The sequence below is a fragment of the Kribbella sp. NPDC048928 genome, assembly GCF_043197975.1.
Lineage (GTDB): Bacteria > Actinomycetota > Actinomycetes > Propionibacteriales > Kribbellaceae > Kribbella.
Genome location: NZ_JBICUC010000002.1, coordinates 1029316 through 1086610, shown reverse-complemented (window position 1 = coordinate 1086610; position 57295 = coordinate 1029316). Strand labels below are relative to the sequence as shown.

Sequence of the window (57295 nt, the reverse complement as noted above, 5' to 3'; positions counted from 1 at the left end):
GCCTGACCGTAGATCTCGGCGATCAGCTGGCTCTCGGAGAAGTCGGCGGACCCGACGGTGATGCTGCTCACCTTGGACGGCGCGGGTGAGGACCCCGCGTTGTCGTTGCCGAGCTGGTCGCCCCCACCCCCACAACCGGCCAGGCCGAGCACCGCCATCCCGGCGATCGCAGTACGGATGAGTGTGGATCTCAACACGAGAGCCTCCAGTGTTCTCGTTCAGCCATCGACCGGTGCCGATGGATGTAGCGCAAGTTCATCAGGTTCCATGGACAGTTCAGTTGAGTTTCAGGCCCGGTGAGACGGTGATCCGGCCGATCAGCGCGAACAGGGCGTCGAGCAGCAGGGCCATCAGCGCCACCAGCAGCGCGCCGGTGAACATCTGCGGGAAGTCCCGGAGCTTCAGCCCGTCGATCACGTACCGCCCGAGGCCGCCGAGCGACACCAGCGCCGCGATGGTCGCGGTCGAGACGATCTGCAGCGTCGCGCTCCGGACGCCGGAGATGATCAGCGGCAGCCCGATCGGGATCTCCACCTTGGTCAGGATCTCGCGCCCGGTCATCCCCATCCCGCGGGCGGCGTCGATCGTCGCCGGATCGACACCCGACAGGCCGGCGTACGTCGAGGCGAGGATCGGCGGGATGCCCAGCGCGACCAGCGCGATCAGCACCGGCAGGAAGCCGATCTGGTCGGTCAGCAGCACTGCCAGCATCAGCAACCCGAGGCTGGGCAGCGCGCGGGCCGCGTTGCCGAGGTTGATCGCCAGGAACGCGCCCCGCCGGGTGTGCCCGATCCGCAGCCCGATCGGCAACCCGATCACCACCGACAGACCGAGCGCGGCGAACGTGTACCAGAGGTGCTGCAGGATCCGGGCCCAGATGCCTTCGTTGCCGGACCAGTTGAACGGGTCGGTCAGGTACTCCCACATGTCACGCCACCTCCGCCACTGGGGCCATGGCCCGCGCCCAGGGAGTCAGTACCCGCTGCAGCGTGACGAGCAACAGATCCGCGAGCAGGGCCAGCGCCAGGGAGAGCACCACGCCGACCACGACCGGCGTCAGGAAAGCCTTCTGGAAGCCGAGCGTGAACAGCTCGCCCAGCCCGCCGATCCCGATCACCGCGCCGACGCTGACCATCGAGATGTTCGCCACCGTGACGACCCGCAGGCCGGTGAAGATCACCGGTACGGCGATCGGCAGGTCCACCGCGATCAGCCGGTGCAGGTCGCCGTACCCGACCGCGATCGCGGACTGCCGGACGTCTGGTGGTACGGAGCGGAGTCCGTCGATCACGTTCCGGATCAGCAGGCTGACCGTGTAGATGGTAAGCGCCACGATGATGTTGACCGTGGACAGCACCTTGGTGCCGAGGATCGCGGGCAGCACGATGAACAGTGCGATCGACGGGAGCGAGTAGAGCAGTCCGCCGAACGCGATCAGCGGATTCGCGAGCCACGAGTAGCGCGTCGCGACGTACCCCAGCGGCACCGAGATGATCAGCCCGAGGATGACAGGCAGGATCGCCAGGTAGAGGTGCTCGCGCAACTGCTCCCAGATCAGACCCAGGTTGTCGCCGATCCACGTCATGGGGCCTCCCGGTCTGGACTGAGGAGTGGAGGGAGCGAAGCGACCGGAGCGACGAGGGAAGACCGGGAGTTCCAGCCCCATGACCCGTCGCGACGGAGTCGCGACATCAGCGCAGTCATGAGCGGAGCGCCTCCGCTACGGCACTCTGGTCCACGACACCGACCGCGCGGCCTTCATTGTCGACGACCACGCCCAGGCCGTTCGGGGACGTCAGTACGGCGTCCAAGGCCGCGCGGAGCGAGTCGCCGCGTTTGAAGACTGCGCCGAGCGGCTGCAGGTCCTCGGAGCCGTTGCGCCAGCCGACCGGTACGCCGTCCTTCAGCGCGAGCTCGGCCGGCACCGGCTGCACCGGCAACTCCTCGGGATGCACAAACGTCAGCGCGCGGTAACCGCGATCCTGCCCGACGAACCCGCGGACGAAGTCGTCGGCCGGATGCGCGAGCAGCTCGGCCGGCGGCGCGAACTGGGCCAGCTTGCCGCCGACCTGCAGTACGGCGACGTTGTCCCCGAGCTTGATCGCCTCGTCGATGTCGTGGGTGACGAACACGATCGTCTTGCCGATGTCGCGCTGCAGCCGGAGCAGTTCCTCCTGCAACTGGTGGCGGACGATCGGGTCGACCGCGCTGAACGGCTCGTCCATCAGCATGATCGCCGGATCCGCCGCCAGCGCCCGCGCGACGCCGACTCGTTGCTGCTGGCCACCGGACAGCTGAGCCGGGTACCGCTTGGCCATCACCGGGTCCAGGCCGACGCGTTCGAGCAGCTCCATCGCCGTACTGTGCGCCTTGTGCTTGTCCCAGCCGAGCAGCTTCGGCACGGTGGCGATGTTGTCCACCACGGTCTTGTGCGGGAACAGGCCGGCGTTCTGGATCACGTACCCGATGCCGCGGCGCAGGGTCACCGGATCCTGGGCGTTGATGTCCTGGCCGTCGATCGAGATCGTCCCGGAGGTCCGCTCGATGGTCCGGTTGATCATCCGCAGCGACGTGGTCTTGCCACAGCCGGACGGACCGACGAAGACGGTGATCTGGTTGCTCGGGATCCGCAGGGACAGGGTGTCGACGGCGACGGTGCCGTCCGGATACTGCTTGGTGACGTCCTCGAACTCGATCATGGCGCCCCTTCGCGCTCGTTGGTCGCCCGAAAGACCCTAGCGGAACGTCAGACCGAATCCACGCGGTCAGCCCGATCCGCAGGAAAGTGCACTGTAACGGTAGAGATACTGACCGTGCTCAGGACTCCCGCATCGGGACCCTGACCCCCTTCTCCGCGGCGACCTCGGCGGCCGTGTCGTAGCCGGCGTCGACGTGACGGATCACACCCATCGCCGGGTCGTTGGTCAGTACTCTTTCCAGCTTCCGCCGCGCCAGGTCGGTGCCATCGGCAACGGACACCTGGCCGGCGTGGATGGACCGGCCGATCCCGACGCCGCCGCCATGGTGGATCGACACCCAGGACGCGCCGCTGGCCACGTTCACCATCGCGTTCAGCAACGGCCAGTCCGCGATCGCGTCCGAGCCGTCGAGCATGCCTTCGGTCTCCCGGTACGGCGACGCGACGCTGCCGGTGTCCAGGTGGTCGCGACCGATCACGATCGGCGCCTCGAGCTCGCCGGAGGCAACCATCTCGTTGAACCGGACGCCGGCCTTGTCGCGCTCGCCCTGCCCGAGCCAGCAGATCCGGGCCGGCAGCCCCTGGAACGCGACCCGCTCGCCGGCCAGCTTGATCCAGCGCGCAAGGTGCTCGTTGTCCGGGAACAGGTCGAGGATGGCCTGGTCGGTCTTCGCGATGTCGGCCGGGTTGCCGGACAGCGCCGCCCACCGGAACGGGCCCTTTCCTTCACAGAACAACGGCCGGATGTACGCCGGTACGAAGCCGGGGAACTCGAACGCGCGGGCGTACCCGGCCTTGCGGGCCTCGTCGCGGATCGAGTTGCCGTAGTCGAACACCTCGGCGCCCGCGTCCTGGAACTCGACCATCGCCTGCACGTGCTTGGCCATCGACTCCTGCGCGCGCTCGGTGAACCCGGCCGGGTCCTTCTCCCGCGCGGTCGTCCAGTCCTCGAACTCGACGCCGATCGGCAGGTACATCAACGGGTCGTGCGCCGACGTCTGGTCGGTGACCACGTCGATCGGCGCACCCCGCTTGAGCAGGTCGGGCACGATCGTGGCGGCGTTGCCGAGGACACCGATCGACAACGGCTTCCGCGCCCTCTTCGCCTCCTCCGCGAGCCGCAGCGCCTCGTCGACGGACGACGCCCGTACGTCGAGGTAGCGGTGCTCGATGCGGCGCTGGATGCGGGACTCGTCGACGTCGATGCAGATCGCCACACCGTCGTTCATCGTGACGGCCAGCGGCTGCGCACCACCCATCCCGCCGAGGCCGGCGGTCAGCGTGACGGTGCCGGCCAGCGAGCCGCCGAACTTCTTGTCCGCGACCGCACCGAACGTCTCGTACGTCCCCTGCAGGATGCCCTGGGTGCCGATGTAGATCCACGAGCCGGCCGTCATCTGGCCGTACATCGTCAGCCCCATCGCCTCGAGCTTGCGGAACTCCTCCCAGGTGGCCCAGTCGCCGACCAGGTTCGAGTTCGCGATCAGTACCCGCGGCGCCCACTCGTGCGTCTGCATGACGCCGACCGGACGGCCGGACTGGACGAGCATGGTCTCGTCGTCCTTCAGCGTGGTCAGCGTCCGGACCATCGCGTCGAACGAGTTCCAGTCCCGGGCGGCCTTGCCGGAACCGCCGTACACGACGAGCTCGTCGGGGTGCTCGGCAACCTCCGGGTCGAGGTTGTTCTGCAGCATCCGCAGCGCGGCCTCCTGCTGCCAGCCGCGGGCGGTCAGGGTGGTACCGCGGGGTGCGCGGACGGGACGTGGTCCGGACATGGGTGATCCAGCCTTTCTAATTCAGCGGGCCGGTGACGGCCTCGGTCGCTTCGATGTAGGTGCCGTTGGCAACGAGTTGGACGGAGTGCTCGAGTTCGGGGGCGAGATGGCGATCGGTGCCCGGGCCATCGACGTACTGCCGGAGGGCTGCCCGGGCGGCCGCGGTGGCCGGCGCCGGGTCGAGCGGTGCGCGCAGGTCGAGCGCCCGCGCGGCGGTGAGGATCTCGATCGCCAGTACGCGCTGCAGACCGTCGACGGACTTGCGCAGCTTGCGGGCCGCGGACCAGCCCATCGAGACGTGGTCCTCCTGCATCGCGCTGCTCGGGATCGAGTCGACACTGGCCGGTACGGCGAGGCGCTTGAGTTCGGAGACGATCGCGGCCTGGGTGTACTGCGCGATCATGTGGCCGCTGTCGACGCCCGGATCGTCGGCCAGGAACGCGTTCAGGCCGTGGCTGCGCGCGACGTCGAGGAAGCGGTCGGTGCGGCGTTCGCTGATGCTCGCGAGGTCCGCGACGGCGATCGCGAGGAAGTCGAGTACGTACCCGATCGGGGCGCCGTGGAAGTTCCCGTTCGACTCCACACGGCCGTCGGGGAGTACGACGGGGTTGTCGATCGCGGCTTGGAGCTCGTACCCGGCAACGTTCTTGGCGTGCTCGGCGGTGTCGCGGGCGGCGCCGTGGACCTGGGGAGAGCAGCGGAGCGAGTACGCGTCCTGGACGCGGTTGCAGTCCGGGCCGCGGTGGCTGGCGACGATCGCACTGTCCTTGAGAATCACGCGCAGATTGGCGGCGGCTTTTCCTTGGCCAGGATGCGGTCGCAGCGCTTGCAGGTCCTCGGCGAAGACCCGGTCGGTACCGAGCTGGGCCTCGACACTCATCGCGGCGGCCAGGTCGGCGGTCTTGAACAGCCGATCCAGGTCGGCGAGCGCGAGGACGAGCATGCCGAGCATGCCGTCGGTCCCGTTGATCAGCGCGAGGCCTTCCTTCTCGGCCAGTACGACCGGTTGCAGACCGTTGCGCTGCAACGCCTCCCCGGCATCGAGAAGGTTGCCGTCGGCATCGCGGACCTTGCCTTCGCCCATGATCGCGAGCGCGACATGGGACAACGGCGCGAGATCTCCGGAGCAGCCGAGGCTGCCGTACTCGTGCACGATCGGCGTCAGGTGCGCGTTCAGCAGACCGGCGTACGCCTGAGCGGTCTCGACCTTCACCCCGGTGCGGCCGGTGGCGAGGGTCGACAGTCTGAGCAGTGCGAGCGCGCGGACGACCTCGGTCTCCACCTCGGGACCCGAGCCGGCCGCGTGCGACCGGATCAGGCTGCGCTGCAGCTGCGCTCGCAGTTCGGGTGCGATGTGCCGGGTGGCGAGCGCGCCGAATCCGGTCGAGACGCCGTAGTGCGGGGTGTCCGCGTGGGCCAGCGCCTCGATCGCGGCGCGCGACTTCGCGATCTCCTCGAGAGCCTGGTCGTCGATCCGTACCTGGGCGCCGTACCGCGCGACCGCGACCACCTGCGCCGCGGTCAGCGGGCCGACGCCGACCGCCACCGTGCCATTCACTGTGTGTTCCACCCGAACATTGCACCGCGCCGGATCGCTCGCCGACAGCAGCGCCGTACCACTTTCTGTCTCGGGTCTGAGACAGGGGTGGCGACCCTCGGTAGCCGTAGAGTTCGGGCATGGTGTTCGAGATCCGGACGGCGCGGCCGAAGGATGCGGCGGGCGTCGCCCGGGTCTGGGCGGCCGTGATGCCGCAACTGGTCAAGACTGCGCGGGCAATCGAGCTGCAACTCAGCCGCGGCCGGAGCCAGGAAGTGCTGATCGCCGTCGACGGCCCGGACGTCGTCGGCTACGCGAACCTCTACCGGCCGCCGGCGGACGCCGAGGCGCCACGGGTGCGGATCACGGTCCAGGTTCCGCCGGAGTACCGCGGGCGCGGGATCGGCAGCGCACTGCTCACCGCGCTCACGGAGCGGGCCGTCGCGCTCGGCGCCGGACGGCTGCTGGTCGGGGTGAGTGACGACGCGCGGGACTTCGCGACCCATCGCGGGTTCACGATCGGGCGCCGGATGACGCACTCCACCGCCGACCTGACCGCCGCCCGCGAGCCGCTCGAGGTACCCGACGGGTTGCGTCTGGTGACGTACGACGAGTTGGAGCCGCGGCAGTTGTACGACGCCGAGGTGCAGGTCCGCGACGACGATCCGAGTGGGTTCTCGGGCGGACCGCAGTACGAGGAGTGGGTGCAGACGTCCTGGCACAACCCGGACGGGCGGTCCGATCTGAGCGTCGCCGTACTGGATGGTGACCGGGTGCTGTCGTTCGTCACCACGACCGCCGACCCGGACCGGAAGCTGATCTGGTCGAATTTGACCGGGACGATCCCGGCCGCGCGCGGTCGCGGGCTGGCGAAGGTGGTGAAGTCGGCAGCGCTCGCACGGGCCCGCGATGCCGGATTCACGGTCGCCTCGACCGGAAACGACGCGGCGAACGAGCCGATGCTCGCCGTGAACCGGTGGCTCGGGTACCGCGAGACCTCCGGCGCGTGGACCGCGGAGAAGGCGCTGTGAAGCGGCTTGCGGTCTCGCTGACGCTCTTCCTGGTGCTGTCGCTCGGCGTCGGGCTGCTGGTCTCCGGCTCCGAGGTCCTGGACTGGGGTATTGCCGGCGGGCTGTTCGCGATCGCCGTCCTGGGCGAGTGCTTCCGGTTCTGGATCCGCCGCACCCGCTCGAAGAAGCGCGACTCCTCCAGCGTCTGAGGTTACGCTGCCGTTGTGAGCGGCAACGTTCCCGCGTCGACCCGCACGCTGCGGGTACTCACGTTCCTGGCCACCCAGCCCGGTCCGGTACCGATGGAGCGCATCGCCTCCGCGGTCGGGTTGCCGCGCTCGTCGACGTACCACTTGCTGCGAGCAATGATCGACGAGGGGTTCGTCGTCCATCTGCCCGAGGAGAAGCGGTACGGGCTCGGGGTCGCCGCCTTCGAGATCGGGTCCGCCTATCTGCGGCACGATCCGCTGGAGCGGCTGGCGCGGCCGCTGCTGGTTCAGCTCGTGCACGAGATCGGTCAGACGGCGCATCTCGGCGTACTGCACGGGCGGGAGTTGGTGTACCTGCTGAAGGAGCAGCCGCCTCGTCCGGTCACGCTGGTGACCGATGTCGGCGTACGTCTGCCTGCCACCCTCACCGCCTCCGGCCGCGCTTTACTGGCCGAGCTCCCGCCCGCTCAGGTCCGCGCGTTGTTCCCGTCGCCGGAGTCCTTCGTCCGCCGTACCGACCTCGGACCGCGGTCCCTCAGCCAGCTCCGCCGCCTGCTCGCCGACGAGAAGCGACAGGGCTTCGCCGTCGAGGATTCCTTCATCACCCCCGGCATGGCCTCCGTGGCCAGCGCCGCCGTTGACCACGCCGGCCATCCCGTCGCCGCCATCAGCGTCACCTTCCCCACCACCACAGTCCCCCCGGCCGACCGTCCCCACCTGGCGCACAAAATCCGCCAAGCCGCCAAGGCCCTGACCCGCCGCCTCCACGGCTAGACCTTGCGCGGCCGGCGAGTCACCGGACGGGCTTACCGCTCTTCGCGGAAGTCGACGTGCTCGCGGAGCTGGGGGTCGTACTTGCGGATGATCAGGCGGTCGGGATTGTTTCGCCTGTTCTTGCGCGTTACGTAGGTGAAACCGGTGCCTGCGGTACTGCGGAGTTTGACGATGGGGCGGAGGTCGTTGCGCTTGGCCATGCTGTCCTCTCTTTCGTCAGGTAGAACGCCGGCCGACTGGCGGGCATTCCGCCGGACAGGGTACTTTGTATTGGTTATCGTTTTCAACAAGACAGGAGAGCAGATGCTTCCCGTGACCTTGCTGACGGGGCTCGACGAGGGGTTCCGCGGCTCCGTCGCGGGGAATCTGCTGGCGTCCGCGGGGCGTTCCGGAGTCTTGGTGGAGTACGACGTGAGCACCCTCAGCGCGGGCTCAGTCGTCCGGACCGCCCGTACGGCCACCGGTGTGATCGACCGTGAGGAGATCACGATGGAGCACCCGTGCGTGTCGTGCGCGCTGCGCAACTCCCTCGTCCAACTGCTCGCGAGCATCGCCGCCGTCGAGCGGTACGACGTCGCGATCGTGAACGTCCCGGCCGCCGGTGACACGCACGCGATCGCCACCGAGATCGAGCAGCACGCGGACCTGTGCGTCGCCTCGGTCGTCACCACCGTCGACGCAGCGACCGTCACCGACGACCTCACCGGTGAGGATCTGCTCCGCGAACGCGGCGTCCCCACCGCGGTCGAGGACGGCCGCGCGACCGCCGAAGTCGTCGTACGCCAACTCGAGTACGCCGACGCAGCGATCCTCACCACCGCCGACGACGTCGGCGAGCTGCTCCGGGCGATCAATCCAGGACTGCTGGTCAAGGACGCTCCGGCTGGTCTGCTCGACGCGGGCCAGTTCGCCCCGAGGCCCTCCAGAGGCGTCGAACCGGGCTCAATTGCCGCCGCGGTGGACGGGCTGACGTTCGTCTGGCAGTCCAATCGGCCGTTTCATCCTGAGCGGTTGTACGACGCGCTCGAGGACCTGGTGGCCGGCTCGGCGCGCGGGCGCGGGACGTTGTGGATCGCGACGCAGCACCGTCGGCGGCTCAGCTGGGACAGCTTCGGTACGAACATCGCGATCGGCACCCTCGGTCCGTGGCTGGCCGACCTCCCCGCGGACCGTTGGCCGACCGTGGGACAGCAGCACCAGGCCCGGTCCGCCCTCGAGTGGCACCCGGAGTACGGCGACCGCGCGTCGTACCTCTCGCTGACCGGCGTCGGGCTGGACGCCCGGGAATTACGGGAGCGCCTCGACGGTTGTGTCCTACGTGCGGATGAAGCGGTCCACCCACTGACCGATCCGTTCGCCCCCTACTTGGAAGGAAGTACTGCCGCATGAAGAAGGACATTCACCCCGACTACCGCCGGGTCGTCTTCCGGGACAAGTCCGGCGACTTCAGCTTCCTCACCGGTTCGACCCGCGAGAGCAGCGAGACGGTCGTCTGGCACGACGGGAACACGTATCCCGTCGTCGACGTCGAGATCTCGTCCGCTACGCACCCGTTCTACACGGGCCAGCAGCGCGTGATGGACACCCAGGGCCGCGTGGAGAAGTTCAAGAAGCGCTACGGCCAGAAGTAACCGGCACCACCAACCAGCCCGTCTCCCTCCCCCGAGGGCGACGGGCTGTTTTCTTTGGTCACCCGACCGGACACCGAAGTCGGACGACCAGGCCGCAGCGCTGCTCTAGCGTCGAGAGCGTGAAGCGTTGGTGGCCCGCCGTTGGCCTGTTCTTCCTGGCCCCGTTCGTCGGCGAGTTCCTGCTCGGCAACCAGTCGATCGCCGCGTTCGGGTGGCTGTTCCTGTTCGCACCGATGTACGGCGGCGGCGCGGTCCTGATCCGCGAGACCGCGCGCCGGGCCGGTCTGGGCTGGACCGGGATCGTGTTGCTGGCGGTCGCGTACGCGCTCCTGGAGGAGGGCCCGATCGACCAGATGCTGTTCAATCCGGCTTATCTCGGGCTGGACAGCTTCGCCGGGTTCGGCGAGATTCCCGGCCTCGGGCTGAGCGTCACGCTGATCCAGGGGACGATCACGCTGCACACGATCTGGAGCATCTGCGTACCGATCGCCCTGATCGAGGCCTGCGCTCCGTCGGGACCGTGGTTGCGTCGCCGCGGGCTGGTGACGGTCGCGACGGTCTTCGTCGTCGGCTCGACCCTGCTCGGCGTCATGCAAGGCATCGGTTTCCATTTCGTCGCGTCGGCGGCCGAGTTCATCGGATCGGCGATCGTGATCCTCGGACTGATCGCACTCGCCTTCGTCCTGGGCCGCCGCACGACGCGACCCGTCGACGGGACCGTGCCACGGCCGCTCCTGGTTGGCCTGACCGGGTTCGCCGTGACCAGCACGTACTGGCTGGAGGCCGTCCTGTTCCCCGACGGTCTGGGCTCCGAGTGGATCTCGGTCGCCTGGTGGTTCGTCCTCTTCGGTACGGCGACAACCGTCATCGTCCGCTGGGCCCGGCGCCAGGCCTGGACGCCCCGGCACACGCTGGCGCTCGCGACGGGCGCGCTTCTCACCTACTGCTGGTCCGGCTTCACGCAGTCCCGCGAACTGGACAACACCTCGCTCCCGGTCGCCTTCTTCGGCAGCGCGGTGTTCGCCGTCGTCGCGATCACCGTGGCCCTCGTCGCCTGGGCCCGAGTGCGCAGGGTTGGGGAGGATCTTCTACCCGATCTGGCACCGGATCCTCCCCAAGCCTGATCGTCTCGGATCCGAGACGGCGGCGTTGGCGTGCCGGGTGTCAGTAGGGGGCCGGCGGTTCCACACTGAGGGGATGGAACCGGTCGAGCTCACGGGTAGCGGGCTGACTCCGCTCGACGCCGTGGCCTTGGGGCAGCGGCGTACGTCAGTACGGCTCAGCGACGACGCGCGGAAGCGGATGCGCGAGTCGGCGCACGTGGTGGCCGAGGTGGCGGCGCGACGGCCCGTGTACGGGCGGACCACGGGCGTCGGGGCGAACCGCGACGTGCTGACGTCCGACCCGGAGCACGGCGCCCGGCTGCTCGCGTCGCACTCCACCACCGGTACAACTTCGTACCCGAAGGATGTCGTACGGCTGGGCCTGCTGATCCGGGTGAACCAGCTCGCCGCCGGCGGCTCGGGCCTCGAACCGGCGGTCGCCGACACGATCGTTGGCCTGCTCAACGACGACGACCTGCCCGACCTGCATCGCGGCGGCGCGATCGGGACCGGCGACCTCGGCCCGCTCGCCGAGCTCGGACTCGCACTCGGCGACGTCATCGACGGCACCAGCGCGCTCCCACTCCTGTCCAGCAACGCGCTCACGCTCGCCGAGTGCTGCCTGGCGTACGTCGACGCGTCCACGCTGATCAACGTCGTGCCGCTGGTCGGCGCCCTCACCCATGTCGCACTGCGCGGCAACGCCGAGGTCTACGACGTCCGCGTCCACGAGGCGCGTCCACAGCCCGGCCAGGTCCGGGTCGCCCGCCGGATGCGCGATCTCCTCGACGGCCTCCCGCTGCAGCCGGCCCGTGTCCAGGACCCCTTCGGGGTGCGGGCCTTCGCGCAGGTGCTCGGCCCGGCCGTCGACCATTCGGATGCCCTGGGCAACAGTGTTCGCATCGACATCAACGCGGCCGCGGAGAACCCGCTGGTGGCCGGCGACGCCGTACTGCACAACGGCAACTGGCACGCGATGCCGATCGCGCTCGCGCTGGACTCACTCCGTCTCAGCCTGCACAGCGTCGCGACCCTCTCCACCACCCGCGTCGCGAACCTCGTCGACCCGGACTACACCGGCCTCAGCAGGTTCCTGGCCAGTGGTGCCGAGACGAGCTCCGGCGTGATGATGATCGAGTACGTGGCCCACGACGCACTCGCCGCCGTCCGCTCGTCCGCGCAGCCCGCCACGCTCGGTACCGCCACGTTGTCCCGCGGCGCCGAACTGCACGCGAGCTTCGCGCCGCAGGCGGCCGCCCTGACCAAACAACTCCTCGACGCGCTCCGCGAAGTACTCGCCAGCGAACTCGTCACCGCCGTACGCGCGATCCGCCTGGCCGGCCTGACACCCGTCGATCTCGCACCCGCAGCCGTCGCCCCCTGGCTGACCGACGCCCTGGCAGCCCTGCCGGGCGACCTGGCCGACCGCTCGCTCCGCGAGGACCTGGAGATCGCCCGCGGCCTCCTCACCCAATGGGGCGACCGCCAGGTCGAACACCCAGCTGAATCCGGCTAGGCGTACCGAAGAACGGGTAGTGGTCGGCCATCGCGACCGGACTCAGGCTCGTCACCGTCCGGCGAGCCGCGAAATCCTGCACCACTACCCGTCCTTCGATACAGCTCCTACAGCTGGCGCAGGTCGAAGGTGGCGGCCATGGCCTTGTAGCCGTTGGCGTTGGGGTGCAGGTGATCGCCGGAGTCGTAGGCGGGGAGGAACTTCCCCGGGGCGGCCGGGTCGCGGGTGGCCTTGTCGAAGTCGACGACGCCGTCGTACTCGCCGGAGGTCCGGATCCAGGTGTTGAGCGCCTGCCGATCCGCTTCCCCTTCAGGTGTGTAGTACCCAGCACCCTCGTACGGCGTGAGCGTCGCGCCGAGGACCTTCAGCCCGGCCTCATGGGCGCGGTGGATGAACTGCCGCTGGACCGCGATCAGCTGCGCGGGATCCGTCGCACCGCGGCTGCTGCCGATGTCGTTGATGCCTTCGAGCAGCACCACGGTCCGGACACCGGACTGCGCGAGGACGTCCCGGTCGAAGCGCGCGAGCGTCGAGTCCCCCGCCGTACCGGCGTTGTCGAGCAGGCGGTTGCCTCCGATCCCCATGTTCAGGATGCCGAGGTCGCGCGCCGCCGGACCGGCCTGCAGACGGTCGGCCAACTGGTCGGGGTACCGCAGGTTCTGGTCGACCGGCGAGGCCGAGCCGTCGGTGATCGAGTCGCCGAACAACAGGACCGAACCACGGACGCGACTCTGCACGTCGATGCCGGCGATCACGTACCGCGCCGTACCGGCGAGCTGTTCGTACGACGACCCGTCGTTGCCGGTCTGGTCACCGGTGGCGACGAACCGGCTCGCGAACCCGGACGGGTGCTGCGTGAGCGTCCCGGTCGGACCCGGGAAGTACGTACTGATCACCAGATCGGAGTCGTCCGGTACGTCGATGCGCACCGGATCGGACACCCAGTCGGCACCAACCGGGATCGTGACCGAGGCGCGGCCGTCGAACAGCACCGGAGCGAGCTTGGTGGGATCGACGGTCGGCGTACCGTTCAGGTCGCCGGACCGCGGCGTCACGGTGACCTTTCCGACCGTGAGCGGCTTGGAGCCGTAGACGTTCGACAGCCGCAGCCGGAGCTGCGGACCGCCGACGGACAGGTGTGCGATCTGACGGAAGGTCGTGTCGGTGACCCCGGTCAGCGTCGGCCCCGACGTGCCGGGCGGGGTGACGGCAACCGACCAGCTCCCGACCCAGGCCGCCGGCGGCGCGGCCTCGGCAGCCGGCAGCGCGGCCGCTGCGGTCGGAGTCAGTGGAACGGCGAGCAGAGCGAGTGCGACGACCAGCGGTTTGAGACGGCGCATGAGACCACCTTCGTTGGGCGGATACGAGGTTTACATCGATTCACCCAAGGCGGCCGGACGCGCGCAACCGCTCACCACGGATCGTCGGTGAGCGGTCGCAGATCAGCGATCAGAGGCGGTTGTACGCCTTCAGCGTGCGGAGTGCACCGACCGTCACGATGCCGCGGTACTCGAGGGTCGCGGCCGGGCCCGGCGGCTCCCAGGTGATCGCCCAGCCGCCGTCGTCCTGCTGGTCGGCGATCAGGCGGTCGAGGTGCGCGTCGAGCTGTTCGTCGGTGAACAGCGGGCGCCAGAAGCTGTCCGGCGTCGGCGCGAACTGCAAGGGCGTCACGCCGTACGACGGATCGGCCGCGTCACCGCGGTAGTGCGCGAGCTTGGGCAGCCAGTCGCGGATCCGGTCGACATCGGTGTCACCGGTGTGTTCGAGGAACTCGAGCGCTTCGTGCATCCCGTGCGCGTCCTCCGGGAAGCCCTTGCCGAGCTGGGCCGCGCACCAGGCACCTGCCTTGTCCCGCCAGGGGTGTTCGATGCCGAGCTTGTGCAGCCGGCCGACGATCCCGGCGGTCGGATTGACGTCCGGGTGGTACGTCCACTCGGTGATGTGCTCGGCACGCGGATACCCCTCGACGGCCGGTCCACACAGCGGCACCGCGCCGTCCGGCGTCGCCACCGACGCGAGCCAATCAACGGCCGGCCGAACCATGTCGTCGTCGCGCGCGTCCGCCGCGAGGAGCGTGTCGAACGCGACCTCTACGTCGAGCGGCAGACTGTCCGGGCACCGCTTGTCCGGCTCGAGCCCCTGCCCGAACCCGCCGTCGGCGTTCTGATACCCGCGCAGCGCATCGACCACTCCGCGCGGATCAGCTCCCTCGAAGATCGTCGCGAACAGCCGCCGCTCGAGCACCCGCGCATCTCGCCGTACGAAGTCGCGCCCTGCCGTGAAGATGTCCATACCCCGACCCTCTCGCACCCGTCCCCGGATGTCTTGAACGAATCGGACGTCACGGCTCGAAGCGGTAGCCCATGCCTGGTTCGGTGAGGAGGTGTTTCGGGCGGGCGGGGTCGGGCTCGAGTTTGCGGCGGAGCTGGCCCATGTAGAAGCGGAGGTTGCCGGCAGCGGTCTCGTAGCCGGGGCCCCAGACCTCGACCAGCAGCTGGCGCTGGGACATCAGCTTGCCGGGGTTGCGGACCAGGACCTCCAGCAGGTGCCATTCGGTCGGCGTCAGCCGGATGTCCTCGCCGTTCGGCAGCGTCACGCGTTTGGCGGACAGGTCGACGGCGGTGCCGCCGACGGTCACGGTCGGCTGGTCCTGGGCAAGGTTGCTGCGTCGCAGTACGGCGCGCATCCGGGCGAGCAGCTCGTCGATCCCGAACGGCTTCGTCACGTAGTCGTCCGCGCCGGCGTCCAGCGCTTCGACCTTGTCGGTCTGGTCGGTCCGCCCGGACAGCACCAGGATCGGTGCGTCGGTCCAGCCGCGGAGCCCCCGGATCACATCCACGCCGTCGAAGTCCGGGAGCCCGAGGTCGAGGATCACCAGCTCCGGCGGGTGCTGCGCGGCGACCTTCAGCGCCGACGTACCGGTGCCGGCCAGGTGCACCTCGTACCCGCGCGCCTTCAGGTTGATCTGCAACGCCCGCACGATCTGCGGCTCGTCGTCAACCACTAGTACTCGGGTCACTCCCTGACCTTTCTCTCGTGCCGGGGACCGGGATGTCGGCGGCTTGCGCTGTCGGCATCGCGACCACCATGGTCAGTCCACCACCTGGAGTGTCCTCGGGCTGCAACGTGCCGTGCATCGCCTCGGCGAGTCCGCGGGCGAGCGCCAGTCCGAGCCCGACGCCGACGGTATTGTCGGTGTCGCCGAGCCGCTGGAACGGCGCGAACACCCGGTCCCGGTCCTCCCGCGGGATGCCCGGGCCGCGGTCGACGACGCGGATCTCGACGGTGTCGCCGAGCGCGCTTCCGGTGATCAGTGGTGGGCGCCCGGCCGGCGAGTAGCGGATCGCGTTCGCCAGCAGGTTCGCGACGACGCGCTCCAGCAGCGCCGGATCTGCCTCGACCAGCGGCAGCGTGTCCGGGATGTCGACCGTCACTCGATCCGCACCGTCGCCGCCTTCGGCCAGTACGCCGGGGAGGATCTCGTCGAGCGCCGTCGGGCGGGTGAACACCGGCAGTACGCCGGCCTGCAGGCGACTCAGATCGAGCAGGTTGTCCACCAGCCGCGACAACCGGTCGAGCGACTCGTCGGCGGTCTCGAGCAGCTCCGCGCGCTCCGACTCGCTCCACTCGACGTCGTCACTCCGCAACGACGTCACCGACGCCTTGGCCGACGCCAGCGGGGACCGCAGGTCGTGGCCGACCGCCCGGAGCAACGCCGTCCGCAACTTGTCCGCCTCGGCGAGCGGCTTCGCCTCGGCGGCCGCCTCGCTCAACCGGCCGCGGTCGACGAGCGCCGCCGCGTGGGCCGCGAACGCGCCGACCAGCCGTCGTTCGTCCGCCTCCAGCTGATGCCCTTGCAGTACCAGCACCAGGTCGTCGCGCGCCGGGATCTCCGCGTCGGCCTCCTCCGGACGTGTACAGGTGAGCGATCCGGCCGACGCCAACGGGCGCCACACCTCGGTGAGCTCGTCGTCGTCCACACGCTCCATCAGGCAGGCGCCGGTCATCCCGAACGCCTCCCGAACCCGCTCCAGCAAGGCGGGCAGCGCCGTCTCGCCGCGCAGTACCGAACCGGCCAAGGTCGCCAACGTCTCCGACTCCGCGGCCGCCCGGGCCGCCTGTCTGGTCCGCCGGGCCGCACGATCCACGACCGAACTGACCATCGCCGCGATCAGGACGAAGATCAGCAGGGCGAGCGCGTTGTTCAGGTCGGCGATCGTGAAGGTCCGCCGCGGCGGCGTGAAGAACCAGTTCAGGACCAGGGATCCGCCGATCGCGGTCACCATCGCCGGCCACATCCCGCCGACCAGCGCCACCACGACCACCGCGAACAGGAACGCCAGTACGTTGCTGGTCAGGTTGAGCGTGTCGCCGCCGAGCCCCAGGACGAGCGCAAGCACCGGCGGCAGCACAACCGCCAGTACGAAGCCCTGAATCTTCCGTTTGCGGGACAGACTCCCCCGCATCCGCGGCAGCCGCCCACGCCCCATCTGCGAGTGCGTGACGAGGTGTACGTCGATCTCACCGGAGTCGCGGATCGTGGTGGCGCCGATCCCGGGACCGGTGAACAGCGACCCGAACCGCGACCGGCGGCTGCCCCCGAGCACCAGTTGGGTCGCGTTCTCCGCCTCCGCGAAGGTCAGCAGCGCGGCCGGGATGTCGTCGCCGACCACCTGGTGATAGGTGCCACCAAGCTTCTCGACCAGATTCCGTTGCTCGGCCAGCTTGCTCGGGTTCGCGCCGGTCAGTCCGTCGGACCGTGCCACGTGCACGGCGAGCAGATCGCCGCCCGACGAGCGGGCCGCGATCCGGGCCGCGCGGCGGATCAGCGTCTCCCCCTCCGGTCCGCCGGTGAGCGCGACGACGACGCGCTCGCGGGCCTCCCAGGTGGAGTCGATGTCGTGCTCCGCGCGGTACTGCTGCAGGCCCGCATCCACCCGATCCGCCAGCCAGAGCAGCGCGAGCTCACGCAGCGCCGACAGGTTGCCGACCCGGAAGTAGTTGCCCAGGGCAGCATCGATCTTGTCGGCCGCGTACACGTTCCCGTGCGCCATCCGCCGGCGCAGCGCCTCCGGCGTCATGTCGACGAGCTCGATCTGGTCGGCGGCCCGCACCACCCGGTCCGGCACCGTCTCCTGCTGCGGTACGCCGGTGATCTTCTCGACCACGTCGTTGATCGACTCCAGGTGCTGGATGTTGACCGCCGAGATCACGTCGATCCCGGCGGCCAGCAGCTCCTCGATGTCCTGCCAGCGCTTCTCGTTCCGGCTGCCCGGGACGTTGGTGTGCGCCAACTCGTCGACCATCGCGACCTCGGGCCGCCGGGCCAGGACGGCGTCCAGGTCCAGCTCGGTGAAGCTGGCGCCGCGGTAGTCGATGATCCGCCGCGGCACCACCTCGAGCCCGTCCAGCATCTCCGCGGTGTGCTGGCGACCGTGTGTCTCGACGAACCCGGCCACCACGTCGGTGCCGCGCGCACGCCGACGCTGCCCCTCGCCCAGCATCTTGTAGGTCTTCCCTACGCCGGGCGCGGCCCCGAGATACACCCGCAGGTGCCCGCGCTTCATACTTCGATGATCTCAGGCCGCGGCGAGCGCGGCGTTCAGCGTCACCACGTTCACCGTCGGCTCGCCCAGGAAGCCGAGCGTGCGGCCCTTGGTGTTGTCCTTGACCAGCTGCTTCACCTGGTCCACGGACAGGTCGCGCTCCCGCGCCACCCGGGGGATCTGCAGGGCGGCGTACGCCGGGCTGATCGCCGGATCCAGGCCGCTGCCACTCGCGGTGACCGCGTCCGGCGGTACCTGCGACGGGTCGACCCCTTCGCGCTTCGCGACCTCCTGCCGGCGCTGCTCGATCAGCTTGACGAGCTCGGGGCTGTTCGGCCCGTACTGGGACGCGGCGCTGCCCTTCCCGTCGTACTTGGCGGCCGATGGCCTGGTCTGGAACCAGCCGTCCGGGTACGCCTGACCGATCAGGTCGGACGCCACCGGCTTGCCGTCGACCTTCACGATCGAACCGTTCGCGTTGCCGTGGAACAGGACCTGCGCGACGCCGGTCATGGCCAGCGGATAAAGGATGCCCAGGACAACGGTGAAGACGAGGAGCACGCGCACCGCGACCCCGGCCTGGCGAAAACTGCTTGGCATTGTCAACAGACCTTTCAGCGGAGACCGGGGATCAGCGAGATCACCAGGTCGAGGAGCTTGATGCCGACGAACGGCGAGATCAGGCCGCCGACGCCGTACACGAGCAGATTGCGGCGCAGCATCGCGGACGCCGAGGACGGCCGGTACCGCACACCGCGCAGCGCCAGCGGGACGAGCAGCACGATGATCAGCGCGTTGAAGACGATCGCGGACACGATCGCCGACTGCGGCGAGTGCAGGCCCATGATGTTCAGCCGGTCCAGGCCCGGGTACGCCGCCGCGAACAGCGCCGGCAGGATCGCGAAGTACTTCGCCACGTCGTTCGCGATCGAGAACGTGGTCAGCGATCCGCGGGTGATCAGCAACTGCTTGCCGATCTCGACGATCTCGATCAGCTTGGTCGGGTTCGAGTCGAGGTCGACCATGTTGCCGGCCTCCTTCGCGGCCGACGTACCGGAGTTCATCGCGACGCCGACGTCGGCCTGTGCGAGCGCCGGAGCATCGTTGGTGCCGTCACCGGTCATCGCGACCAGCCGTCCACCCTCCTGCTCCTTCTTGATCAGCGCCATCTTGTCCTCGGGCGTCGCCTCGGCCAGGAAGTCGTCGACCCCGGCCTCGTCGGCGATCGCCTTCGCGGTCAGCGCGTTGTCGCCGGTGATCATCACGGTCCGGATGCCCATCGCGCGCATCTGGTCGAACCGTTCCCGCATCCCTTCCTTGACCACGTCCTTCAGGTGGATCACCCCGAGCGGGCGCGCCTTGCCGTCGATGCTCTCGGCAACGACCAGCGGCGTACCACCGGACGCCGAGATGCCGTCGACGATCTCACCGAGGCGCGCGTCCGACGTACCGTGGTGTTCACCGATCCAGGCATTCACCGCGCCGGCCGCGCCCTTGCGGATCTGCCGCTCGTCGACGTCGACGCCGCTCATCCGGGTCTGCGCGGTGAACTCCACGAACGTTGCATGCGGCAACTCTCCGGTGTGCCGCTCGCGCAGCCCGTACGCGGTCTTCGCCAGGACGACGATCGAACGCCCCTCCGGGGTCTCGTCCGCGAGGCTGGACAGCTGTGCCGCATCGGCCAGCTCCGTGTCGCTGACGCCCTCGACCGGGATGAACTCCGACGCCTGCCGGTTCCCGAGCGTGATGGTGCCGGTCTTGTCCAGCAGCAGCGTGTTCACGTCGCCCGCGGCCTCGACCGCGCGGCCGGACATCGCCAGTACGTTGCGCTGTACGAGCCGGTCCATGCCGGCGATGCCGATCGCGGACAGCAGCGCGCCGATCGTGGTCGGGATCAGGCAGACCAGCAGCGCGGTCAGGATGACGATGTTCAGCTTGATGCCGGCGTAGTTCGCGAACGGCGGCAGCGTCACGGTGGCGACCAGGAAGACGATGGTCAGGCTGGCGAGCAGGATGTTCAGCGCGATCTCGTTCGGCGTCTTCTGCCGGGACGCGCCCTCGACCAGGGCGATCATCCGGTCGATGAAGCTCTCACCGGGCCGGGTGGTGATCTTCACGACGATCCGGTCCGACAACACCTTCGTACCACCGGTCACGGCGCTCCGGTCGCCGCCGGACTCCCGGATGACCGGGGCCGACTCGCCGGTGATCGCCGACTCGTCCACCGAGGCGACGCCTTCGACGACGTCACCGTCGCCGGGGATGATCTGGCCCGCCTCGACCACGACGCGGTCACCGAGCTGGAGCTGCGCCGCGGGGATCTGCTCCTCGGCGTCACCCACGAGCTTCCGGGCGGTGGTCTCGGTCTTCGCCCGGCGCAGCGTCTCGGCCTGGGCCTTGCCGCGGCCTTCCGCGACCGCTTCCGCGAGGTTCGCGAAGATCACCGTCAGCCAGAGCCAGACCACGATCCACCAGACGAACACGCCCGGGTCGGTGACGGCGAAGACGGTCGCTGCGACGGCACCGACCTCGACGACGAACATCACCGGGTTCTTCCACATCACCCGTGGGTCGAGTTTGCGCAGCGCGTCGGGTAACGCGCCGATCAGTTGGGTAATCACAGTCCCTCCGCGAGGGGTCCAAGGGTGAGTGCGGGGAAGTAGGTGAGGCCGGTGACGATCAGCACCGTGCCGACGAGCAGCCCGACGAAGAGCGGCTTGTACGTCGGCAGCGTGCCCTGCGTGACCGGTACCGGCTGCTGCTTCGCGAGCGATCCCGCGAGCGCCAGTACGAAGACGATCGGAATGAACCGGCCGAGCAGCATCGCCAGCCCCAGAGCCGTGTTGTAGAAGGGGATGTTGGCGCTGAGGCCGCCGAACGCGCTGCCGTTGTTGTTGGCTGCGGACGTGAACGCGTACAGGACCTCGGAGAAGCCGTGCGGGCTGTCGGTGTTGAAGATCGAGGCCCGCGCGGACGCCAGCCCCATCGCGATCGAGGTGCCGAGCAGGACGACGGTCGGCGTGGTCAGGATGTACAGCGACACGAGCTTCATCTCGCGCGCGGTGATCTTCTTCTTCAGGTACTCCGGCGTCCGGCCGACCATCAGGCCGGCGACGAAGACCGCGAGTACGGCGAGGATCAGCATCCCGTACAGCCCCGAACCGGTACCGCCCGGCGTGACTTCACCGAGCATCATGTGGAACATCGCCGTACCACCGCCGAGGGGGGTGAACGAGTCGTGTGCGGAGTTGACCGCGCCGGTCGACGTACCCGTCGTGGAGCTGGCGAACAACGCCGAGGCCCATTCGCCGAAGCGGGTCTCCTTGCCCTCCATCGCGGCGCCCGCGGCCTGGCTCGCCGTACCGGCGCCCTGGTTCTCGAAGAACGTCGCGGCGAAGGTGAAGGCCGCCCACAGCGTGCCCATCACGCCGAGGATCGCGTACCCCTGGCACTTGTCCTTGACCATCAGGCCGAAGGTGCGGGTGAGCGCGACCGGGATGACCAGCTCGAGGAAGATCTCGAACAGGTTCGACAGGCCGTTCGGGTTCTCGAACGGGTGCGCGGAGTTCGCGTTGTAGAAGCCGCCGCCGTTGGTGCCGAGCTCCTTGATGACCTCCTGGCTAGCGACCGGGCCGCCGGGAATGGTCTGGGTCTGGCCGACGATCGAGGTCACCTCGTGGCCGCCGGAGAAGTTCTGGACGACGCCCATCGCGACCAGCGCGAGGCCGCCGACGACCGCCATCGGCAGCAGTACGCGCAGGAGCGTACGGGTGAGGTCGACCCAGAAGTTGCCGAGCCGATCGGTTTTCGCGCGGGTGAAGCCGCGGATCAGCGCGATCGCGACGGTGATGCCGACGGCCGCGGAGACGAAGTTCTGGACCGCGAGGCCGGCGAACTGGACCAGGTGGCCCATCGTCACCTCAGGCGAGTACGACTGCCAGTTGGTGTTCGCGACGAAGGATGCGGCGGTGTTGAAGGCCAGCCCGGACGGTACGTTCGGAAGCCCGAGCGAGAACGGGAGCCAGTGCTGCAGGCGCTGCAGCAGGAACAGCAGCACCAGGCTCGCCGCCGAGAACGCGATCAGCGAGCGTGCGTACACGCCCCAGGTCTGATCGGACCGGGCGTCGACCCCGAACAGTTTGTAGAGGCCGCGCTCGGCCCGCAGGTCCCGATCGGAGGTGTAAACGCGGGCCATGTACCCGCCCAGCGGCCGGTAGACCGCCGCCAGGCACAGGAGAAGGAAGCCGACCTGCAACAGGCCGGCCGCGGTGTCGGACATCAGAACCTCTCGGGAAAGACCAGGGCGGCGATCAGATAGGCGACCAGCGCAACGGCCACGACCAGGCCGGCGATGGTCATGGGGCCTCCCGGTCTGGACTGAGGAGCGGAGGGAGCGTAGCGACCGGAGTGACGAGGGAAGACCGGGAGTTCCAGCCCCATGACCCGCCGCGACGGAGTCGCGGCATCAGCAGAGTCTCAGCGTTCATGAGGTCCACTGGACACCGGTGATTGCCCGGTCAGGAGGGTTCTCGCAGGTCTCTCACACCCGCCGACGCGGCTCTCACAGGCTTCTCACATACTTACGCCTGGCATCTGCCCCCAACAGCTGAGGAAGATCACCCACGTGACCGAACTGGACACCCCCGCCCCCGCCGAGCAGTTCTTCTCCGAACAGTCCCGGGCCGCCCTCGCCGACGCGAGCCGCAAGCTCGCCGAGCGCCTCCAGGCACACACCGACGCCCTGCTCGCGATGACCGGCGACGAGGACAACGCCACCCTGTTCGACCACAACGCCGCCCTCGAAGGCGTGGTCGAGGACTGGAACGACGCCGTCTTCGAGCACACCGGTACGACGCCGTTGCTGCTGGACGACTCGATCGAGGACGAGGACGACGAGGAGGCCGAGCCGGACCAGGTGATCAGCGTGGTGTCCCGGTTCGACCTGCGCGTCGTCGACCTCGATGTGCTCCTGGAGGCCGGCCGTGCCGCGCAGGAACGGCACCCGGCCGAGCTGGACGAGACCGGCGACCACGAGCCGGTCGACACCGCGGAGCAGGCGATCTACGAGATCAGCCGCGAGGTCGGCGAAGCCTGGTTCGAGCTGCCCGGCGTCGAGATGGTCGCCGGAGCCCGCGCGTACGTCGTACCGGAACCCCCCTTCGAACCACTCGACGCCGACGCCGAAGACGTCGTCACCGAACTGATCGCCCCCAACGGCACAGCCACCCACGCCGAAACCTGGGCCTAGACGTACCGAAGGACGGGTAGTGGTCGGCCATCGCGACCGGACTCAGGCTCAGCACTGTCCGACGAGCCGCAGATACCTGCACCACTACCCGTCCTTCGGTACAGCGCTCCAACGGCAAGCGGGGACTGCTAGACGAGCAGCTTGCCGTCTAGGACTGTGGTGGCGCGGCCCTTGAGGTAGATGCGGTCGCCTGCTGTGGTGACTTCGACGTACTCCGCCCCGGGCGCGGTGACGATCACACCGCGCAGGTTGTCCCGCTCGGTGATCGCGGCGATCTCGTCGTACTGCGGGACGACCGCGTGCACCGTCGCCTCGTCAGGGACGACGACGAGCAGATCGCGGAGCGCCCCCGTGACGTAGACATCGATCGGCTCGACCTGCAGAGCGGCTCGGAGTCCTCGTGGCACCGGCGCGGGGATCGGCCGGTTGACCGGGCGCGATGCCGTCGTCGGCGATCTCCGCGACGAGTACGCCGCTCAGCGTCTCGAACGAGGCCTTGCCGGAGACCTTCCCGTCACCGGCCAGTACGTGGGAGGTGGCGAGCGTCGCGTGGCCGCAGAGCGCGACCTCCTTCGTCGGCGTGAACCAGCTCAGGTCCCACTCCGCACCCGTATCCGCATGCTCAAAGAAGCTGACGAGCACGACCGGCGCTTTCCATATCCACCTGACCTCCGAGTGGCCTTGAACCGCCCGGCGTAGCGAGCCGTATCGAGGGTGTCCTGCATTCCTACCGACAGGAAAGTGACATGTCGCTTCGCTCGAAGGGCCGTCCACTCGCGGCTGCGACCGTACTCGTCAGCGGCCTCGCGCTGGTCGCCCCGGCGACCGCCGACGCGCACGGGTCCCCGCACGCGCTCGCCGTTCAACAGGTCAACCTGGTCTCGGACCAGCCCGGCAAGGCCGTTCTCCAGGACCCTGACCTGGTGAACCCGTGGGGGCTCTCGCACGGCGCGACCACCCCGCTGTGGGTGTCGAACCAAGGCACGTCGTCCTCGACGCTGTACTCGTCCGCGCCCGGCGCCGCCACCGTGACCAAGGTGCCGACGATCCGGGTCGCAGTACCGTTGCCGACCGGGCAGGTGGCCAACGCGGGCGCCGGATTCGTGGTCAGCAACGCGACCGCCAGCGCACCGGCCCGCTTCATCTTCTCGACCCTGACCGGGCAGATCGCCGCCTGGAACCCGACCATCAACCCGCTGATGGGTCCGGCCGACATCAAGGCCACCACGCCCGGTGCCGTCTATACCGGCCTGGCGCTCTCCCCGGCCTCCGACCGGCTGTTCGCGGCCGACTTCGCGCGCGGCCGGATCGATGTGTTCGACAGCGCGTTCCAGCCAGTGAAGCTGCCGTGGTGGGCGTTCCGTGACTTCTCGCTGCCGAGGGGGTACGCGCCGTACAACGTGCAGACGCTGGACGGGCGGATCTTCGTCACCTACGCCAAGCCCGACCCGAAGACCGGTCGCGCGATCCGCGGCCACGGCCTCGGTTTCGTCGACGAGTACACCGTCGACGGGAAGCTGGTCACCAGGGTCGCGTCCCGCGGCGAGCTGGACGCGCCGTGGGCGCTGACCTTGGCGCCGGCCTCGTGGGGTGAGCCCGCCGGTACCGTACTGGTCGGCAACTTCGGCGACGGCCACGTGAACATCCTCGAGCCGAAGTCCCACCACCGCTTCCAGTCCGCCGGCCAGGTCCGCGGTACGAACGGCCGGCCGCTCGCAATCGACGGTCTGTGGGCTCTGCTGCCCGGCACCGCGACCACTGGCGGTCCCGACGCGCTCTGGTTCTCCGCAGGTCCGTCCAACGAAACCCACGGCCTCCTCGGCCAGCTCCGCAAGCCGTAAAACGGCTGAGCCTTCCACCCGCAGGCCGCTAGGGTCGGCGGGTGGAGATCGTTGAACGGCTGCTGGGCGACCTGACCGGTCGCGCGGTCCACGTCACGGGGCGGCAGGAGCTCGGCAACTCCGCGTCGTCCCCGGTCACCAGACTGACACTCGATCGTGAGTACGACGGGATCGGCCGGACCGTGATCGTGAAGAGCAAACGCCAGGTCTCCGACGAGTGGGGTTCGAGCGGGCTGCGGTACAACGAGCAGCAGGCGCTCGAACACCTGGAGGGCACCGGCCTCACGCCGCGTTTCCTCACCGGTGTACCGGGCGAACTACTCGTGATGACCGACCTAGGGCCAGGTCCCACGCTGCAGCAACTGCTGTTCGCGGACGATGCCGAGGCGGCGACTCACGGGCTCGTCGAACTGTCGCGCGTCGCCGGCACGCTGCACCGGCAGGCGAGTCCGTCGTTCTCCGCTCCCCATGAGATCCCGTTCCTCGATCATCCCCTCGATCTCTGGACGGAGCTGGCCGACGCCGTCGCCGAGCTCGGCTTCCCGGCACCGGGCCCGGTCGAGCTGGCCGACCTCGCTGACGCACTCGAGCGGGTGACGACGTTCTCCCACGGCGATCTGACCCCGAACAACGTCGTGCTGGTGAACGGACGAGCACGCCTGATCGACCTCGAAGGCGCCGGCCGGCGACACCCTGGCTTCGACTCCGCGTGTCTGCGCCTGCCGTTCCCACACTACGGCCACTGGGCGGTCCTGCCGTCGAGCGTCCTGGAGCAGATGGACGCCGCGTATCGCGAAGAGCTTGATACCGACGAGTCGACATACGAGCAGTTGATGGCTACCGGCTGCTCTGCTTGGGGAATCGTCAGGGCGTCCCGGCTCCGCCTGATCGCGTCGACCGGCCAGGATCCCGCCGAGGCGGTGCGTCGACGTACGCAGATCGTGCAGACGCTCTTCTCGGCAGCGGTGTCGATGCGCTCGACGTACCCGGTGCTCGGTTCCTGGTTCGAGGAGTTGGCCGGCGCGATGCAGCTGCGCTGGGACGAGGCGCGGCTACCACCACGACAGTTCCGGGCGTTCGAGGGCTAACGCGCGACTGCTTGGATGGCGCGGAGGCGGCCGTCCATCAGCGCCTCGGTGAGGTGGGTGGCGCGCTCGCGGAAGTCCGGGACGAAGGCCTGCAGCCCGAGCGGGCTCGGTGGGAGTTCCTGGACCGTCCGCATCACCGCCGCGGCGTTGTCGGTCAGGTCTTCCCAGTGCTCGATCGTGAACCCTGCACCTTCGATCGCGGCCCGCAGCTCGTTCGGCGTACTGAGATGGCTGTGCTCAGGCCCGTCGGCCCACGGCAGCGGGTAGTCAGGGTCGCGGCCGTCCCCTGCGGCAAGGTCCCAGAGCGCTAGGCGACCACCGGACTTCAGGACCCTGGCCGCTTCGCGGTAGAGCGCACCCTTGTCGGCCACATTCATCTGTACGTGCTGACTGAACACCACGTCGTACGTCGAGTCGTCGAGCGGCAGCGCGGTGACATCTCCTTGCCGGACAGCGATCCGGTCATCCAGGCCGACGAGTTCGTTGAGCCAGCCATCGATTTCGCAGTACTCGTCCGACAGATCGACCGCTGTCACGCTGCACCCGAACCGGTCGGCCACGTATCGCGCCGTACCGCCGATGCCGGCGCCCGCGTCCAGCACCACACTCGACTGCGTGATCCCGGCCAGCTCCACCAACTGAGCCGTCACGAGGCGGCCGCCGGTGTGGTAGTCCTCGAGCATCGCCAGCTCGGTGGGCTGCAGGTGGGCCAGATCTTTGCCCGCGGCAACCAGTGCTCGTTCGATGCCGGCCCGCGCGGTCCCGGTCAGGTAAGGAATCATGTCTCTCCTTGAAGACCACCCTCGCTTCGCTCCGGGCGAGGGATCGTCGCATTTAGTGGACACTGTCCACATTAGCTCGGGATGTGGACAGTGTCCACCTTGGTATCCTGGGCCGATGAGCGAACCGGCAGCAGCGCCGCGGGGACGGCGGCCGCGCGGCGACGTCCGCGCCGGGCTGGTCGCGGCGGGCGTCGAGCTGGCGCGCACCGGAGGCCCGGACGCCGTCGTACTGCGGGAGGCGACCCGGGTCGTCGGCGTCGTCCCGAACGCGGCGTACCGGCATTTCGCAGACCGTGACGAGCTGCTCGCGGAGGTCTGCACCGCCGCGATGAACGAGTTGGCCGAGCGGATGCTGGCCGGCATCGGGCACGTGCGCGGTAAGCGCGGGAACCCGGGTGCCGCGCAGCGTCGGCTGGCCGCGATCGGCGCGGCGTACCTCGAGTTCGCCAGGCAGGAGCCGGGGCTGTTCGCGGCCGCGTACGCGGTCCCGCAGCAGCACGCCTACGCCGGAGCGAACCGTACGCCGCTGGCGCTGCTCCAGGACGCGCTGGACGAGCTGGTGGAGGCGGGCATCCTCGATCCAGCTCGACGCGAGGGCATCGAGTACCCCGTCTGGTCGATCGTCCACGGGACCGCTGTTCTGACCGGCCAGGGCCCGTTGCGGGACACTCCGGCGGCAGAGTTGCGCAAGATCGAGGCGCTGACGATGACCTTCATCGGCAACGGGCTGAGCTGAGGGCCCGCCCACTGGACGGGCCCTCAGGAGCTGCGTCAGTCGATGGGGCGGAGTTCGTCGGCGTACGAGACGGACACGCGGCGCAGTACGCCGTCCTTCACGGAGTACTGGCCCATCCGCCACAGCGGCGGACTGTAGGCGTGCACGGTGACACTGCCCTTGTCGAGGCCGGTCAGGCGGTGGATGTGGTCGGGCCCGAAGCCGTACACATCACCGGCCTCCACCTCGGTCTCGATCGCCGCGGTGCCGATCGCCAGGTTGTGCTCGACAAGCTTGCCCCGGGCAACGGCCACCGCACCGGACGAGACGTCGTGGTCGTGCCAGCCGGTGTCGTTGACCGGCGTCCAGCAGATCAGCCAGACGTCGACGTTCGCGTCCCGGTGCAGCGAGGCGAAGACCCGCTCCTCGTCGCTGTACGCGACCTGGTCCTGCCACAGGTGCGGCTGCGCGGCGATCGAGGCGGCGAGCTCGGACAGCTCGGCCGGTGTCAGGTCACGCCCCGGAAGGTCGTCCAGCGACAGACAGTTGTTGAGCTCCACGAGCCGGTTGGCCTGGCGAGCCGGGACGTCGGGTACGTCGATGGGCTGAGCAGTCACTGCACTCCCCTCTCAGGAGTCGTCGCCCCGAACAGAAGGCGGTGTGGGTTGTCGTGGCGGATCACCGCGGTTGCGGCGTCGCCTTGGCGGAGGTCGGTGGAATCGGCGTACGGGCGGTCGGTGCCATGCACGACCTGGTCGATGCCGAGCACTCGCGCGACCGCGTCGATCCCCTGCGGGCCGTAGCTCGAGGTGTCGACGTACAGGTTGGGGTCGATGGTGCCGAGCCTGCCGCCGCGGGCGGTCAGCCGCTCGTGGTGGACCGGCGCGAGGCCGGCCGCGGCGACGAAGCACAGCCGCAGCTTCGGGTGCGTACGACGTCCGCCGTACGCGTGCCAGGCCCACCACGCGGCCTGGAGCTGGGTCGTGTAGTCGACGACCGGTGCCCACCAGCAGGCGCTCTCGGCCGTGGCGGCGGTGCCGGGGTGGACGAGGATCGGCTTGTTCAGCTGCTCGAGTGTTTGCAGTACAGCTGCCTGCGCCTCCCACCCGGACGGTGTCATCAGCACGTGGGCCGGGAGCTGTAATCCCAGAAAGCCCTTGTCCAGAAGGTCTTTCAGCCCGGCGGGTTCGCGCAGATCCACAGAGGCCCAGGCGCGGAACGGCTCGGGGAACTCGGCGGCCCCGTCATGCCAGGCAGCGAGCAGTTCGGCGTCGCCGATCTCTTCAATGCCGAGCGGGCTGGACAGCGAGATCGCGGCGATCGTCGTGCCGGCGTCCTGCTCGAGCGCGACCCGCTTGCCGATCTCATGGGCCGCCGGATCCACGTCGTACGGCGCCTCGGTGGCGGTGTGCAGCGTCCAGCCGTCCAGGTACGGCGGCTCGCGGCGAGCCCGCAGCCGCTGCACGAAGGCCTCCGGCCAGAGGTGCTGGTGGACGTCGATCATCGACCGCCTCTCTCGCCGGTTTGATCAGATTGAAGCGCTTCAGGATGAATAGAGTGAAGCGCTTCAAAGCATGGTCTGTCAAGTTTCTGTCCGCGTTGCCCGTTAGGGTCGTGGGCATGTCCGGAACGAGCCGGAGGCCAACCCTCAAGGACATCGCCGCCGAGACCGGGCTCTCGATGGCCGCTGTGTCGTACGCTCTGCGTGGTCTGCACGGCACGCCCGAGACCCGGCAGCGGGTCCAGGAGGCCGCCGAGCGGCTGGGTTACCAGGCCGATCCGGTCGCCCGCGCGCTCGCGTCCGGGCGCAGCGGCTCGGTCGGCGTGCTGTGCGCCTCGCTCGAGGATCTCTGGCAGCAACGGGTCGCGGCCGCGCTCGGCCGCGAGCTGCTCGCCCCGGATCGGAACGCCTGGATCATCGACTCGGCCGGCGACGCCGACCGGCAGCTCGAGCTCGCCCAGCACCTGGTCGACCACCGCGCCGACGCGATCGTCGTGGTGCCGATCGACCCGGCCGCGAAGGCCTGGGCGGAGATCGCCCGCCAGGTCCCGGTGATCGCGATCGGCGACGCCCTCCCGGGCGCGAAGGCGAAGTCCGAGGTGATCCTCGACAACGAGACCGGCGTGAGTACGGCCCTGCACCGCCTCGCCGACGCCGGCCACCGTGATCTCGCCGTCCTCAGCCCGACCCGTCGCTTCAAGGTGGAGCGGCCCGCCGAGCAGATCGCGCAGCGCGTCGCGCACGACCTCGGGCTGACGATCCGGCTGCTGCAGTGCCCGCACGATCTGGCCGGCGCGACCGACGTCGCCCGGACGCTGCTCACCGGCCCCGACCGGCCGACCGGCATCCTCGCGCTCGCCGACTCGATGGCCTTCGGGGTGTACGCCGCGGGCCGCGAGCTCGGGCTGCGGATCCCCGACGACCTGTCGCTGCTCGGCTACGACGACCAGCCGATGTCCCAGCTGCTCACCCCGCCACTGTCGACGTTCCACTGGCCGCTCGACGAGCTGGTCGCGCACGTCGTGTCTCGCGTGACATCCGCCGTCGACACCAACCGCCGCGTCCGCCGCACCACCCTCACTCCGACCCTGATCGAGCGCGGCTCGGTCGCCGCCCCGCCCAAGTAGGCGGGACGACAGCCGTCCAGCGACACGTTCCACTCCTCGAAACTAGATCAACTCACTAGACTTACTCGCCGTTGTCCGTCATGCGGACGACGGGTTCTGTGACCGCCGCCGGGTTGCAGCAGGCCAGCGGGCACACAAGCCGTCAGCGGTGCGCGCCGGCGAGCTGTTCGGTGGCGGTCCAGACCTGGGCGGCGAGGGTTTCGTCGTAGGAGATCGGGGACGAGCGGACTTTCGTGAAGCGGTCGTAGTAGCCGGTCGGCGGCTCGGCGGTGGTTGCGAGGTGGACAATCGGCTCGGCGCCCTTGCGGGCCGGGAGGGCGAAGGCGGTGACGGCCGCGACCTGCAGGCGGGGGAACTGGCGACCGAGGTCCGTTCGCACCACACCTGGGTGGAGCGCAACCACATGCCAGTCGGGGTGGCGGCTGCAGTTCGTACGTGAACAGCAGGTTGGCGAGCTTGCTCCGGCTGTACGTGAGGAACGGGTCGAACTCCACCGCCCCGTCCACCAGCCGCTCCGGATCGACCCGTACGGTCCCGCCGCGCATCGGCGACCGATGCCCCTCGGAGTTCACGTTCACGATCCGCCCGCCGGCCGGGATCAGCTCGCCGAGCAGCGCGACCGTCGACCACACGTCCGCCGTCAGCACCGTTGCCCCTGGCAACCGCTCCGCGAGCGCGGCGGCTCGCGCCGGATCGCGCCCGACCAGCACCAGCTGGTGATCCGCGGCCGACAACTGCTCGGCCACCCGCCGCCCGATCCCCGAGGTCGCGCCGACGAGCACGACCGTACTCACGGCTTGATGCCGTTCAGGCCCACCGCAGTCGAGAGCACGCGATCCCGCAGCCCCGCCGGGAGCTTCGGAAGCACACCGCCGAGCGTGCGCGCCTCCGCGACGGCGTACCGGCGCTTGGGGCGACGGGCCTCGACCGCACGGACGATAACCTCGGCGACCTTGTCCACTGGACCGGGCTTGAAGCGACCCATTGCCTTCGCGTACGCCGCCAGATGCGCCTCGTACAACGCCACCTGAGCACGGCCCGCCTGCCGTAGTACGGCGTCCGCGGCCGCACCGGCGCGCGCGAAGATCTCGGTCTCCGTCGTCCCGGGCTCGATCACCACGACCGGGATCTTCCACGGCGCCAGCTCCAGCCGGAGCGCGTTCGAGAGCGCCTCCAGCCCGGCCTTGCTCGCGGACAGCGCGCCCATCAGCGGCATCGCGACCCGCCCGGTTGCGGCACTCACGTTCACGATCCGCCCGCGCCCGCTCCGGACCAGCGGCAGGAACTCGCGGATCACCGACGCCGGGCCGAGGGTGTTCACCTCCAACTGCCGGCGCCACTCGTCCGCGGGCATCAGCTCCAGCGGGCCCTGGACGATCACGCCCGCGTTGTTGATCACCGCCGCCAGGCCGTCGACCTCACCCCCGATCTGCTTCGCCGCGGCAGCGACGCTCTCCGGGTCCGCGACATCCAGCGATACCACGTGAACCTCCGGCCCGAAGTCGGCCCGGCTGCGCGCCCCGGCGTACACCGTGAACCCCTTGCGCCGGAGCAGCGCCACTGTCGCCGTCCCGATACCTCCAGTGGACCCCGTGACGAGGACCGCCCGTTTCAAGCCCATATCGGCTCCCCTTGAGATGTTCTATAGGACATGTCCCTAGGGACATATCTGAGCATGCACATGTCCGTAGGGACATGTCAAGATGGAAGACCGACAAGGAGGTACACATGTCACTGCGGCACGGGCTGCTCGGGCTGCTCGCCGAAGGGCCGGCCAGCGGGTACGACCTGGCCGGGCGGTTCACCGAGGTGCTCGGCTCGATCTGGCCGGCACAGCACCCGAAGATCTACGCCGAGCTGAACAAGCTGGCCGGCGAGGGCCTGGTCGAGGTCGAGAGCGAGGGGCCGCGGCGCCGGAAGGCGTACCGGATCACCGACGCCGGGGTCGCGGAGGTGAAGCGCTGGCTGACCGACGTCGACGTCGACCACACGATGCGCCTGCAGCCGCTGCTGCGCTCACTGTTCTTCTGGATGATGGACCGCGACGAGCTGCAGCGGCACCTCGAGGCCGAGGCGCGCTACTACCGGGACCTCGCCGAGCAGTACCGCGACTACGCCGGGCGCAAGGACCGCGGCGAGTTCGGCTACAGCGAGCAGACCCAGTCGATGCGGGTCACGATCGAGGCCGGCGTCCGCCTGTACACCGCCCTCGCCGACTGGGCCGACTGGGCCCAAACCGTCCCCCCTGCCAAGCCGTCCAAGCCCGGCAAGACCTCCTGAATGCCGGAAGGCCGGCCGAGCGGGTGCTCGGCCGGCCTTCGCGGGTGGTGCTGGGGTTACTTCGTGCCGAAGACCTGGAGTTCGGTCATGTCGGTGAACTGGCAGCCACCGAACGCTCCGTCCGGGCAGTTCGTCGCGAAGTCCGGAACCTGCGGGCTCGTCATCACGAACCGCACGTACTGGACGCCGGCCGCGTTGCCGGTCGGGGCGACCAGGTTGTACTTGCCCCGGTTCGTGGCGTCGAAGGTGCCCGACGCCGCGACCGCCCAGGTGGTGCCGTCGGCCGAGGTCTCCACCCGGTAGCCACCGGTCGAAGAGCTGCCCGGGTCACCACAGGTGTTGGACGGGTCGATGTTGAACCCGCTGACGTCGACCTTGGCCGGCAGCTTGATGTCGATGTGCTTCTCGATCATCTTGTTGGTCGGGGTGCCGTTGTCGTCACCGGTCGTGCTGCCCCAGCCGGTGCCCTGGGCGTTGTCGATCGCGAAGGCCGGGCCACACTGCGGCGTGAAGTCCGGACCGTTGAAGCCGGTCACCGTGCCACCGCCGGAGGAGGCGGCCCAGTTACGACGGGGCGCGAAGTTCGCCTTGGCGCCGGGCTTGACCGTGGCCGGCTGCACCAGCAGCTCGTACCCCGGAGCCGACATCACGAGCTTCGAGTACTTGCCCGGTGCGACACCGGTGATGGCGTAGTTGCCGTTCGCGTCGGTCGTACCGGCGTAGTCCCCGGCGTACCCGGAGGAGTGGCCACCGACGTAGACCAGCGCGCCGGCCACCGGAGCACCGGTGTCCTTGTCGGTCACCGTGCCGGTCAGGGTCGTGGTCGCACCCGTCGGCGGCTTGTGGAAGTCCTCCGCCGGGAACGAGTCACCGCCGTCGACGACACCGGCGTACCAGCCCATGCCGCGGTTGGCGAACACGGTCCAGATGGTGTCGGCGTTCTTGCCGCCGCTGGCGACCAGGTCGGCCTGGACGATCGCGTTCCGCATGTCGAGCATCGTCGGGTCGGCCGGCGACAGCTCCATCGCGCGGGTGATGATGCTCATCGCGTACGGACGGCCGAAGCGCTCACGCAGGTCCCACAGCGTCTGCGCCCAGACCTCACCGGACGCGTGCACCTCGGGCGCACCGCCGATGGTCGGGAAGTCGCCGTAGGTGTAGCCGCCCTTCGAGCCGTCGGGCTGGATGCAGTTCGGGCTGACCGCGTGCACCCGGCAGTCGATCGCCTGGGTACGGAACAGCGCGCCGGCCGCGACGTACTTGCCCTCGAGGACCTCACCCGGAGCGGTGGTGTCCTTCTCCAGGCCGTGCGAGACCAGGTAGTCCATCGCGTAGAAGTCGCTCCAGGCCTCGCCCATCGAGCCCGCCTGGATGCTGTTCAGCGTGGAGTTCCCGGTCGCGTCGACGACCAGGCGGTTCGACAGACCGTGGGTGTACTCGTGGTACAGGATGCTGGCGTCGTTCGCACCGCTCGCCGGGACGTAGGCGTCCTGCGCGTCGGTGGCGCCCGGTGCGTGCCACAGGTACATCTGCATGGTCGGCGGGGTGCCGTCCGGCGGGGTCGACATGTTCGCGTTGTCGATGTGGTTCGCGTCCGGGCCGCCGTTCGCGCCGGTGGCCGCGCCGTCCAGCGCGTTCAGGTGCACCGGGTCGCCGCCGGCGGTGTCGAACGAGCCCGCCGCCGGGGTGAAGGCGATCGGCGGCTTCGCCAGCCAGTCGTGGTAGTTGCTGGCCAGGTAGAACGCGTTGGTGACGTCCTGGTTCATGTTCGTCTTCCAGGAGTCCGGCTTCGCCGGGTCCCAGGTGCAGATGAACGCGGCCGAGCAGAACGACGACGAGTTCGGGAAGCTGGTCAGCTTGTACTCGGCGCCGGTCTTGGTGCCGGGCACCTTGACCGTCTCACCGGTGTTCGGCTGGTTGTCGTCGTTGACGTCCGCCCAGGCCGCGACCGACGTACCGTCGAGGAGGGTCTTCGCGTTCTTCGGCAGCCACTTGTTGTAGATCAGGTTCTCGACCCGCTGGGTGCCGCCCTTCGGCGCGCCCGGGTAGTTGTCCTGGACCAGCGCGTCGCCGTTGCCCTCGCTGACCAGGTCCTTGCGGTACAGCGTGGCGCCGGTCTGGGCGTCGACGACGTGGCTGTAGATGTTCATGCCGCCGGAGTTGGTGTACGTCAGCCAGCCCTTGCGGAGCCCGTCGGCGGTGTGGAACCAGACCTGCTTGGCGGTGTCGCCGTTGCTCCACTTGGTGTTCACACCGCTGGTGCTGGCCTTCGCGGACTTCTTCGTACCGCCCACGTCGCTGATCGCGGCGCTGCGGGCGGCGTCGGCGGTCACCTTCGGCGCGGCGGCCGCGGAGCGGTTCTGCGCGGCGGCGGTGAGGCCGGAGACCGGCGAACCCATCAGCGAAATCAGTTGGCCGTTCTTGGTGACGTTGGCCTTCAGGCCGTTGCCGAACACCTCGACGCCGTCCACCACCTGGGTCCAGAAGATGTGGTGGGTGCCGAGGTCGTCGACGTAGTCCTTGCGCAGCTTGAGCGTGCCGAGGTCGGCGGCGGAGAGCTTGAAGACCTCCGGGTGCGCCTTGACGTAGCCGAGCGCGACGTCGGTGGCCTTCTTGCCGCTCTTGCCGGTCAGGAAGCCGTTCAGCTTGGTGACCTGGGCCGGGGTCCCGGTGTTCGGGTCGACCTCGACGACACCCTGCGAGCCGAGCGACTGCCGGAACTTCTTCGAGGCCGCGGTTTCCTTGCCGCTGACCTTCGCGGACCGGGCGTAGGTGGTCTTGGCGTTCGGCGTCCGGGCGTCGAAGTTGCCCTTCCGCTCCTTGCCGCTGGTCTGCTTCTCGGCCTGCGCCGGCTTCTTGCCTTCGGCACCGGTGTTCTGCGCGGCGTCAGCGCCGGCGGCCGTCATGGCCAGCACGGTGGCGGCCGCGGAGACGGCTGAGACTGCCAGGAGCCCCCGCCCTCTGCGTGATGATGTCACAGCAAATCTCCATGGAGTTCGAGTTTGCGGATCGCCCTCCACGACCCGTCCCGGGGGCTGACCTTAAGCCTGCGGGACCGTCCGGGGAAGAGAAATCACCGGATTGCCGTGGAGTTGAGGGTTGTCCTTCGTATTCGGAACAGTACTAGGAGCGACCGGGCGGTTGCACGTAGCAATCGCCCGATCGCTCCCAGTGTCAAATCAGCAATGTATGCCTGAATCAGAAGGCGCCGGCGCCGTTCGGCGTACCGAGGCCGGTCGGGCCGTCCCAGCCGGCGCGGGCGTTGCACCACTGGGTTGTCGGGCAGCTGCCGTTGCTGCCGCTGGTCACGTCGAACAGCGAGCTCGCGTGGCCGTACGGCAACGCGTTCGGGTAGCCGGCCGTGTTGCCGGACAGCGCGTAGACCGCCGCGATGATCGGCGCGGCCTCACTGGTCCCGCCGAACTGCGCCCAGGTGGACGCGGTCTTGCTCGTCGGGTAGTAGATGGCCATGCCGCCCTTCCCCGGGTCGGCAGCGGCGGACACGTCCGCCATCGCACGCTTCGCGCAGCCGGTGTCGAACGACGACGCGGCACTCAGAGCCGTGTTGTACGTCGAGCAGCCCGAGCCCGCACCGCTCCACACACTCTCGCTCCAGCCCCGAGTGTTGCTCGCGGCAACCAACGACGTACCGCCGACGGCCGTGGTGTACGACGAGGAGGCCGGGTAGCTGCCGCCCTGGTAGCCATTGTCGCCGGTGGACGCGGTGACCGCGATCCCCGAGTGGTTGTAGTACTTGCCGTACGTCGCGTCGTCGGCGTCGCCACCGCCGTAGCTGTTGGAGATGGCAACAACCCCGGCCTGCTTGGCCGCGGTCTGCACCGCCGTACCCAGGTCCGCGAAGCTCGCGGACTTGGCCTGGACGACGATGATCCTGGCGTCCGGCGCCGCGGCCGAGACCGCGTCGACGTCGAGCGCCTGCTCACCGGCCCAGCCGGCGTTGAACCGCGGCAGGGACGTACCGCCGTTCTGGTCGATGACCTTCAGGCAGCCACTGGCGGTCGTACAGGCCGACAGCCCGAACTGTGAGCGGTAGACGCCGAGGTCACGCTCCAGGTTCGGGTACCCGTAGGCGTCGACGATCGCGACGGTCCGGCCGTTCGCCTTCAGACCTTTCAGCTTGTACGCGTCCTGCAGGCCGGTCGGTGTCAGCCCGGTGGCCGGCGGGGCGGACGACTTCGGAGCGGCGCCCTTGGCGTCGACGAGTTTGACCGCGTCACAGACCGCGGTGTGGGCGGCTCTGGTCGCCGAACAGACCTTGGCGGCATGCTTTCCGGCGGTGTAGGGGGTGGGTGCCGCGACGGCACCGGCTGCGCTCGACATCGCTGCGGTCACGCCGACCACAGCCAGCGCACCGGCGCTCAGGGCGGAGACGAGAATCCGTTGCCTCAACTGGACTCCTCGAGGTTGGGCAGGCCTCCGCACACCACCCCGATCGGCCAGTGGGCGGAGGCCGGCTTGATTTGGGGGTGTTCGCATCGTGCGTCCGCTGCTGTCTTCGAGGCCAGCAGTTGGACCACTGACAAATGTCATGGGTCGAGCCATGACGCCTGACCCGGCCGGACCGGATTTCCCGCGTGATCACGCGGACACGGTCAGCTCCGGAGGCGGTGAAGGTTTCCCCGTGAGTTTCCTGGTGCCCGACCCTTGACACCGTTTCCCCCTCCGGGACTATGCTCGCGAGAAATCGATTTCCCGCCCAGAAAGGTCCACTTCCATGGATCAGTCCCTGCTCAGCCGGAGACGTTTCCTGCAGACCACAGGCGGTACGGCGCTCGCGATGTCGCTGGCCGGCACGCTGGCCGGCTGTGGCGGCGGGAGCGGCGGCGGTGCGGCGTCGTCGAAGGAGCTGTCGTTCGTCTACATGGGGACGGCCGAGCAGCAGGCGACCTGGAACAAGCTGTTCGCGAAGTTCACCGAGCAGCACCCGGAGATCAAGCTCAAGGCCGAGGGCATCCCGCTGTCGAACTGGGGCGACTTCTTCAACAAGCTCTCCACCCGGATCGCCGGCGGCCAGGTCCCGGACGTCATCCAGATCGCCACCGAGGGCCAGCGGCTGTTCGCGTCCAAGGGTCTGCTCGCACCGCTCGACGACTACATCAAGAAGGACCAGTCGACGATCGACGAGTACTACGCCGACATGGACCCGAACCTGATCGAGTGGGACAAGAAGTACGCCTCCACCGACGGTAAGACGTACTACCTGCCGGGCGAGTTCAACACGATGTGTATGTGGTACTCGAAGGACCTGTTCGCGAAGGCCGGCGTACCGGAGCCGACCGCGAAGTGGACGTGGGACGACTTCCGGCACGCGTGCGAGCAGATCAAGGCCAAGACCGGGGCGTTCGGCTATGCGGCGGACTCGGCGTACTTCGCGGCGATCATGCCGTGGCTGCTCACCAACGGCACCAGCAGCTTCAGCGACGACTGGTCGAAGCCGACGTACAACGACGCCGCGGCGATCGAGGCGGCCGAGTTCAACCGCAAGCTGGTCGCGGACAAGCTGTCGCCACCGCCCGGCGGTACGTTCGACGCGGCGACCGCGGCCGCGCAGGGCAAGCTGGCGATGTTCGGCGGCGGGCGCTGGCCGATCATCAGCATCCGGAACCTGAAGGCGACCCAGAAGATGGGCATCGCGCCGTGGCCGACCAAGGTCGAGCAGGGCTCGCCGGTCGGCTGGAACGGGTACCCGATCCTGAAGGCGTCGAAGAAGAAGGACGACGCCTGGACGTTCATCAAGTTCCTGATCTCGAAGGAAGGCTCGTCGACGTTCGCGCAGCTCGGCGGCACCATCGTCCCGGCCCGGAAGTCGATCGCGAGCAGTCAGTCGTTCCTCACCGACGCACCCAAGGGCACCGAGTACCTGTACCAGGCGCTCAGCTACGCGACCCCGATCCCGTCGCCGGACAAGGGCGCCGCGATCCAGAAGGCGATCGAGGACGGCTGGAAGCAGGTGCTGACCGGTAACGCCGCGCCGGCCGACGCGCTCGGCAAGGCACAGACCGCGTTGGAGGGGTTGGTCTGAAGCCCCCGTTGAAACCACAGCGGCGGGACTGGTTGCCGGGCTACCTGTTCATCAGCCCGGCCGTCCTGCTCTTCGTCCTCTTCGTCGCCCTCCCCCTGGTCGCCGCCTTCGGCCTCAGCCTCTACCACTGGGATCTCCTGAGCACGCCGGAGTTCGCCGGCCTGGACAACTTCAAGCAGCTGGTCAGTGACGGCGCGACGATCCGCGCGATCGTCAACACGTTCGTGTTCGCGCTGTCGTCGGTCGTCACTCACATCGGGATCGGCATCCTGCTCGCACTCGGCGTGCACCGGACGATGACGCGCGGCACCAAGTACTTCGTCCGGACGGCGTACTTCTTCCCGTTCCTGGTCTCGTGGGCCGCGGTCGCGCTGATCTGGAAGTACGTGCTCGACCCGACGTTCGGGATCGCGGCGTACTACCTGTCGACGACGACCAACTGGCTGGCGTCACCGACCTGGGCGATGCCGACGCTGATCGTCGTCGACTGGTGGCACACGATCGGGTACACGTTCATCATCCTGCTCGCCGGGCTGCAGACGGTGCCGGCGCAACTGCACGAGGCGGCCCGGGTGGACGGCGCGAACGCGTGGTGGCGGTTCTGGAGCGTGACGCTGCCGGTGATGTCGCCGACGATCTTCTTCGCCACGGTGATCACGTTCATCGGCGCGTTCCAGATCTTCGACCCGATGGTGATCATGACCCAGGGCGGTCCGGACGGCGCGACCCGGAGCATCGTGCAGTACACGTACGAGAAGGGCTTCCAGTCCTTCGAGGTCGGGTACGCCGCCGCGCTGTCGCTCGTACTGTTCGTGGTGATCATGGTCGTCACCGGCCTGCAGTTCCGCCTCTCCCGCCGGTGGGTTCACCAGTGAGGGGCAAGGTGCTCGACCTGGTGCTGGTGCTCGGCGGGCTGTTGATGATCGCGCCGCTGGTGTGGTTGATCGTGACCGCGTTGTCGGAGCCGATCGACGCGTTCCAGCTGCCACCGAACTGGATCCCGCGGCCGCCGACCCTGCAGAACTTCCAGCAGGTGCCGGACCTGATTCCGTTCGCGCAGATGGCCTGGAACAGTCTGCAGATCGCGGTGATCACGACCGCGGGCGCACTGCTGACGAGCGCGCTGGCGGCGTACGCGTTCAACCGGCTGCGGTTCCCTGGCCGGGATCAGATCTTCTTGGTACTGCTCGCGGCGCTGGTCGTCCCGGTGCAGCTGACCGTCGTACCGATCTTCATCATGATGCGCTGGCTGCATCTCGTGGACACCACGGTGGCGATCTGGTTGCCGGCGCTGGTGAACGTGTTCGGGATCTTCTTCCTGCGGCAGTACATCTCGTCGATCCCGCGGGAGCTCGACGAGGCGGCGATCATGGACGGCGCCGGGCACTTCTGGATCCTGTTCCGGGTGATCCTGCCGCTGGCGCGCCCCGGGCTGACCGCGCTCGGGATCTTCGTGTTCGAGGCGTCGTGGAACAACTTCTTCTGGCCGTACATCTTCCTGTCGTCCCCGGAGAAGATGACGCTGCCGGTAGGGCTGGTGTCGTTGCAGGGTGCGATGGGCGGCGGGCCGGCCGTCGTCCTGTTCGCCGCGATCACGCTGGTCGTACTGCCGATCCTGGTCCTGTTCCTGATCTTCCAGCGGTCCTTCATCGCCTCGATCGCGTCGACCGGACTCCGCGCATGACCGACCGCCTACCCATCGCCTTGAAAGCGCTCTGGCACGAGCTCCCCCTCCTGGCCACCGCCGGAGCCCTCACCTGCGCGGCAGCTGCCGTCGTCCTTCTCCTCAGTCCAGGGCTGTCACCGCTCAGCGTTCTACTGAGTGCATTCGTCGTCTCACCCATCTGGGCTGCTGTTGTCGCGACCACGGACGCGGTAGTACTAGAAGACCACGGTGGTGTCGCACTACTGCTCAGGAACCTGCGGAGGCACGCTCTGGCTGGAGTCGGGGTTGGTCTGGTGCCGGGTGTGGTGCTGGCGCTCGCACTGCTCAACTGGCAGCTGTACTCGGGCCCGCTGTTCGCACTCCCCCTGGCGGTCAGCGGTTGTGCCGGTGTGCTGCTAACACTCGCCTCCTGCTACGCCTTCAGTCTGCGGGTGACGGGCGGTCTGCGTGGGAAGCACTTGTGGTTCACAGCTCTCCAGCTGGTTGCCCGTGCGCCGCTGGTCCCGCTGGGAGTTCTCGCACTCGCTTTCGTCGCGCTTCTGCTCGGTACCTCTGTAGCTGCTTCCTTGCTGCTACTCGCTCCCGGGCCCGTCGCCCTGTTCGCCTCTGCTGGTACTGCAACGTCTTATGGGACGGAGAAACATGCACTACACCGGTGACAACCTTCGACACTTCGCACTGCCGTTGGGAGGTCTCGGCACCGGCACCGTGGCATTGGCTGGGAATGGTGCGCTGCGCCAGTGGCAGTTGCACAACCTCGGCAACCACGAGGGCCACGTGCCGGACAGCTTCTTCGCGCTCCGCCTGTCCCGCGTAGAGCCGCCGGTTGACGAGGTACGTCTGCTCCAAGGGCCACCTGTCGCTCCGTCCAACACCCCGCTCGTCACCGACGACCTAGTACCGACCAGCGAGCAGCGATTGCACGACGTCATCCGGCCGATCGGCACCACTACGGTGACTGCTACGTACCCTCAGGCTCACGTCGAGTACGAGACGGAGCTGCCGATCGAGCTCAGCCTGGACGTCTTCAATCCACTCGTACCGAGCGACGCGGCGGCCAGCTCGCAACCGGTCGTGGGATTCACCTTCACCCTGCGCAACCCGGGCGACATCGCCGTCCACGGAAAGCTCGCCGGCGCCCTGCAGAACTCAGTCGGCTGGGACGGTGTCACGCCCGTCGAAGGCGTCTCCTGCAGCCTGTACGGCGGCAACACCAACCGCGCTCGCCGGCACAACGGCTGGACCTCGCTGGTACTCGAGAACGGCAGCCTGCCAGCCGACCACCCCGGTGCCGGTCAACTGGTGCTCGCCGCCGACAGCGAGGCGCTCGTGCATCCGCAGTGGAGCCGTCCCGAAGAATTCGTTGCCTTCCTCAACGGTCCGGTGACCCTTGCGAGCGGCGCCAGCGCGGCCGGCAGCACGTGGAACGGCGGGCTCGCCGTACCGTTCGGTCTGCAGCCGGGCGAGACGCGGGAGGTCAGGTTCGTCCTCGCGTGGCACTTCCCGAACCGATATGTCGACTTCAACCAGTTCGGACCGCATCCGGAGTACGGCCACAGCCGCTTCTGGCTCGGCAACGCCTACACCCGACGTACACCGGATGCTGTCGCCGCAGCCGAGTCGTTCATCGCTGAGTGGCCAACGCTGCGCGACCTGACCGCGTCCTGGACGGATGCGTTCGAGAAGAGCAGCCTGCCCGGTGAGGCCGGTGCGCGACTAGCAGCGCTCGCCGCCGACGTACGGAGCCCAACCGTCTTCCAGACAGCGGACGGCGACGTACTGGGCTTCGAGGGCGTACTCGGCGCGTCCACCGTCATGTGGGGCGGCCGGTACGGCGGCTCATGTCCGCTCAACTGCACGCACGTGTGGAACTACGAGCAGACCCTGTCCCGGCTGTTCCCGTCGCTGGAGCAGAACATGCGTGACACGGAGTACGACGTCATGCAGGCGCCGGAGGGTTACATCCCGCACCGGGTCCGCGCACCGCTCTACATGAAGCAACTGTGGGACGTGGTCATCGGCGGACCCGAAGAGCCCGCACTGGACGGCATGCTCGGCAGCGTCCTCAAGACGTACAGAGAGGTACGCCAAGGCGCCGGGCTGGACTGGCTGCGTGGCCGTTGGTCCAACGTGGTCCGGCTGCTCGACCACATCCACGGCAAGTGGCTGCGAGACGGCGTGCTGCGTGGCATCCAGCCCAGTACGCACGACATCGACCTGTGTGGCGTCAACTCGTTCATGGGCACGCTGTGGCTCGCCGCACTCCGTGCTGCCGAAGAGATGGCGCTCCTGCTCGGTGAGGACGGCCAGGCCTTCAGAACGCTCTTCGAAGTGGGCAGCAAGGCGTACGACGAGTTGCTGTTCACCGGTGAGTACTACCGGCAGATCCTGGACCCGGACGAGACCCGTGACTTCCAGTGGGGTGACGGGTGTCTGGCAGACCAGCTGATCGGCCAGTGGTGGGCACACCAACTGGACCTTGGGTACCTGCTCCCGGAAGACCATGTGCGTACGGCGTTGCGCAACGTCCTGCGACACAACCTGCGTACCGGGTTCCACGACTTCGAGCACCCGTACCGCGTCTTCGCCGACGGCGACGACACCGGCCTGCTCATGTGCACGTGGCCGCACGGCGGACGCCCTGACGTACCCACAAGGTACTGCGACGAGGTGTGGACAGGCTCGGAGTACCAGGTGGCCGCCCACTGTCTCTACGAGGGCCTGACGGACGAGGGCATGTCCATCCTGCAAGGGATGTGGAGCCGGTACGACGGCACGCGCCGCAACCCGTTCAACCCGATCGAGTGCGGCGACCACTACATCCGCAACGCGGCCGGCTGGTCCGTACTGGAAGCCCTGACCGGCTACCGCCACAACGCCGTCACCAGGACGATCTCCTTCGCACCACTCGACCTGGCGCGCTCCCAGGACACGTGGCAGTTCCCGTTCACCACCAACACCGGCTGGGGCACAGCCACGTACTCCTCAGGTGCTCTCACCCTCACCTGCGAAGCCGGTCAGCTGGATCTCGCAGCCGTCCACGTCGACGGCACCGCCCACGAGGTCAACGGGCACGTGCTCCCTGGAACGCCTTTGAAACTAGCCGTCTGAGGCCCCGGTAACTGTGACCTCGGTGAGGTGAAACGTGTTGTTCGCGGAGTTGCTGATGCCCTCGACCCGGACGTAGCGCGCGGTCGCCTCGGTGCGGAAGGTGTCTCCCGCATCGACGACCGGCGCCGTACCGAACCGGCCGCCGAGCTGGAACCAGTGCGTGCCGTCCAGGCTGCCGAAGAGGCGGTAGTTGTAGAACCGCTTCCCGTCCACGTAGTTGCGGACGTTGACGGCCGACACCGCTGTCGGCGTACCCAGATCCACCTGCCACCAGGTCGGCCCCAGCGGACCACCCCAGTACGGATTGTTGGACCTGCTGCCGTCATTCGCGGCCGTCGCCGGATGACCGTCCTCCTCGCCCAGTGCGTTGACCGGCTTGTGAACGCTCACCACACTGTCGCCGGAGCTGTCCCGCGGTGCGTACGGCGCCACCGCGAACCCGTGGAACGTAGCGATGCCCGTAGTCCCGGTGTGGGTGTTGACCGCACTCATGAACACCCCGACGTCCTGGAGCGCAGCTGCACCAGGCACCACCGCGGAGCCGGCGATCGACCAGTTCAGGCCGTCCTGGCTGCACGCACCACTGAGCTGCCCACCGGACCGGGCGATCCGTACGTACACCGGGGTCGTGAACCCGTCGGCGGCCGAGTAGGTGTCCAGCGTCCCGTCACCGTTGGAGTCCCAGCTGAACAAGCACCCGTGCTCCGGAGTGACGGCAATGTTCGCGTAGCCGAGCGGGTGCGCCGCCGACAGGTCGTTGCCGACCAGCAAGCCGGCACGCGCGTACGGCGCCGTCGGGTCCTGTGACGTGACCTTGCTGGTCACGGCCTGCCCCTCTGCGAGCACCTGTGGTTTGTACACGACACCGTGCTCGTCGGTGCCCTTCCACATGTCGTTGCCACCACCAGCGATCCCGACGTCGTCACCCGAGACCGCGAAGGTCGCGTCATTGGTCGACATCGCCCGCCAGGGCGCGGCGATTTCACCTACGATCAGCAGTCGAGTACCGGCGGACTCTGTGGCACCTGCCGTGCCGGACTGCCATCTCACGGCGGCGGTCAGCTTCGGTAGGTCCAGTGCGTGCGCACCGGACGGCACGGTGATGTTGTAGACCACGCTGAACGTGCCACCGGGCAGTATGTGGTCAGCCACGGTCGGGCCGACCGGCTTGACCCCATAGGAACGCGGAGCGGTCAGCGTCACCCGGACAGCTCGTGCGGCACGCAGGGTGTTGGCGTTCGTGTAGGTGGCTGTGACCTGCACCGTCCCGCCCGGCCGTACACCGCGTACGGACGGCTCGACCTGCAGTGCGCCGACCGGCGTCGCCGCGATCCGCGAGGCCAACTCGTACGCGTCGCCCCGTGGTTTCGTGGGGTACTGCGTGTCGGTGTGCGCCCAGTTCTCCGCGTACGCCTTCCAGTCGGTGGGTGCGACCGGCTGCCCGGTCGAGAGTGCGGTGTCGAGCGCAGCGAAGTACGTCCGCCAACGGCCGGCGTAGTAGTCGCCGACCAGACCGTTCCACTCACGACGGGCGTAGTCCTGCAGTGTCGCCGTGGCAGTCCAGTCGGTGATCAGCGTGCGTACGTCGTACCGCAGCGCGGCCGCCTCGTCAGGTGTTGCGGCCTGCGCTGTCGCGCCGGCCAACCACGACCCGAGCAGGAAGTTCTCGTCGGTGCCGAGCAGGTCGTCGAGCAGGTCGAGCCGCTGCAGCCAGTCCGCGGTCAGCTTGCGGAACAGGGCCAGGTCAGCAGCGCGGTACGCGGCCGAGATCCGTGGCAGCAGCGTGCGGCTGTCGTTCGCGACCACCTGTCGCGCCACGTCGACCAGGTCATACCGGTACGCCGTACTGCGCCGCAGCGCGGGCGGTACCGCGAGGAGCTCACCGAGCGCCTGGCGGAACACCTCCGGGTCGTACGGGATCGCCGTACCCGTGATACCCAGGCTGGGCTCGTAGTCGAACAGCCCGGTCGGGTGCTTGCTGTCCGCGGACGCCGGCCAGTTGTAGACGGTGTTGCCGAGGATCTTCCAGGCAGCTATCGCGTGCGGGTCCGCCGCACCGTACCGGCTGGTGGCGTAGTCGACGTACCACTGCTGCAGGTCGACGGGCCGGTCCTGCCAGGCCAGGTCGGTGAAGAACGCGACCGCGGCCGGGTTGTTGTCGATTGCCTCGGGCATCAGCGCGATGCCGTTGAGCGCGGTGCCGGGTTTGTCCAGCCATGCATGGAACTTCTCGTTCCAGTCGGCCAGCGAGGCGCCGAGGTTCGAGTGGCCGCCGAAGTTCCAGATCGTGCCGAACGCGTACGGCGTACCGAGCAAGTCCTTGTCGCGGTCGGTGATGTTCGGCGCCTCGGAGATCCCGTCGACGACGAGCATCTTGGAACGGTCGATCGACTGCAACGTCGCGGGCAACGGGTTCTTCTGCCAGCCGAGGATCGCCCAGATCGCTCCGGGGTGCGCCGCCTCCAAAGCACTCTGTACGGCGCGGGACGCATCCGGGACGCTGACGTCGCCCGGTGTGCCGCCCTCGTGCAGCAGGTCCATCTTGTACATGGTGCTGGGCCCGAACAGGTCGGTCTGGACCCGGTAGAACTCCGCCGCGACCTGCGCGAAGACCGGGTTGGTCGGATCGAGCCAGTCAGGCCGGGCCAGGCCGTCCCACTTGCCCTGCGGCACGGTCTTGGCGCCTGGGTTGCGGGTGGTGAAGCCCTCCGGCACCGTACCGAAATAGCCGGGCAGCACCGGGGTCATGCCCAGCTCGCGCAGCTGATCGGACATCTGCCGGCCCAACTGGGTCCGCCGGTCGATCAACTGCTGCGAGATCGGGCTGCCCAGGCAGCACTCGTTCTGCAGCAGCCACCAGGCCTGGTGCGCCGGCTGCGGGATCCAGCCGCGCAACTCGTCGGCCGTGTAGCCGAACTTCTGGAAGGCCTGCTCGTAGACAGCCTCCTGCCCCTCGTACACCAGCACCTGATTGATGCCGTGCAACGCCAGTACGTCGATCCTGCGCTGCCACTGCGCCCAACTGAGGTACGGCCCCGCGTACCCCTCGTTGGTGTCATTGAGCGCAAACCGATTGTCGACAGAAGCGCGCTGCTCGATCGGCTCCGCCGGCAGCGGCAACCTCGCGGGCAACTTCAACTGCTCACCCTCGAGCTCGATGTCAGCATGCGCAACATGCCGCAAGTACCACCCGAACCCAGCCAACTGCACAGCCGGCGTACTACCCGCGATCAGCAGCTTCCCCCCGACCGCCCCCACCCGAAAGAAGTCCTTCCCGGCCCCCCGATCAACCCCCTCCAACACAACCTGCCCAGCAACCCGCGCCCCGACCAGCCGAACCAACGCCTCCCGAGCCGGCCCGCCCGCCGACGCAGGTTCCGGTACCGGGGCGGGTACTGCCGGCTCCGCGGGTGCTGACGGCTCCGCGGCGATCGCCGTCGGGGCGATCAGGAGCGAGAGCACCGCGAGCGCAGCGGTCATCGACGTACGGACAGATCTCATGGCGAGTCACCTCAGGCGGAAGGGCAACACATTCGGAAAGATCTTTCCGAATCAGCCTTTCGGTCCTGAAAGGATCTGTCAACAGCACAGAAGGGAACGCCGACCGCCCGGCAACGCCACCGGACGGGCGGCGTTCGTCAGAGAAGTCCCAGTTCGGCGGACTCTTGGTCGGTGAAGAGGCGGGAGCGGATCAGGAAGCGGACGCCTTCGGGGGCCTCCACGGAGAATCCGCTGCCGCGGCCTTTCACCACGTCGACGGTGAGTTGGGTGTGTTTCCAGTACTCGTACTGGTTGGCGGACATCCAGAAGCCGATCGGCTGCTCGAGGCCGTCGACCTCGAGAGCGCCGAGATGCACGTCCGCCGCCCCCGTTCGGAACTCACCGTCCGGGTAACACATCGGCGAGCTGCCGTCGCAGCAACCACCGGACTGGTGGAACATCAGCGGGCCGTGCATCTCGGTGAGGCGGCGGAGCAACTCCTCCGCCGCCTCGGTCAGCAGGACCTTCTCAGGCATCAGAAGAAGCCGAGCTTCGACGGGCTGTAGCTGACCAGCAGGTTCTTGGTCTGCTGGTAGTGGTCGAGCATCATCTTGTGGTTCTCGCGGCCGATGCCGGAGTTCTTGTACCCGCCGAACGCCGCGTGCGCCGGGTAGGCGTGGTAGTTGTTCGTCCACACCCGGCCGGCCTGGATCTCGCGGCCGGCCCGGTACGCCGTGTTGATGTCGCGCGACCAGACGCCCGCACCGAGGCCGTACAGCGTGTCGTTGGCGATCTTCATCGCGTCGGCGTAGTCGTCGAACCGGGTCACCGAGACGACCGGGCCGAAGATCTCCTCCTGGAAGATCCGCATCTTGTTGTCGCCCTCGAAGATCGTCGGCTGGATGTAGAACCCACCCGCGAGGTCGCCGTCCAGCTCGGCCTTGGCGCCACCGGTGACCACCCGGGCGCCCTCTTCCTTGCCGATCCCGATGTAGGCGAGGATCTTCTCGTACTGGTCGTTGCTCGCCTGCGCGCCCATCATCGTGTCGGTGTCCAGCGGGTTGCCGAGCTTGATCGCCTGCGTCCGCGCCGTCGCGTCGGCCAGGAAGCCGTCGTAGATCGACGACTGGATCAGCGCCCGCGACGGACAGGTACAGACCTCGCCCTGGTTCAGCGCGAACATCGCGAAGCCCTCGAGCGCCTTGTCGTAGAAGTCGTCCTTCGAGGACGCGACGTCGGCGAAGAACACGTTCGGGCTCTTGCCGCCGAGCTCGAGCGTCACCGGGATGATGTTCTCGGACGCGTACTGCATGATCAGCCGGCCGGTCGTGGTCTCGCCGGTGAACGCGACCTTCGCAACTCTGTTGCTTGAGGCAAGCGGTTTGCCGGCCTCGACGCCGAACCCGTTGACCACGTTCAGCACGCCCGGCGGCAGCAGGTCGTGGACGAGTTCGAGCAGTACGTGGATGGAGGCGGGCGTCTGTTCGGCCGGTTTCAGGACGACGGCGTTGCCGGCCGCGAGCGCGGGCGCCAGCTTCCAGACCGCCATCAGGATCGGGAAGTTCCACGGGATGATCTGCGCGACCACGCCGAGCGGCTCGTGGAAGTGGTACGCGATGGTGTCGTCGTCGATCACCGACACCGAACCCTCCTGGGCCCGCAGCGCACCGGCGAAGTACCGGAAGTGGTCGATCGCCAGCGGCAGGTCGGCGGCCAGCGTCTCGCGCACCGCCTTGCCGTTGTCCCAGCTCTCGGCGACCGCGAGCAGTTCGAGGTTCGCCTCCATCCGGTCGGCGATCTTGTTCAGGATGTTCGCCCGTTCGGCCGGCGACGTCCGGCCCCAGGCCGGCGCGGCACCGTGCGCGGCGTCCAGCGCGGCGTCGACGTCCGCGGCAGTACCGCGGGCGATCTCGGTGAACGTCTCGCCGGTGACCGGGGTCGGATTCTCGAAGTACCCACCCTTGACCGGCGGGACCCACTCGCCGCCGATGTAGTGGTCGTAGCGCGATTTGTACGCGACCGGGCTGCCATCCTGCCCGGGAGCTGCGAAGATCGTCATAGGTCCTCCAACGGATCCGACGTTGGAGGCGAACCTAAGGTCCGCCGCGTTGCATGGACGTTGCAGTGTTGAGTGAGGTTGGATGGACGAACGGGAGCGGGCCCGCCGGCTGAGCGGGCTGTACGACGAGGTGCTCGGCGGCAGCCCGGCCGCGGCCGACCCGAGACCGCTGGTCGCCGCGTCCTGGGAACGCTCTCTCGCCGCCGCGGTCGATCCGGACCTCGACCTCCCGCCGATGATCCTCGAGCAGCGGATGGTCGAGGAACTGCGCAACAACCACCCGCTGCGCGCCGTCCTCCCGGTGCTCCGGCAGACGCTGACCACGATCGCCGACGAGGCGTCGCACATCATGATCGTCACCGACGCGCAGGGCATGATCCTGTGGCGCGAGGGCGCCTCCGCCGTGAAGCGGACGGCCGACCGGATCGCCCTGTCCGAGGGCGCGGTGTGGTCCGAGGACAAGATCGGCACCAACGGCATGGGTACGGCGCTCGCGGTCGGCGGACCCGTACAGATCCACTCCGCCGAGCATCTGGTCCGCCGCATCCACGAATGGACCTGCGCCGCCGCGCCCGTGCACGACCCCGACACCGGGAAGCTGCTCGGTGCGGTCGACGTCTCCGGCCCGCTGCGTACCGTCCACCCGGCGATGGTCGCGCTGGTCACCGCCGCGGCCCAGCTCGCCGAAGGACAGTTGAAGGTACGGATGGCCGCCGCCGACGAGATGCTCCGCGCCCGCAACATGCGGTACCTGATGGCGCTCGGTGAAGCCCCCGGTGCGTTGCTGACCCCGAGCGGCCGCGTGCTCGCGGTCCAGCCGCTCGAATGGCTGCCCGACCGCCTCGTCGTACCGGACGGCGCCGAACGGATCGATCTGGGCGACGGCCGCGAGGGACTCGTCGAGCGACTGGACGAGGGCTTCCTGCTGCGGATGCCCGGCACGCCGGTCCGCCGTTCGCGCCCGTCCTTGCGGTTGAAGCTGCTCGGATCCGGGCAGCCGATCGCGGTCGTCGGCGGCCGCGAGATCGCGCTGACGTTGCGGCGTGCGGAAGTACTCGCACTGTTGTTACTGCATCCGTCCGGCCTGACCGCCGAGCAACTGATGCTCCAGCTGTACGGCGACGAGGGCAACCCGACCACGGTCCGCGGCGAGATGCACCGGCTGCGCACGCTGCTCGGTGGCGGCGTGCTGGACACGAAGCCGTACCGGATCATCGCCGATGTGACCGGCGACGTCACCGACGTACAAAAGGCCCTCCGCAGCGGCAACCTGACCAAGGCCCTCGACCTGTACGCCGGTCCGCTGCTCGCCCGCTCCGACGCCCCGGCCCTCCGCTCCGAACGCGACGAACTCGACGCCACCGTCCGCCGCGCCGTCCTCGACGCCGCGAACCCCGACCTGCTCTGGCGCTTCGCCCAAACCCCCACCGGCGCCGAAGACCTGGAAATCTTCGAAACCCTCGACACCACCCTCCCCGTCGCCGACCCCCGCCACCCTGCGGTAACCGCCCGCCTGCACCGCCTGCTCGACTGAGTGAGACTGAGTGATCCGGGACACGCGGGCGTGATGAGGGCCGCATGCACATGACTCGCGAGTAACCAACCAATAACATCGCTGGTATGCAGATCCTCGCCATCGTCGTCTCGCTCGCGGTGACTCTGGTCGCCGTCGCGCTGTTCGGCAAGACGATCGGGCACATCGTGTCCGTCATCAAGCTCGGGCAGCCGGCCGGCCGGACCGACAACCCCGGCAAGCGGACCGTCACGCTCCTCAAGGAGAGTGTCGGCCACACCCGGATGCTGCAGTGGAGCCACATCGGGGTGATGCACTGGTTCGTCGCGTTCGGGTTCATCGGGCTGTTCCTGACCCTGGTGACCGCGTTCGGCCAGCTGTTCGAGCCGCACTGGGCGCTGCCGATCATCGGGCACTGGTTCGTGTTCGAGTGGGTCAGCGAGGCGCTCACCTGGACCGGCCTGGTCTCGATCGTCGGCCTGATGATCTACCGGCTGCTGCACCTGCCGAAGGGCGACAACCCGCGTTCCTCCCGGTTCTACGGCTCGACGTCCTGGCAGGCGTACTACGTCGAGTACACGATCCTCGGCGTCCTGGTCTGCATCCTCGCGCTGCGCGGCCTGGAGTACCAGCTCGGCGACGGCGAGAAGTTCCACTTCCCGATGACGTTCTTCCTCGGCAGCGGGATCTTCGGCGGCCTGTCCGAGCACGGCCTCGAGAACGCGGTCTACCTGGTCGCGATGCTCAAGATCCTGATCTCGTTCGCCTGGATGATCACGATCTCGCTGAACGCCACGATGGGCGTCGCCTGGCACCGGTTCACCGCCTGGCCGAACATCTGGTTCAAGCGCAACGCCGACGGTGGTACGGCGCTCGGCGCATTGCAGCCGATCATGGTGAACGGCGCCCCGATCGACTTCGAGAACATCGAGGAACTGGACGAGGACGCGGCGCTCGGCGTCGGCAAGGTCGAGGACTTCACCTGGAAGGGCCTGCTCGACTTCACCACCTGCACCGAGTGCGGCCGCTGCCAGTCGCAGTGCCCGGCGTGGAACACCGACAAGCCGCTCTCGCCGAAGCTGATCATGATGGGGCTGCGCGAGCACGCGTACGCCAAGGCGCCGTACCTGCTCGCGAGCGACGACGACAGCCGCAAGTCGCTCTCGCAACTGGTGCTCGACGAGCAGGAGAAGCCGTTGGTCGGACCCGCAGACGTCGCGGTCATCGACGAAGAGGCGTTGTGGGCCTGCACGTCGTGTGGTGCCTGCGTACAGCAGTGCCCGGTCGACATCGAGCACGTCGACGCGATCATGGACATGCGCCGGTACCAGGTGCTGATCGAGTCGTCGTTCCCGTCCGAGCTCAACGGGCTGTTCAAGGGCCTGGAGAACAAGGGCAACCCGTGGAACATGAACCCGTCCGGCCGGATGGACTGGGCCAAGGACCTGCCGTTCGAGGTCAAGCAGGTCGGCACCGACGTCGAGTCGCTGGACGAGGTCGAGTACCTGTTCTGGGTCGGTTGCGCCGGCGCGTTCGAGGACCGCGCGAAGAAGACCACACAGGCCGTTGCCGAACTGCTCAACATCGCGGGCGTGACGTTCGCCGTACTGGGTGACGGCGAGACCTGCACCGGCGACCCGGCGCGACGGTCCGGCAACGAGTTCGTGTTCCAGCAGCTCGCGATGCAGAACGCCGAGGTCTTCAAGGAGACCAAGGTGCGCAAGGTCGTCTCGACCTGCGCGCACTGCTTCAACACGCTGAAGAACGAGTACTCACAGCTCGGCGTGGAGCTGGACGTCATCCACCACACCCAGCTGCTCAACCGGCTGGTCCGGGACGGCAAGCTCACCCCGGTCGCGGCGGCCGACAGCACGCTCAACGGCCAGAAGATCACGTACCACGACCCGTGCTACCTCGGTCGCCACAACCAGGTGTACGACGCCCCGCGCGAACTGCTCGACATCATCCCGGGCGCCGAGTTCGCCGAGATGCCGCGGAACCAGACGAAGTCGTTCTGCTGCGGCGCGGGCGGCGCACGGATGTGGATGGAGGAGAAGATCGGCAGCCGCATCAACCTCAACCGCACGACCGAGGCGGTCGAGACCGGAGCCGACAAGATCGCGACCGGCTGCCCGTTCTGCCGGGTGATGCTGTCCGACGGCCTCACCGCAAAGCAGGCCGACGGCTCGGCCCGCGAGTCCGTCGAGGTCCAGGACGTCGCACAACTTCTCCTGGCCTCTGTAAAGCGCGGCGAAAGCTGACCTGCAACTAGCTGCAAACCACTTCCTCCTCAGGCGGTCCGGACCTTAAGATCCACCGTCTGCATCACCTGGGGAGGAATCCGCATCATGAAGTTCCGCCATGCCGTCGCCACTGCGGCCGCCGTACCACTCGCTCTCGGCCTGGCCGCCTGCGGCAACAGCGACCCGAAGGCCACCGGCTACAAGCCGTCGCCGGCAGCCATCTCATCCGCGCCGCAGCCAGCCACCACCAAGGCCGCCGATCCGGTCCAGCCGGCACCGGTCGCGCACCTGAACCGGGTTACGTTCGTCCCGGCGATGACGTCGGCGATCGGCAAGCAGAAGGCCTGGCACACCGTCGGCACGGTCACCGCCAATGGCTCGCCCCTGATGACGATGGACGGGTTCCAGACCACGAACCCGGTCGCGATGTCGATGGAGATGTCCGGCCCCGCGTTCCAGGGCAACACCGCGAAGATCGTCGTCATCAAGAACACCGCGTACCTCTCGATCCCCGGGCTCACGCCGGCCGGGAAGTACAAGAAGTTCGCCTCCGGTCTGAACGGCCAGCTCAGCGAGCTGATCGAGGGCGGCGACCCGACAAAGATCTACAAGTCCTTCGACAAGTCCATGGTCGGCGTCAAGTTCGTCCGCACCGAGACGATCGGCGGGCAGCAGCTCGAGCGGTACGCCGTGACCGTGAACACCGCGAAGGCGCTGGCGGCCCAAGGCAAGAAGGTCCCGGCCGAGCTGCCGAAGACGCTGACCTACTCGATGTGGCTGGACAAGGCCCACCTGGTCCGGCGGATGACGTTCGACCTGAGCGGCGTGTCGATGGTGATGAACATGACCGACTACAACAAGCCGGTGCACATCACCGCGCCGCCGGCGAGCAAGATCGTGAAGTAACGACCGATATCGGCCACTTTCCCACTCGTACGTGTGAACTTCTCGTAATCTCTCGTTACGGATGTGATCACCTCGGGATGATCGGGTGGGTGGATGCCGATGTTGAGTACTCGACGTAAGTTCCTCACCGTCAGCGGGGCAGCGGCGGCGCTCGCGCTGAGCGGCAGCCTCCCGGAGGTCCGGTCGGCGGCGGCCGGCTGGACCGGCCGCCCGGACCGGCGGGACCCGTTCACGCTCGGTGTGGCGTCCGGCGACCCGTTGCCGGACGCGGTGGTGATCTGGACAAGGCTGGCCCCCGATCCGCTCGCGCCGTTCGGCGGGATGGACCGGCGGCCGGTCGAGGTCCAGTGGCAGGTCGCGGAGGACGATCAGTTCCGCCGGGTCGTGCGCAGCGGGACGGCGAAGGCCCAGCCGGAGTCGAGCCATTCGGTCCACGTCGACGTCCGCGGGCTGCGTCCGTGGCGGCACTACTGGTACCGCTTCCGCGTGAACGGGCAACTCAGCCCGGTCGGCCGGACCAAGACCGCGCCCGCGTACGACGCGGTGGTTCCCGAGCTCTCGCTGGCGTTCGCGTCCTGCCAGGCGTGGTGGGAGGGCTGGTACACGGCGTACGCCGACCTCGCGCAACGCGACCACGACGTGGTGTTCTTCCTCGGCGACTACATCTACGAGTTCGGCATCGACCGCGGCATCCGGCCGCACTCGAACGAGCCGTACATCACCCAGCAGACCGTGACGCTGGACGAGTACCGGCAGCGCTACGCGGCGTACAAGCTGGACCCTGATCTGCAGCATGCGCACGCGGTCGCGCCGTGGGTGGTGACGCTCGACGACCACGAGGTGGTCGACAACTGGGCGGACGCCGCGCATCCGAGCGCGCCGCCGGCGCAGTTCCTGGTACGACGCGCGAACGCGTTCCGCGCGTACTGGGAACACATGCCGCTGCGGCTCGCGCAACTGCCCAAGGGCCCGGACATGCAGCTGTACCGGCGGATCAGGTACGGACGGCTTGCGGAGTTCAACGTGCTCGACACCCGCCAGTACCGCTCCGACCAGGCGTACGGCGACGGGACCAAGGCGCCGGGTCCGGAGACGGCCGACCCGGCGCGCACGATCACCGGCGAGGCGCAGGAGAAGTGGCTGCTCGACGGGTGGTCGGCGTCGCAGACGCGCTGGAACGTGCTCGCGCACCAGACCGCGATCGCCCGGCTGGACACCAAGGACGGGCCGGAGGTGCTCGTCCCGATGGACACCTGGGACGGGTACGAGGCCTCCCGGAACCGGATCCTCGGCGGTGCCGCGCAACGCAAGGTCCGCAACCTGGTGTCGATCGCGGGCGATCTGCACCGCAGTGTGGCGTCGGACCTGAAGCTCGACTTCACGGATCCGTCGTCCGCGACGGTCGGCGCGGAGTTCGTCGGTACGTCGATCACGTCCGGCATCGACGGTGAGGACCTGGACGCCGGCGGGGCGACGTTGCTGCGCGAGAACCCGCACCTGAAGTTCGGCAACTTCCAGCGCGGCTACGTCAGCTGCACGATCACGCCGCAGCGGTGGATCTCCGACTATCGCGTCGTCGACAAGGTGTCGGTCCAGAACGGCACCGTCAGCACCCGCGCCAAGCTCCTCGTCGAGGACGGCCGCCCCGGAATCGCGGAGGTACAGCAATGAGGATCCCCCGGCAGACCGTCATCGCGGCCGGCACGCTCGTCGCCGCCGCCCTGCTCGGCTCCAGTTCGATGCCTTCGGCAACTTCCAGCGTGGGGGTCGGCGTCGCGCCGGAGCAGCTCAGCGTCGTCGGGCTCCCGTGCCTGCCCGGCACGCTCAACCTGACCATGACCAACACCGGCAAGCAGGACCGGTACGCCGACCTGACGCTGCAGCCCACCGGTCCACTGCAGCTGTCCCGCACGCTCTTCTCGTCGTGGCTGCCCGCGGTCGACCCGGATCAGCCCGTGTCCGCACCGGTCGAGGTCCGCGTACCGCGGGACGCCAAGCCGGGCTCGTACAAGATCGGGCTCGAGGTCGACCGGACGCGGGTGACGGTTCCGGTGACGGTCGAGCCGCTGCCGCCGAAGGGCGCCGGCGACAACCTCGTACTGGGCGAGCAGGCGACCGCGTCGTCCACGCACGGCAACTTCACCCTCTGTGGCGCGGTCGACGGCGACAAGGACTCCGAGCACTGGGACACGCTGACCGGGTGGAACGACGGCACCCGCGCAGCGTTCCCTGACACCTACGACGTCGCGCTGTCCGCACCCGCAGCCGTCGGCCGCGTCGAGCTCTACACGCTCGACTCGGCGAAGTACCCGGCCAAGGCGAACGGCCTGAAGGACTGGGACGTCCAGGTGCAGGTCGGTGGCGCGTGGCAGACCGTCGCCCAGGTCCGCGGCAACACCGCCGGTCATGTCACCTCGACCTTCGCTCCGGTGCAGGCCGACGCCGTCCGCATCCTCTGCCTGGACGGCAACGACCACACCTACTCCCGCATCGTCGAACTCGAGGCCTACGGGAACTGAGCGCCGCGAACTCGAACCGCCCTCAGCCGAGCGCGCCGAGCAGGGTCGCCAGCAGGACCACGGCGACCACGACCGCGACCAAAACGAACAGCCCGCCGATCCCTTTGCGTTTCACCGGGCTGTGCCCGATGCTCCCGGACGAGAACTGGTGGTACGGCGACGCGTAGAACACCGGCACCGCCTGGTTCGGCTGCACCGTGCAGTCCAGCGCGGCCTTCCCGTAGGTGAGGATCCACTGCGCGTGGATGTCGATGTGCAGCGGCCCAGCAGGGACCGGGATGTCGTTCCGACCGTACTTGACCGGGACCGAGTAGCCGTTCAGGTGCACCGTCGGCGGAATCATGTTGGACGTCATCGCGCTGCCCTGAACAGTCAGCTGCAACAACCCCATCGGCCCCGGGGCCGGGTACTGCTGTTGCGGCTGGAACTGCGGACCCTGCGGCTGGAACTGCGGCGGCTGCTGCTGGTAGCTCATGCCGCCAAACGATAGAGCCTCGACGGGCAACGACTACACGTACTCCCCGCATCGTCGAGCTCGAGGTCTACCGGTCCTGACGGCATCCGGGGGCGCCGCGTTGCTAGGCAAACAACGGATGCGGGTGCTGCGCGGCCCGTCCTAGGCTGGACGGGCCGCGGTCGCAGGGGGCAAGGAGACCGCGCAGACTGCCACGATCTGATGACCCGAGGGCAGGCCGCAGATGAATCTGTGCGTGCGTAGCGAACCGCAGCCCGGCCTCCCGCTGCGTGGGCGGCAGGACGAGATCGAGGCGCTACGCGACGTGATCGACGACGTCCGGGGCGGTCGTGGCGGCACGGTGCTCATCACCGGCGCAGCCGGCATGGGCAAGACCGCGCTCCTCGATGCAGTCGGCGACCTGGCCAGGCTGCACGGGATCCGCGTCTTCCACGGCACGGGCGACGCCGCGACGCAGGTGATCCCGCTCGGCCCGTTGCTCGAAGCACTCGTGTCCGCACACGACGCACCGGTGGATCCCGCACTGCTCCGTGACCTCAGTCAGTCGCCCGACCAGCGATTCTGGCTCCTCCGGGAACTGCAGGAGTCCCTGGAGCGCGCGGCACTTCACGCACCCGTACTGATCTCGATCGACGACGTGCAATGGGCCGACGCGGCAACCCTTGCGGCCCTCGGCACGTTGCCGCGGCAGCTCACCACGCACCGGATCCTCTGGCTGCTGGCAGCCCGGTCCACCGACCTGTCCGGCGCGGCACGGGGTGCGCTCAACCGGTTGGAGGCGGCCGGTGCACGAACGATCGCGTTGGATCTCCTGGACCGGAGCTCGGTGGCTGAGGTCGCCGAGGACCTGCTCGGCGGTAGGCCCGATGCGGCGCTGCTCAAGGTGCTCGGTGGAGTTC

General features: G+C 68.6%; 51 protein-coding genes and 1 pseudogene (2 of these 52 running past the window's edge). 23 read left to right on the top strand and 29 right to left on the bottom strand.

Features of this window, described 5'->3' with window-relative positions; translation table 11 throughout:
* The 6 genes from ACGFI6_RS12210 to hutH form a co-directional block, all read right to left on the bottom strand.
* A protein-coding gene (locus tag ACGFI6_RS12210) for an ABC transporter substrate-binding protein (RefSeq protein WP_393117652.1) crosses the window boundary here: on the bottom strand, positions 1-197 show its start. 733 nt of this gene lie to the left of the window's left edge; only the first 197 of its 930 coding nucleotides appear in the window; its start codon is at positions 195-197; its stop codon lies beyond the left edge, outside the window.
* 79 nt (positions 198-276) lie between these two features.
* Entirely contained in the window at positions 277-927 is a 651-nt protein-coding gene (locus tag ACGFI6_RS12205; protein WP_393117650.1) for an ABC transporter permease, read from the bottom strand.
* Position 928: 1 nt separating this feature from the next.
* Positions 929-1585: an ABC transporter permease gene (locus ACGFI6_RS12200; protein ID WP_393117648.1), complete on the bottom strand. Its 657-nt coding sequence runs from the start codon at positions 1583-1585 to the stop codon at positions 929-931.
* A gap of 115 nt (positions 1586-1700) precedes the next feature.
* A complete protein-coding gene (locus ACGFI6_RS12195) occupies positions 1701-2699 on the bottom strand; it encodes an ABC transporter ATP-binding protein (RefSeq protein ID WP_393117646.1) in 999 nt (332 codons plus the stop codon).
* A gap of 118 nt (positions 2700-2817) precedes the next feature.
* On the bottom strand, positions 2818-4473 hold the full coding sequence (gene hutU / locus ACGFI6_RS12190) for a urocanate hydratase (RefSeq protein ID WP_393117645.1): 1656 nt from the start codon (positions 4471-4473) through the stop codon (positions 2818-2820).
* A 16-nt stretch (positions 4474-4489) separates the two neighbouring features.
* The gene (gene hutH, locus ACGFI6_RS12185; RefSeq protein WP_393117643.1) at positions 4490-6043 is read right to left on the bottom strand and encodes a histidine ammonia-lyase; all 1554 of its coding nucleotides are present in this window, start codon (positions 6041-6043) and stop codon (positions 4490-4492) included.
* Between the two features lie 107 nt (positions 6044-6150).
* Here hutH and ACGFI6_RS12180 point away from each other — a divergent pair, with 107 nt between their 5' ends.
* Genes ACGFI6_RS12180 through ACGFI6_RS12170 form a run of 3 tightly spaced genes read left to right on the top strand, consistent with a single transcriptional unit; the run spans position 6151 to position 8003 of the window.
* Positions 6151-7041 (top strand): GNAT family N-acetyltransferase, encoded by an 891-nt coding sequence (locus ACGFI6_RS12180; RefSeq protein ID WP_393117642.1) that lies wholly within the window; start codon positions 6151-6153, stop codon positions 7039-7041.
* Complete coding sequence (locus tag ACGFI6_RS12175) at positions 7038-7229, top strand: hypothetical protein (RefSeq protein ID WP_393117640.1); 192 nt, start codon at positions 7038-7040, stop codon at positions 7227-7229. Before ACGFI6_RS12180 ends, ACGFI6_RS12175 begins: the two co-directional genes overlap by 4 nt.
* 15 nt (positions 7230-7244) lie before the next feature.
* Complete coding sequence (locus ACGFI6_RS12170; protein ID WP_393117639.1) at positions 7245-8003, top strand: IclR family transcriptional regulator; 759 nt, start codon at positions 7245-7247, stop codon at positions 8001-8003.
* 32 nt (positions 8004-8035) lie between these two features.
* Here ACGFI6_RS12170 and rpmG read toward each other — a convergent pair whose 3' ends face one another.
* On the bottom strand, positions 8036-8203 hold the full coding sequence (gene rpmG, locus ACGFI6_RS12165; protein ID WP_393117637.1) for a 50S ribosomal protein L33: 168 nt from the start codon (positions 8201-8203) through the stop codon (positions 8036-8038).
* Positions 8204-8306: 103 nt separating this feature from the next.
* Between rpmG and ACGFI6_RS12160 the strand changes: the two genes are divergently transcribed.
* The 4 genes from ACGFI6_RS12160 (at position 8307) to ACGFI6_RS12145 (ending at position 12253) form a co-directional block, all read left to right on the top strand.
* Entirely contained in the window at positions 8307-9392 is a 1086-nt protein-coding gene (locus tag ACGFI6_RS12160; protein ID WP_393117635.1) for a CobW family GTP-binding protein, read from the top strand.
* Complete coding sequence (locus tag ACGFI6_RS12155) at positions 9389-9634, top strand: type B 50S ribosomal protein L31 (protein ID WP_393117633.1); 246 nt, start codon at positions 9389-9391, stop codon at positions 9632-9634. Before ACGFI6_RS12160 ends, ACGFI6_RS12155 begins: the two co-directional genes overlap by 4 nt.
* A 119-nt stretch (positions 9635-9753) precedes the next feature.
* Positions 9754-10758, top strand: coding sequence for a hypothetical protein (locus tag ACGFI6_RS12150; protein ID WP_393117631.1), 1005 nt, complete (start codon positions 9754-9756; stop codon positions 10756-10758).
* 73 nt (positions 10759-10831) lie between these two features.
* Positions 10832-12253 (top strand): aromatic amino acid lyase, encoded by a 1422-nt coding sequence (locus tag ACGFI6_RS12145; RefSeq protein WP_393117629.1) that lies wholly within the window; start codon positions 10832-10834, stop codon positions 12251-12253.
* 107 nt (positions 12254-12360) lie between these two features.
* Here the strand turns inward: ACGFI6_RS12145 and ACGFI6_RS12140 are convergent, their stop codons facing one another.
* From ACGFI6_RS12140 to kdpF, 8 genes are all read right to left on the bottom strand, one after another.
* Positions 12361-13593 (bottom strand): SGNH/GDSL hydrolase family protein, encoded by a 1233-nt coding sequence (locus ACGFI6_RS12140; protein WP_393117627.1) that lies wholly within the window; start codon positions 13591-13593, stop codon positions 12361-12363.
* A gap of 109 nt (positions 13594-13702) precedes the next feature.
* Entirely contained in the window at positions 13703-14545 is an 843-nt protein-coding gene (locus tag ACGFI6_RS12135) for a hypothetical protein (protein WP_393117626.1), read from the bottom strand.
* Positions 14546-14594: 49 nt separating this feature from the next.
* The gene (locus tag ACGFI6_RS12130) at positions 14595-15272 is read right to left on the bottom strand and encodes a response regulator (protein ID WP_393117624.1); all 678 of its coding nucleotides are present in this window, start codon (positions 15270-15272) and stop codon (positions 14595-14597) included.
* The gene (locus tag ACGFI6_RS12125; RefSeq protein ID WP_393117623.1) at positions 15250-17820 is read right to left on the bottom strand and encodes a DUF4118 domain-containing protein; all 2571 of its coding nucleotides are present in this window, start codon (positions 17818-17820) and stop codon (positions 15250-15252) included. The genes ACGFI6_RS12130 and ACGFI6_RS12125 overlap by 23 nt, the downstream gene beginning before the upstream one ends.
* Positions 17821-17832: 12 nt before the next feature.
* Positions 17833-18405: a potassium-transporting ATPase subunit KdpC gene (kdpC, locus tag ACGFI6_RS12120; RefSeq protein WP_393117621.1), complete on the bottom strand. Its 573-nt coding sequence runs from the start codon at positions 18403-18405 to the stop codon at positions 17833-17835.
* Between the two features lie 8 nt (positions 18406-18413).
* Entirely contained in the window at positions 18414-20420 is a 2007-nt protein-coding gene (gene kdpB, locus ACGFI6_RS12115) for a potassium-transporting ATPase subunit KdpB (RefSeq protein WP_393117619.1), read from the bottom strand.
* Positions 20417-22078: a potassium-transporting ATPase subunit KdpA gene (gene kdpA / locus ACGFI6_RS12110; RefSeq protein WP_393117617.1), complete on the bottom strand. Its 1662-nt coding sequence runs from the start codon at positions 22076-22078 to the stop codon at positions 20417-20419. The genes kdpB and kdpA overlap by 4 nt, the downstream gene beginning before the upstream one ends.
* Complete coding sequence (kdpF, locus tag ACGFI6_RS12105; RefSeq protein WP_393118116.1) at positions 22078-22158, bottom strand: K(+)-transporting ATPase subunit F; 81 nt, start codon at positions 22156-22158, stop codon at positions 22078-22080. The genes kdpA and kdpF overlap by 1 nt, the downstream gene beginning before the upstream one ends.
* A 265-nt stretch (positions 22159-22423) precedes the next feature.
* Here kdpF and ACGFI6_RS12100 point away from each other — a divergent pair, with 265 nt between their 5' ends.
* Positions 22424-23047: a hypothetical protein gene (locus ACGFI6_RS12100; RefSeq protein ID WP_393117615.1), complete on the top strand. Its 624-nt coding sequence runs from the start codon at positions 22424-22426 to the stop codon at positions 23045-23047.
* 128 nt (positions 23048-23175) lie between these two features.
* Here ACGFI6_RS12100 and ACGFI6_RS12095 read toward each other — a convergent pair whose 3' ends face one another.
* Both ACGFI6_RS12095 and ACGFI6_RS12090 read right to left on the bottom strand, forming a co-directional pair.
* Complete coding sequence (locus ACGFI6_RS12095; RefSeq protein WP_393118130.1) at positions 23176-23454, bottom strand: hypothetical protein; 279 nt, start codon at positions 23452-23454, stop codon at positions 23176-23178.
* Positions 23363-23689 (bottom strand): PhzF family phenazine biosynthesis protein, encoded by a 327-nt coding sequence (locus ACGFI6_RS12090; protein WP_393117613.1) that lies wholly within the window; start codon positions 23687-23689, stop codon positions 23363-23365. The genes ACGFI6_RS12095 and ACGFI6_RS12090 overlap by 92 nt, the downstream gene beginning before the upstream one ends.
* A gap of 104 nt (positions 23690-23793) precedes the next feature.
* On the opposite strand from ACGFI6_RS12090, the gene ACGFI6_RS12085 reads away from it, so the two are divergent.
* The gene (locus tag ACGFI6_RS12085; protein ID WP_393117611.1) at positions 23794-24888 is read left to right on the top strand and encodes a TIGR03118 family protein; all 1095 of its coding nucleotides are present in this window, start codon (positions 23794-23796) and stop codon (positions 24886-24888) included.
* Between the two features lie 41 nt (positions 24889-24929).
* Positions 24930-25976 carry a phosphotransferase family protein gene (locus tag ACGFI6_RS12080; RefSeq protein WP_393117609.1) on the top strand — a complete coding sequence of 349 codons (1047 nt, stop codon included), beginning with the start codon at positions 24930-24932 and terminating at the stop codon, positions 25974-25976.
* Here the strand turns inward: ACGFI6_RS12080 and ACGFI6_RS12075 are convergent.
* Positions 25973-26758: a class I SAM-dependent methyltransferase gene (locus tag ACGFI6_RS12075; RefSeq protein WP_393117607.1), complete on the bottom strand. Its 786-nt coding sequence runs from the start codon at positions 26756-26758 to the stop codon at positions 25973-25975. The genes ACGFI6_RS12080 and ACGFI6_RS12075 overlap by 4 nt on opposite strands.
* Before the next feature lie 115 nt (positions 26759-26873).
* On the opposite strand from ACGFI6_RS12075, the gene ACGFI6_RS12070 reads away from it, so the two are divergent.
* Positions 26874-27494 carry a TetR/AcrR family transcriptional regulator gene (locus ACGFI6_RS12070; RefSeq protein ID WP_393117605.1) on the top strand — a complete coding sequence of 207 codons (621 nt, stop codon included), beginning with the start codon at positions 26874-26876 and terminating at the stop codon, positions 27492-27494.
* A gap of 35 nt (positions 27495-27529) precedes the next feature.
* Here the strand turns inward: ACGFI6_RS12070 and ACGFI6_RS12065 are convergent, their stop codons facing one another.
* Entirely contained in the window at positions 27530-28090 is a 561-nt protein-coding gene (locus tag ACGFI6_RS12065) for a cysteine dioxygenase (protein WP_393117603.1), read from the bottom strand.
* Positions 28087-28977 carry an amidohydrolase family protein gene (locus ACGFI6_RS12060; protein WP_393117601.1) on the bottom strand — a complete coding sequence of 297 codons (891 nt, stop codon included), beginning with the start codon at positions 28975-28977 and terminating at the stop codon, positions 28087-28089. The genes ACGFI6_RS12065 and ACGFI6_RS12060 overlap by 4 nt, the downstream gene beginning before the upstream one ends.
* A gap of 116 nt (positions 28978-29093) precedes the next feature.
* Here ACGFI6_RS12060 and ACGFI6_RS12055 point away from each other — a divergent pair, with 116 nt between their 5' ends.
* Positions 29094-30101 carry a LacI family DNA-binding transcriptional regulator gene (locus tag ACGFI6_RS12055; RefSeq protein ID WP_393117599.1) on the top strand — a complete coding sequence of 336 codons (1008 nt, stop codon included), beginning with the start codon at positions 29094-29096 and terminating at the stop codon, positions 30099-30101.
* A gap of 142 nt (positions 30102-30243) precedes the next feature.
* Here ACGFI6_RS12055 and ACGFI6_RS12050 read toward each other — a convergent pair whose 3' ends face one another.
* The 3 genes and pseudogenes from ACGFI6_RS12050 to ACGFI6_RS12040 all read right to left on the bottom strand — a co-directional run bounded on the left by ACGFI6_RS12050 (position 30244) and on the right by ACGFI6_RS12040 (position 31722).
* On the bottom strand, positions 30244-30480 hold the full coding sequence (locus tag ACGFI6_RS12050) for a hypothetical protein (protein ID WP_393118128.1): 237 nt from the start codon (positions 30478-30480) through the stop codon (positions 30244-30246).
* A 301-nt stretch (positions 30481-30781) separates the two neighbouring features.
* A pseudogene (locus ACGFI6_RS12045) lies at positions 30782-30847 on the bottom strand (hypothetical protein); the annotation flags it as partial.
* Positions 30848-30891: 44 nt separating this feature from the next.
* On the bottom strand, positions 30892-31722 hold the full coding sequence (locus ACGFI6_RS12040) for an SDR family NAD(P)-dependent oxidoreductase (RefSeq protein WP_393117598.1): 831 nt from the start codon (positions 31720-31722) through the stop codon (positions 30892-30894).
* Between the two features lie 107 nt (positions 31723-31829).
* Here ACGFI6_RS12040 and ACGFI6_RS12035 point away from each other — a divergent pair, with 107 nt between their 5' ends.
* Positions 31830-32381, top strand: coding sequence for a PadR family transcriptional regulator (locus ACGFI6_RS12035; protein WP_393117596.1), 552 nt, complete (start codon positions 31830-31832; stop codon positions 32379-32381).
* Between the two features lie 56 nt (positions 32382-32437).
* Here the strand turns inward: ACGFI6_RS12035 and ACGFI6_RS12030 are convergent, their stop codons facing one another.
* Both ACGFI6_RS12030 and ACGFI6_RS12025 read right to left on the bottom strand, forming a co-directional pair.
* Positions 32438-35287 (bottom strand): M36 family metallopeptidase, encoded by a 2850-nt coding sequence (locus ACGFI6_RS12030; protein WP_393117594.1) that lies wholly within the window; start codon positions 35285-35287, stop codon positions 32438-32440.
* Positions 35288-35579: 292 nt separating this feature from the next.
* A complete protein-coding gene (locus ACGFI6_RS12025; protein WP_393117592.1) occupies positions 35580-36791 on the bottom strand; it encodes a hypothetical protein in 1212 nt (403 codons plus the stop codon).
* A gap of 325 nt (positions 36792-37116) precedes the next feature.
* On the opposite strand from ACGFI6_RS12025, the gene ACGFI6_RS12020 reads away from it, so the two are divergent.
* From ACGFI6_RS12020 to ACGFI6_RS12005, 4 genes are all read left to right on the top strand, one after another.
* The gene (locus ACGFI6_RS12020) at positions 37117-38424 is read left to right on the top strand and encodes an ABC transporter substrate-binding protein (protein ID WP_393117590.1); all 1308 of its coding nucleotides are present in this window, start codon (positions 37117-37119) and stop codon (positions 38422-38424) included.
* An 8-nt stretch (positions 38425-38432) separates the two neighbouring features.
* Positions 38433-39299 (top strand): carbohydrate ABC transporter permease, encoded by an 867-nt coding sequence (locus ACGFI6_RS12015; RefSeq protein WP_393117588.1) that lies wholly within the window; start codon positions 38433-38435, stop codon positions 39297-39299.
* Positions 39296-40108, top strand: a complete 813-nt coding sequence (locus tag ACGFI6_RS12010; RefSeq protein WP_393117586.1) for a carbohydrate ABC transporter permease — start codon at positions 39296-39298, stop codon at positions 40106-40108. Before ACGFI6_RS12015 ends, ACGFI6_RS12010 begins: the two co-directional genes overlap by 4 nt.
* Positions 40109-40732: 624 nt before the next feature.
* Positions 40733-43201: a GH116 family glycosyl-hydrolase gene (locus ACGFI6_RS12005; RefSeq protein WP_393117584.1), complete on the top strand. Its 2469-nt coding sequence runs from the start codon at positions 40733-40735 to the stop codon at positions 43199-43201.
* Here ACGFI6_RS12005 and ACGFI6_RS12000 read toward each other — a convergent pair.
* The 3 genes from ACGFI6_RS12000 to adh form a co-directional block, all read right to left on the bottom strand.
* A complete protein-coding gene (locus ACGFI6_RS12000) occupies positions 43190-46702 on the bottom strand; it encodes an alpha-N-acetylglucosaminidase TIM-barrel domain-containing protein (protein ID WP_393117582.1) in 3513 nt (1170 codons plus the stop codon). The genes ACGFI6_RS12005 and ACGFI6_RS12000 overlap by 12 nt on opposite strands.
* A 137-nt stretch (positions 46703-46839) precedes the next feature.
* Positions 46840-47217 carry a DUF779 domain-containing protein gene (locus tag ACGFI6_RS11995; RefSeq protein WP_393117581.1) on the bottom strand — a complete coding sequence of 126 codons (378 nt, stop codon included), beginning with the start codon at positions 47215-47217 and terminating at the stop codon, positions 46840-46842.
* The gene (gene adh, locus ACGFI6_RS11990; RefSeq protein WP_393117579.1) at positions 47217-48740 is read right to left on the bottom strand and encodes an aldehyde dehydrogenase; all 1524 of its coding nucleotides are present in this window, start codon (positions 48738-48740) and stop codon (positions 47217-47219) included. The genes ACGFI6_RS11995 and adh overlap by 1 nt, the downstream gene beginning before the upstream one ends.
* An 82-nt stretch (positions 48741-48822) precedes the next feature.
* On the opposite strand from adh, the gene ACGFI6_RS11985 reads away from it, so the two are divergent.
* From ACGFI6_RS11985 to ACGFI6_RS11965, 5 genes are all read left to right on the top strand, one after another.
* Positions 48823-50274: a GAF domain-containing protein gene (locus ACGFI6_RS11985; protein WP_393117577.1), complete on the top strand. Its 1452-nt coding sequence runs from the start codon at positions 48823-48825 to the stop codon at positions 50272-50274.
* Between the two features lie 86 nt (positions 50275-50360).
* Positions 50361-52514 carry a (Fe-S)-binding protein gene (locus tag ACGFI6_RS11980; protein ID WP_393117575.1) on the top strand — a complete coding sequence of 718 codons (2154 nt, stop codon included), beginning with the start codon at positions 50361-50363 and terminating at the stop codon, positions 52512-52514.
* Between the two features lie 87 nt (positions 52515-52601).
* The gene (locus ACGFI6_RS11975) at positions 52602-53402 is read left to right on the top strand and encodes a hypothetical protein (RefSeq protein WP_393117573.1); all 801 of its coding nucleotides are present in this window, start codon (positions 52602-52604) and stop codon (positions 53400-53402) included.
* A gap of 93 nt (positions 53403-53495) precedes the next feature.
* The gene (locus ACGFI6_RS11970) at positions 53496-55073 is read left to right on the top strand and encodes an alkaline phosphatase D family protein (protein ID WP_393117571.1); all 1578 of its coding nucleotides are present in this window, start codon (positions 53496-53498) and stop codon (positions 55071-55073) included.
* Positions 55070-55921, top strand: coding sequence for a hypothetical protein (locus ACGFI6_RS11965; protein ID WP_393117569.1), 852 nt, complete (start codon positions 55070-55072; stop codon positions 55919-55921). The genes ACGFI6_RS11970 and ACGFI6_RS11965 overlap by 4 nt, the downstream gene beginning before the upstream one ends.
* Before the next feature lie 22 nt (positions 55922-55943).
* Here ACGFI6_RS11965 and ACGFI6_RS11960 read toward each other — a convergent pair whose 3' ends face one another.
* Positions 55944-56396 (bottom strand): hypothetical protein, encoded by a 453-nt coding sequence (locus tag ACGFI6_RS11960; protein ID WP_393117567.1) that lies wholly within the window; start codon positions 56394-56396, stop codon positions 55944-55946.
* 235 nt (positions 56397-56631) lie between these two features.
* Between ACGFI6_RS11960 and ACGFI6_RS11955 the strand changes: the two genes are divergently transcribed.
* A protein-coding gene (locus ACGFI6_RS11955) for an ATP-binding protein (RefSeq protein WP_393117565.1) crosses the window boundary here: on the top strand, positions 56632-57295 show its 5' end (the start). 2168 nt of this gene lie beyond the right edge of the window; only the first 664 of its 2832 coding nucleotides appear in the window; the start codon lies at positions 56632-56634; the stop codon falls past the right edge of the window.

Excerpts from the sequence above, each read along its gene's own strand:
- ACGFI6_RS12205 (WP_393117650.1), bottom strand. The coding sequence starts at position 927 with ATGTGGGAGTACCTGACCGACCCGTTCAACTGGTCCGGCAACGAAGGC.
- ACGFI6_RS12200 (WP_393117648.1), bottom strand. The coding sequence starts at position 1,585 with ATGACGTGGATCGGCGACAACCTGGGTCTGATCTGGGAGCAGTTGCGC.
- ACGFI6_RS12195 (WP_393117646.1), bottom strand. The coding sequence starts at position 2,699 with ATGATCGAGTTCGAGGACGTCACCAAGCAGTATCCGGACGGCACCGTC.
- hutU (WP_393117645.1), bottom strand. The coding sequence starts at position 4,473 with ATGTCCGGACCACGTCCCGTCCGCGCACCCCGCGGTACCACCCTGACC.
- ACGFI6_RS12180 (WP_393117642.1), top strand. The coding sequence starts at position 6,151 with ATGGTGTTCGAGATCCGGACGGCGCGGCCGAAGGATGCGGCGGGCGTC.
- rpmG (WP_393117637.1), bottom strand. The coding sequence starts at position 8,203 with ATGGCCAAGCGCAACGACCTCCGCCCCATCGTCAAACTCCGCAGTACC.
- ACGFI6_RS12160 (WP_393117635.1), top strand. The coding sequence starts at position 8,307 with ATGCTTCCCGTGACCTTGCTGACGGGGCTCGACGAGGGGTTCCGCGGC.
- ACGFI6_RS12155 (WP_393117633.1), top strand. The coding sequence starts at position 9,389 with ATGAAGAAGGACATTCACCCCGACTACCGCCGGGTCGTCTTCCGGGAC.
- ACGFI6_RS12145 (WP_393117629.1), top strand. The coding sequence starts at position 10,832 with ATGGAACCGGTCGAGCTCACGGGTAGCGGGCTGACTCCGCTCGACGCC.
- ACGFI6_RS12140 (WP_393117627.1), bottom strand. The coding sequence starts at position 13,593 with ATGCGCCGTCTCAAACCGCTGGTCGTCGCACTCGCTCTGCTCGCCGTT.
- ACGFI6_RS12135 (WP_393117626.1), bottom strand. The coding sequence starts at position 14,545 with ATGGACATCTTCACGGCAGGGCGCGACTTCGTACGGCGAGATGCGCGG.
- ACGFI6_RS12125 (WP_393117623.1), bottom strand. The coding sequence starts at position 17,820 with ATGAAGCGCGGGCACCTGCGGGTGTATCTCGGGGCCGCGCCCGGCGTA.
- kdpA (WP_393117617.1), bottom strand. The coding sequence starts at position 22,078 with ATGTCCGACACCGCGGCCGGCCTGTTGCAGGTCGGCTTCCTTCTCCTG.
- kdpF (WP_393118116.1), bottom strand. The coding sequence starts at position 22,158 with ATGACCATCGCCGGCCTGGTCGTGGCCGTTGCGCTGGTCGCCTATCTG.
- ACGFI6_RS12085 (WP_393117611.1), top strand. The coding sequence starts at position 23,794 with ATGTCGCTTCGCTCGAAGGGCCGTCCACTCGCGGCTGCGACCGTACTC.
- ACGFI6_RS12075 (WP_393117607.1), bottom strand. The coding sequence starts at position 26,758 with ATGATTCCTTACCTGACCGGGACCGCGCGGGCCGGCATCGAACGAGCA.
- ACGFI6_RS12070 (WP_393117605.1), top strand. The coding sequence starts at position 26,874 with ATGAGCGAACCGGCAGCAGCGCCGCGGGGACGGCGGCCGCGCGGCGAC.
- ACGFI6_RS12060 (WP_393117601.1), bottom strand. The coding sequence starts at position 28,977 with ATGATCGACGTCCACCAGCACCTCTGGCCGGAGGCCTTCGTGCAGCGG.
- ACGFI6_RS12055 (WP_393117599.1), top strand. The coding sequence starts at position 29,094 with ATGTCCGGAACGAGCCGGAGGCCAACCCTCAAGGACATCGCCGCCGAG.
- ACGFI6_RS12040 (WP_393117598.1), bottom strand. The coding sequence starts at position 31,722 with ATGGGCTTGAAACGGGCGGTCCTCGTCACGGGGTCCACTGGAGGTATC.
- ACGFI6_RS12035 (WP_393117596.1), top strand. The coding sequence starts at position 31,830 with ATGTCACTGCGGCACGGGCTGCTCGGGCTGCTCGCCGAAGGGCCGGCC.
- ACGFI6_RS12030 (WP_393117594.1), bottom strand. The coding sequence starts at position 35,287 with ATGACGGCCGCCGGCGCTGACGCCGCGCAGAACACCGGTGCCGAAGGC.
- ACGFI6_RS12020 (WP_393117590.1), top strand. The coding sequence starts at position 37,117 with ATGGATCAGTCCCTGCTCAGCCGGAGACGTTTCCTGCAGACCACAGGC.
- ACGFI6_RS12005 (WP_393117584.1), top strand. The coding sequence starts at position 40,733 with ATGCACTACACCGGTGACAACCTTCGACACTTCGCACTGCCGTTGGGA.
- ACGFI6_RS12000 (WP_393117582.1), bottom strand. The coding sequence starts at position 46,702 with ATGAGATCTGTCCGTACGTCGATGACCGCTGCGCTCGCGGTGCTCTCG.
- ACGFI6_RS11995 (WP_393117581.1), bottom strand. The coding sequence starts at position 47,217 with ATGCCTGAGAAGGTCCTGCTGACCGAGGCGGCGGAGGAGTTGCTCCGC.
- adh (WP_393117579.1), bottom strand. The coding sequence starts at position 48,740 with ATGACGATCTTCGCAGCTCCCGGGCAGGATGGCAGCCCGGTCGCGTAC.
- ACGFI6_RS11985 (WP_393117577.1), top strand. The coding sequence starts at position 48,823 with ATGGACGAACGGGAGCGGGCCCGCCGGCTGAGCGGGCTGTACGACGAG.
- ACGFI6_RS11980 (WP_393117575.1), top strand. The coding sequence starts at position 50,361 with ATGCAGATCCTCGCCATCGTCGTCTCGCTCGCGGTGACTCTGGTCGCC.
- ACGFI6_RS11975 (WP_393117573.1), top strand. The coding sequence starts at position 52,602 with ATGAAGTTCCGCCATGCCGTCGCCACTGCGGCCGCCGTACCACTCGCT.
- ACGFI6_RS11970 (WP_393117571.1), top strand. The coding sequence starts at position 53,496 with ATGCCGATGTTGAGTACTCGACGTAAGTTCCTCACCGTCAGCGGGGCA.
- ACGFI6_RS11965 (WP_393117569.1), top strand. The coding sequence starts at position 55,070 with ATGAGGATCCCCCGGCAGACCGTCATCGCGGCCGGCACGCTCGTCGCC.
- ACGFI6_RS11960 (WP_393117567.1), bottom strand. The coding sequence starts at position 56,396 with ATGAGCTACCAGCAGCAGCCGCCGCAGTTCCAGCCGCAGGGTCCGCAG.